This window comes from Marinobacter sp. CH_CUG1437-1, assembly GCF_037029655.1.
Lineage (GTDB): Bacteria > Pseudomonadota > Gammaproteobacteria > Pseudomonadales > Oleiphilaceae > Marinobacter > Marinobacter salsuginis.
Genome location: NZ_JAYMEW010000006.1, coordinates 57,672 through 115,342, shown reverse-complemented (window position 1 = coordinate 115,342; position 57,671 = coordinate 57,672). Strand labels below are relative to the sequence as shown.

Here is a 57,671-nt window from a genome sequence, read left to right as displayed (position 1 = left end):
CTGTTTTGCCCTGGGGGCTGTATTGGCGTCCGCGCTCCTGTCCGGGCCCGCGCTGGCGCTGGCGCCCGAGCACGAGACTCGCAGATTGATGCTCGCTACCGAAGGGGCAGTGGTTGCGGAAAACTGGGGCGAGGCCGCTGAGTATCTGAACCGCTTGCAGCAACTGGAAGGTGAAAAGCCCGCTGATTACTATTTTTATCGGGGGCGGGTGATGCTGCAGTCTTCCCACCTGAACGAAGCCCAGTCTGCTCTTGAGACCTATGTGAGCCGCGCCGGCGCTGAGGGTGCCCACTACCAGGAATCCCTGCAGTTGATCACTTCCATTGAAAAGACCCGAAAGCAGAATGCCCTGGCCCCACAGGCAACCGGTGAGAGTGAACAGGTTGCGGTCATTGAGCCGGCGGGTGAGGGCCGTATCGAGTCTTTGCGCAAGCTGTATCTGGCAGATTCAGACCGCGAGGCACTGACGCTTCATATCAACAGCCTGCTCGAATTGGCTGGCTGGCGCCGTGATCAGGCGGTCGTGCGGCTCGATCGGCCAGCCGATGTTGAATACCGTCTTGGCACCCAGGGAGAGGAAATCCAGATTCAGGAACTGAAGCGCGCCGAGGATGGCCGGATACTGCGAAGCACAGAGACGATGTCGGTGTTTGGCATCAACCCCAGGGTGGAATGGCGTTGTGAGGCGACTGTTTCAACTTGCTGGGTCTATGATCCGAGGGACGGTTCCCGACTGCTTCAACTGGCCGAAAACCGGGAAAGGGCCCAGGAAATCGCCGAAACGCTCGGGCAGCTGATCCGTTCGCTTCAGGCGCCCTCGGGGTCCTGAGTCAATCGGAGAGATCACCACGCTCGCCTTCACGATAGGCGCCTGGCGTCACCCCGGTCCACTTCTTGAAGGCCCGATGGAAGGTTGAGGGTTCGGTGAAACCGACTTTGGCGGCGATGTCGTTAATAGGAAGTTCCTGCCGGCTCAGATAGTAAATAGCCATATCCCGGCGTAACAGATCCTTGATCTCCTGGAACGAGGTATTCTCCTGCTTCAGTCTGCGTCGCAGTGTCTGCGGGCTGGTATGCAGGCCCGCTGCAATCCATTCAAAATCCGGCAACGGCTTCGAAAGATCCCTGCCGATCAGCGCCCGAATGCGTCCCGTAAAGGTGTTACTCTCGTCCGGACGGGATAGCAGGTCTGCCGGGGAGGTCTTAAGGAATTGCCGCATCTCCGGCTTGTCGCGGATGACGGGCGCAGACAGGAAGCGCTTGTCGAAGGTGAGGGCGATTCTGTCAGACTCGAATGCCAGGGGGCAGTGGAAAATGTGCCGGTATTCGTCGCCATGGGCCGGCCGAGGGTAATCGAACTCGGCCTTCTCCAGCTCGATGGGTTGGCCGATGAGCCAACTGCCCAGTCGGTGCCAGATCACCAGAATACTCTCCCGCAGGAAAAAGCTCGGATCGTTGATCTCGCCCTCTATCCGGGTTACGAGCTGAGCCTTGTCCTTGCCAACCTCCAGTTCCATGGACACCATGGGTTCAAACAGACGGGAAAACTGGAAGGCCTGCCGGTATACAGATTCCAGATTGGGGCAGTCAATCACCAACGCGCACATGGTGGCAAAGGTTCCTGTTCGGGCCCTTCTGGGCCCCAGCCCCATGAACTCATCTCCCATGCGGTTCCAGAGCACCTGCATCAAATGGCTGAACTGATCACTGCTGACCCTCGCCATCTCGATGCGCAGCAGGTCGGGAGAGATTCCGGCTTCCCGGAGCATTTCACGGGTATCAAAACCAAGTCGCTCGGCGCCCACAAGGGCCGCCTGTACAAAGTGCTTCGAAACCGTCAGATCGGACATTACGCTCGCCATTCCATGAAAACGAAACCCATCATAAAACCCCGGCAGAACAATGCAACCGAAGCCGTTTGGCCACACTGGTAGAAACGGCCAATCGGAATGAAGGAACCGGCAGTTGGCCCGCTTGGCAAAACCGGGCAGCATGAAGGAAACGAATGCTATTTGCGTAAACCTGAGAATAAAAAGGAGATTATCATGGCGGGTCCTCTGACTTCGCTGAAAGTTCTGGATTTCAGCACCTTGTTGCCCGGCCCCTACGCCACCATGCTGTTGGCGGACATGGGGGCAGATGTATTGCGTGTGGAGGCACCGGACCGAGTGGATCTTACCCGGGTAATGCCACCCCACGATGCCGGCGTGAGCACGGCCCACGGGTTTCTGAACCGTGGCAAGAAGTCGCTCGGGCTTAACCTTAAAGAGGAGGGCAGCCGGGAGAAGGTTCTGGAATTGGTCAAGGACTATGACGTTGTCGTTGAGCAATTCCGGCCGGGAGTGATGGATCGGCTTGGTATCGGCTATGAAGCCCTCAAGTCGGTAAACCCTCGCCTGATCTATTGCTCCATCACCGGCTATGGCCAGACCGGCCCCTACAAGGATCGAGCGGGCCACGACATCAACTATCTCTCCCTGGCTGGAGTAAGCAGTCACTGCGGCCGGGCTGACAGCGGGCCGCCACCGATGGGTATCCAGATTGCGGATGTGGCCGGCGGTTCACACCACGCCGTCATGGGCATTCTGGCTGCTGTTATCCATCGACAGCAGACCGGAGAAGGGCAGTTTGTTGATATCAGCATGACCGACGCGGCCTTTGCGCTGAACGCCATGGCCGGGGCCGCCTGCCTGGCTGGTGGCCAGGAGCAGAAGCCGGAGAGCGCATTGCTCAACGGCGGCTCATTCTACGACTACTACCAGACCAGTGACGGCCGCTGGCTCTCGGTAGGCAGCCTAGAACCCCAGTTCTCCGCCCGCCTGTGCGACACCCTCGGTATTTCCGATATGAAAAGCCTGGCCATGAGCCAGAAGCCCGAGCATCAGCAGCAACTTAAAGCCGCCATCAAGGCAAAAATTGCTGCGAAACCCCTGGCCGAGTGGCAGGAGATCTTTGCCAACCAGGACGCCTGCGTGGAGCCGGTTTTGACGATCTCGGAGGCCGCCAAGCATCCACAACTTAAAGCGCGGGATATGGTGATTGGAGTTGACCGGGGAGACGGCACTCAGCAGCCGCAGATCGGATTCCCGATAAAGTTTGAAAAAACGCCATCGCAAACGTCCCGGATCGGGAAAATGCTTGGGGCTGATAACGAAGATTACCTGTGAGGTTTTTTTGAGAGGAAGGCGCTGACCAAACATTAAGAAAATCAGGTCTTGAGTGGTTGCACGCACAACGCGCGTCACTTCAAACCACTTAACTAATATTTCCGAAAAGGCGGTGAAGGTAGGTTAGAGAATTTCCGAGCAACTCGATGGAAAGACCCGCTTTTTGTATGGTGGCAACAAATTGGAAATTTGGGTTCTTTATTGCAAGAGTCAAGAAGTGAATCCAACCTCCGGTTTTGAAAGATATCTTCTTCGTCAGATTGTGCGAAGCCCATCGCCGGCTGAATTTAAAACCCATACGCAACGAACCCCGGTAAAACCGGGGTTCGTCTGTCTGAGGCCTCCATGTGGAGGCCTTTTTCATTGCGAGTACTTAGGGTGCTGTACACAGGGCAGGCAAGTCTGCCAACGCGACTCCAAACGTTACATAAGTCTCGCAGAGCATGCCACCGAATACTGCAAGGTTGTCGGCGGAGGTAGGTGTCCCATGATTGCCATCTTGATAAGTCGTAATCATGTCGAGACCTATTGTGAGGGGTTTTGTTCCCGCCAGAGGAGCATTGAAGCTGTCTACGGTTACAGGAACAGGAAGTCCGGTTTGCTCCGGCGTAAATGTACCTGATAGAGCGGGAATGCCCCACTGCTGGTCATCAGCTGCGTTCGGTATAACCGTGTCGCCAGCCACCTCTGACAGAAGAACATCTGTCGAAGTGCCGAGTGTATCAACAAAGTTGATCGGGTCTGCTGAGTCAATCGCAGCCTGAAGAACATTGAGGTACGCCTCGAGCGAGGCATCGCCTTGTGTCAGGCCGGCTGCCTGCTGAAGTCCAAGCAAAATGCGCGGTGCAAAAGCAGGTGAGTTTTCGAGCAAGCGGACAATACCACCGCCTGGGGTCAACATGCTGGCAGAAGCAATGTCATTGAAAGTAGATGGAATTTCAGAGCTTCCGTCAGCAGCAGTGAAAATCGTTGAATCTATTTGATTTTCGTTCACCGATGCGACGAAAGGCATGCCTGTAATAGTTCCAAGAGAATGACCGGCAAAATACACGGTATCAGCCGCTGTAACATTAATTCCAGTACCGCTACCGCCGGCGCTCACCGGTCGAGGCAACGTGATGCCAGGCTTGCCTGCGAGGGGGTTGCCAAACAAGGTCGCCCGAAGGTTCATTTGATCAACGACACTCTGACGGTTGTTGTCCCGAGCTGTTAAGAAGTTTTGCAGGTTGATATAAAAACTGCCCGACCCTTCAGTCCCTGCGGGTGCAGCTGGATCAAATACCATGGGTGCTGGAGTGCCACTCGTATCTGAATATAGATTGAAATGGCGTTCGTTGGTGGCCGGAGCAAGCCCCGGAATTGTGCTGCCCGCGTTTGCGACTGTATTCACAAGAGATTGTGCTGTGAGAGTGCTTTCCTGTGTTGCAGTTCCCCCAGCCAGAGCATCCGCAAGATCGGACACGTTGCCCGCTACCACCAGCGGTGCCAAAGCATCCGCTTCGGCTTCAGACGCGCCACCGCCGATCAAAAGTGCAGTAGCTAGCGGCAGTTGCTCATCTGCGGAGAAAGGTGCCACACCATGCAATGGCTGATCAATAGCTACAACAACGAAACCTTGCGCTGCCAAGCCTGTGCCAAAAGTAAGTGCTGCACTGCGGTCAGTAGTAATGCCATGCTGATACATTACTACTCCTCTGATATCCCCGCTGTTAGGGTACAGAGCCAGGAGCGGAACCTCTTGAGTGCTCAACTCCTTAGGGAAGGGGAATATGTAGTTGACTGCAGTAGACACCGTCGGATCCGCTTGCGGCAGAGATACACCAAGTGCGGAAAAGGTTGTGTTGAGCGCTTGGGCCAAATCGCTGTCTGCAGTCCAGTTGGTTGAGTCAAAGCCTGCGATTCCAGCCGCATCGTCTCCGAGATAGTAAGGCAGTGAGACGGTGCCTTGTGCAGCAAGAACACTGTCGGAGCCAGGAACAGCACTTGCCACTGCGGATACTAGGCCTACCGGAGAAATCGTAGAATTGTCGATAGTGATAGTGTTGGTGAAACCACCTGATCCGTCTGCCACATTGCGATTAACGCCAGGAAGGGGAGTCGGCAATTGTCCGGCAAAGTTGGATGCTAGAGCTACGCCTACGCAATTGACAGCTGGCTCGCCGAGGCCACTAACGTTCGCACCGCCAACTTCGCATGCACCTCCGGGGGCAAAAAGAGCGTTAAGAGGAGATTCTGGATTGGGTGGCAAAGAGGTTGGGAATGCGTCGAACGCCGCATCTACCGCGGTCTTAACTTCCGAGTATGAGGCGGCACCGGCTTCAACCGCTTGAGACGCAGCAGTTACTTTGACGAATGTTTCGATCTGATCAGAGAACCAGGAAGCAGGCTCTGCAATGTACTGAAGAACCTTCTCATCGTTTGAAGTAGTGAAACTATAACTTATTGCTATATCCTCTGCAGTAACCGGAATACTGGCGGCATTAAAAAGGCCTACTGCAGTCGCTTCCCAAAGGTTGTTGATCAATGCTTTCACCGGAGCCAAGGCTGGGTTGCCAAGCGGTTGCGCTTCGTCGGTTAAGCTCTGATAGCTCGGAGAGGCCACGATTGCGTCCCCGTTAATGTCGGTAACCCCTTTTGTTACCACAGCCACGTAGCGTTTTCGAGGATTCAGAGGTTCCAGCGGTAAAATTCTTATCGCAGACGTGCCACTGAGTGTTTCAACGTCTGCTCTTGCAGTAGCAAAACCAGTTGGCGTAGGCGGTTCTTGATTGCTTAAGCCCTGAACCGGGTCTCCGCTGGCGTAAGCCAGTTCGACCAGGAAAACCGTCTGGCCATAAATCACGGTATCGGGGTCAATCTGGCCATTAAATTGGATCACTGCTGGAGCAACGGTTGACGCACCGCTCAATTCATTCAATGCGGTTGTTACTGGCGGTGACGTATCACCCACACCGAAAGTACCATCACCCTGCTCTGAGTCAAAAATCAGATCATTCGGAATAGGCAGTTCGCTGGTAATCGGGTTGAAAATCGGCCAGGTTTTCCCTGTGAAATCCGGGTTATTGATCTGGTAGTCCGGATTGGCATTCGCCCCCGTCTCGCCGCTATCAAAGCAGCCTGTAAGTCCAACGGAAGACGCCACGGCAAGACTTATTAGAGTTTTCTTGAACATGGGTGGAACCTTTTCCTGTTGTTGTGTCGTTATGTTCGGCAGCTGACGGGGCCGGTCTGATCCGGTAAGCCCGTTGTCAGTGGCCTGTTCTGCTTAAACTGTTGTCTGAAATTGTAGCCAGCGCTGTAAGCCAATTTCTGTATCTCTGACTATAGCGACAGTATGGCAAGTGTTGATCAGCCAAAAGTGTGATTCTGGTGGTTGGAGTCCTCCCCGCACGATTGGAGTTCGGCCTTTGAGAAAAATAGTTGCCGGATAACGGTTTGTCGAGGTCCGGCAACAGGGAAATTGGGGCCTGGTCGACGTTTATTCGAAGCGCGAGAAATCCGGTTGGCGTTTTTCCATGAAGGCCCGGAAAGCTTCGGCGGCTTCGGGGGATTTCAGCCGTTCTGCAAACAGCTGTCCCTCCTCCAGCATGGTTTCCCGCAGTGCTTCCATGGTTGGCTTGTTCAGAAGCGCCTTGGTGGCCCGAATCGCTGCCGGGGCTTTTTCAGTGAGCCTCTGGCAGGCTTCGAAGGCATTGGCTTCCGTTTGCCCAGGCTCACAAACCCGGTTGATCAGGCCAAGCCGAAGAGCTTCTTCCGCGGAGAAGGCACCACCAAGCATCAGAAGTTCGGCGGTGCGTACCCGGCCGATCCAGGAAGGTAGCAACAGGCTTGAGCCACCTTCGGGGCACAGGCCGAGGCTGGCAAAGGGCATCTGGAATGCCGTGTTGTCGCCGGCGAACACCAGATCACAGTGCAGCAACATGGTTGTGCCGATGCCGACGGCCGCGCCATTGACCGATGCCACCACCGGTTTAGTGGCGCTGGCCAGTAGTAAAAGAAAATGGCCAACGGGCGTCTGCTCGAAATCACCTGGCAGACCTGCGGCAAATTCGCCCAGGTCGTTGCCTGCGGTGAAGCACTCGCTGGTGCCGGTGAACATCACACATCGGATGTTGGTGTCATCCCGGGCCTGTTCCAGCGCGTCGCCCATGGCGGTATACATGGCGTGGGTGAGGGCGTTCTTGCGTTCTGGCCGGTTCAGTCGGACGATGAGGGTCCGGTCTTTGATTTCGGTGAGGACGAGGTCAGTCACGGCGTCTCCTGGGGTGTTATTATCGTTTGGTTAGGATGATACCTTTTTCTGTCGGCGTTTTTCACGGGTTTTAATCCTTGTTTCGCCATCCGTCGAATCACTCGCCAAACCGATTTTCTGGTAAACTCTCGCCTCCCGATTTCTGATGACACGACATAACGATATCAAGCTGATGAGGCGCCTATGACCACCGTAATCCGCCAGGACGACCTGATTGAAAGCGTAGCGGACGCGCTGCAGTTCATTTCCTACTACCACCCGAAGGATTTCATCCAGGGCGTCTATGAGGCCTACCAGAAGGAAGAATCCCAGGCGGCCAAAGATGCCATGGCCCAGATCCTGATTAACTCGCGCATGTGTGCCCAGGGGCACCGCCCGATCTGTCAGGATACAGGCATTGTGACGGTATTCGTGAATGTCGGCATGAACGTCCAGTGGGACTGCGATATGCCGCTGGACGACGTAATCAATGAAGGCGTCCGTCGCGCTTACACCCACCCGGACAACGTGCTGCGCGCCTCGGTGCTGGCCGATCCGGACGGCAAGCGCCAGAACACCAAGGACAACACCCCGGCCATCATCCATTACAAGATTGTTCCGGGTGATACCGTAGAAGTGCACGTGGCTGCCAAGGGTGGCGGTTCTGAAGCCAAGTCCAAGTTCGCGATGCTGAACCCCTCTGACTCAGTCGTGGACTGGGTGCTGAAGATGGTCCCGCAGATGGGTGCTGGCTGGTGTCCGCCGGGCATGCTGGGTATTGGTATCGGTGGCACCGCCGAGAAGGCGATGGAGCTGGCCAAGGAATCCCTGCTGGACCCGATCGATATTCACGACCTAAAAGCCCGGGGCGCTTCCAATCGTGCCGAAGAGCTTCGTCTGGAACTGTTCGACAAGGTCAACGAGCTGGGCATCGGTGCTCAGGGCCTGGGCGGTCTCACCACGGTTCTGGATGTGAAGGTGAAAGACTATCCGACCCACGCGGCCAACAAGCCAGTGGCCATTATCCCGAACTGTGCGGCAACCCGTCACGCCCACTTCACCCTGGACGGTACCGGGCCTTCCCTGCAAACACCGCCGAGCCTGGACGACTGGCCGGAAATCACCTGGGAAGTGGGTGAGAACGTCCGTCGTGTGAATCTGGATACCGTCACTCCGGAAGACGTGAAGGACTGGCAGCCGGGAGAAACCGTTCTGCTTTCCGGCAAAATGCTGACTGGCCGCGATGCTGCCCACAAGAAGATGGTAGACATGATCGAGAAAGGCGAAGAGCTGCCGGTCGATCTGAAGGGGCGCTTCATTTACTACGTGGGCCCGGTTGATCCGGTGCGTGAAGAGGTGGTTGGCCCCGCAGGCCCGACCACTGCCACACGTATGGACAAGTTTACCCACACTATGCTCGAGAAGACTGGCCTCACCGGCATGATTGGTAAAGCCGAGCGCGGTCAGGTGGCCATCGATGCCATCAAGGAATTCGGCGCGGTTTACCTGATGGCCGTGGGCGGTTCCGCCTACCTGGTCTCCAAGGCCATCAAGAACGCCGAAGTGGTCGCCTTCCCGGAGCTGGGTATGGAAGCCATCTACGAGTTCGAGGTGGAGGACATGCCGGTCACTGTCGCCGTCGATTCCCGCGGCTCGTCTGTGCACCAGACAGGGCCTGCGGAATGGCACGAGAAGATCATTGCTGCCAAGGCGGTCTGATCTCCGGAAGTCGCTGAAAAAAGAAAAGGGCCGGACGAATGATCGTCCGGCCCTTTTTCGTTCTGTTGGTCCAGATTTATCAGCTTGAACAGCTGATATTCAGGTGTTTGCCCCAATCCGGCGGCAATGCCGCATAAGCGTCGTTCTCCGGTTGTTCGTCATAGGGCCGCTCAAGCACCTTCAGTAGTGCTTTCATGGGTTCGTAATCCCCGTTCTGGGCTTCCTGAATGACCTGCTGGGCCAGGTAATTCCTCAGCACATACTTCGGATTCACGCGGCGCATGGCGTATTCCCGTTCATCGTGAGCGCGGATTTCGTTCAGTAGTCGTTCCTCGTAGCGCTCCAGCCACTGGTCCGCCACGCTTCGATCCACAAACAGATCACGCACCGGCCCATGGCCGTGGCTATGCAGGTTGGAAAGCGCCCGGAAGAAACGGGTGTAGTCCACATGATGCTCGTGCATCATGCTGAAGGTATCCATGATCAGGCTCAGGTCTGCTTCATCCTCAATGGCAAGGCCCAGCTTGTCCCGCATGTTCTGGAGGAAGCGCTCGTTGTAGGCCACTTCATAGCGGCGAAGCCCCCGGCGCACATCGTCTTCCTCCATCACGGGCAGCAGGGCTGTGGCCAGATAACGGCAATTCTCAAACCCGACTTGCGGCTGACGATTGTAGGCGTAGCGCCCGCCATGGTCGGTATGGTTGCTTATATAGCCGGCATCGAAATCATCGAGAAATGCGTAGGGGCCGTAGTCAAAGGTGTCGCCGATGATCGACATGTTGTCACTGTTCATCACGCCGTGGCAGAAGCCCACCGCCTGCCAGTCCGCAATCGTTCGTGCCGTCCGCTCGACCACTTCCTCGAACCACCGGCTGTACCGTTCGTCATCGGGCAGATTGATCAAGTGGGGGAAGTGCAACGAGATCACGTGTTCGAGTAGCGTCTTGACGGTTTCAGGCCCCTCGTGGTGGGCGGCGAACTCGAAGTGCCCGAAGCGAATGTGCGTTTCGGCTACTCGCACAAGTGCCGCTGCTGTTTCGATGGACTCCCGGCGCACCGGGTCTCTGGCGCTCACCATGAAAAGGGCCCGGGTGGTCGGGATGCCAAGGCCATACATGGCCTCGCTGCATAGATACTCGCGAATGGTGGAGCGAAGCACGGCGCGGCCATCGCCAAAGCGGGAGTAAGGGGTCATGCCGGCGCCTTTGAGGTGCCAGTCCCAGCGTCGTCCATCAGGACCAATGGTTTCCCAGAGGAGCAGGCCACGGCCGTCGCCGAGTTCCGGGTTGTAGACGCCGAACTGGTGGCCGGTGTATTTCATGGCCACCGGGTCCATGCCCTCGAGTAATTCCGATCCTGCGCCCACTCCGGTCCAGTCGGATTCGGCATCGGCGCGAAAGCCCATTTGTTCTGCGAGCTTGTGGTTGAAGCACACCATTTTTGGGTCTTTCAGAGGCGAGGGCTGAACCCGGGTGTAAAAACTGTCCGGGAGCTCCAGGTAGCGATGCTCTATTCGAAAATCGTTGCCACTCATAAAACGCCTATACTCCCATTGGTATGAATTCTGCTGCCGTCTCGCTTAAGTCACCCATTAAACTGGAAACCCAACGTGTCTGATCGCTCACTAAAACAAACCGTCAGTGCCCTGATTCAACAGGAGGGCCTGCCCGACGCCTACGCCGAAACGGTGGAAAAAACCATTCTGCCGCTGGCAGACCGAATCTGTGCGCTCCATGATACGGAAAAGCGGCCCATTGTGGTTGGTATTCACGGAGCCCAGGGCACAGGCAAGTCCACGTTGACCCTTTTTTTACGGGAAATTCTGCTCCGGCACCGCAATCGCCCCACTGCCAATTTCTCCCTCGATGATATTTACCTTACCAGAGCCGAGCGTGAGGCCCTTGCCCGGCGGGTACATCCGTTATTTAAGACCCGGGGTGTGCCAGGAACCCACGACGTGGCGTTGGGCCAACAGATTTTGCACCGTCTGCGCAGTGCGGGGCCCGGAGATGCCACGCCCATTCCAGCCTTCGACAAATCAAGGGACGACAGGGTTCCACGTGAGCATTGGCCTGTTTTCGGAGGAAGGGCAGAGATCATTCTTCTGGAAGGCTGGTGCCTGGGCGCGCGACCGGAGATAGACAGTGCGCTAAGAGAGCCGATGAATCCCCTGGAGGCGAACGAGGATCCTGACGGCGTCTGGCGCAGGTATGTTAATGAGCAGTTGAAGGGGGAATACCAGGCGTTTTTTGGTCAAATCGATTGTCTGGTTATGTTGAAGGCTCCCTCCATGGAGTGTGTGCTTGAGTGGCGTCGACTCCAGGAGCAAAAGCTGGCGACGAAAATCCGTAATGCACCAGAAAAGGGCGAGCTCCATGGTGGTGCACAGGATCTGCGCATCATGAACGACGAAGAAATCGGTCGCTTCGTCATGCACTATGAACGCGTTACCCGATCCTGTCTCGCTGAAATGCCGGGCAGGGCTGATGTTCTTATCAACGTGGCCGAGGACCACTCTCTCGGTCTTCCGCAGTTCCGTGAGTCTTGACGGAGAACGGCCATGGCCCGACCTCATTTGATTATCTTTTCCGACCTCGATGGCACCCTGCTTGATCACGATGATTACCGTTGGCAGGCCGCCGGTCCAGCCCTCGACAGGCTGAAGGCAGCCCAGATACCCCTGGTGCTTAACTCCAGCAAAACCATGCCGGAGATCCGGGCGTTGAGGGAAGAGCTTGGAAATAACGATCCGTTCATAGTCGAAAACGGTGCAGCCGTGGTTATTCCGCCCCATGCACTGGGTAATGCCGAAGAAGAAGTGGTGAATTTTGGTGCAACCCGGGATCGGGTTCTTGAGGTGCTTGGCGCTCAACGTAAGAGGGGAGCTCGATTCACGAGCTTTGCCGACATGTCCGCAAACGAGCTGGCGGCAGAGACGGGCCTGGATCCGGCGGGAGCCGGGAGGGCCAAAGAACGGCTTGGGACCGAACCATTGCTCTGGCAGGGATCGGAAGAGGAGCTGGCGGAATTTGAGGCGGCTCTGGGCTCGGAGGGCCTTCGACTGGTAGCCGGAGGACGTTTTCTTCATGCCATGGGGATATTCGATAAAGCCGATGGGGCCCGGTTCTTGCTAAAAAAATACAGAGAGCAATACCGGGAGCAGTATGGCGATGCGCCCGTGTTGGCCATTGCCCTGGGCGACAGCCCCAACGATCAGCAGATGCTGGAATCGGCTGATATACCGGTGGTAATCCGGGGTGTCAAAAGCGATGAAGTGCGGCTGCCTTCGGCAAAGCACGCCATGCGCTCCCTCAAGCCCGGCCCTGAAGGCTGGAATGAGTGCGTACTCAATCTCCTGTTTGAGTACGGGTACTGACCCGTTTGAATGCGGGTATAAACAAGGAGAGCCGCCATGGGCGACTTTTACCAGAATGGCATTATCACAACCCTTCATAACCTTGTTCGGCGTCCCGTGGAGGACCTGGAAGCGGAGCTGATGAGCTTTCGCAAGGCCCGGCCAATGTCACTGGTGTTGCCGTCGCTGTATTCGGAGCTGGAGGGGCCGGCCCTGAAAAATATTGTGCACGAGCTGGGCAAGGTGCCTTATCTGGATCAGGTGGTCATTGGCCTCGACCGTGCCAATGAGGAGCAATACCGCCACGCTCTGGAATATTTCTCGGAGCTGCCTCAGAACTTCAAGGTGCTCTGGAACGATGGGCCCCGCCTCAGGAGTATCGACCTGAAGCTCAGGGAGCAGAACCTGGCGCCGACGGAGATGGGCAAGGGCCGAAACGTCTGGTACTGCTTTGGCTATGTACTGGCCTCCGGTGTCAGCAAATCCGTTGCCTTGCACGACTGCGACATCCTTACCTATTCCCGGGATCTAGTGGCCCGCCTGATCTACCCTGTGGCCAATCCCGGCTTCAACTACATGTTCTGCAAAGGCTATTACGCCCGTGTCGCCGACGGGAAAATGAACGGACGGGTGAGCCGGCTACTGGTGACGCCGCTGATCCGCGCACTGAAGAAAGTCTGTGGTCCCAACGATTTCCTCGACTACCTCGACAGTTACCGCTACCCCCTGGCCGGGGAATTCTCGTTCCGCACGGATGTGATTAATGATCTGCGCATTCCCAGTGACTGGGGTCTGGAGATCGGTGTGCTTTCGGAGATGAAGCGCAACTACGCCACCAACCGCCTTTGCCAGGTGGACATTGCCGATGTCTATGATCACAAGCACCAGGAACTCTCGGCGGAGGATGTCAGCAAAGGGCTGTCCAAAATGAGCATGGATATCGCCAAGGCCCTGTTCCGGAAGCTGGCGACCAACGGCGAGATTTTCTCCAATGAAAAATTCCGGACCATCAAAGCCACGTATTTCCGCATTGCCCTGGATTTCGTGGAGACCTACCAGAATGACGCCATTATTAACGGATTGACGTTTGATCGGCACAAGGAGGAGAAAGCCGTGGAGCTGTTTGCCCAGAACGTGATGCGGGCCGGCGCCTATTTCCTCGATAATCCGATGGATACACCCTTTATTCCCAGCTGGAACCGGGTCACAAGCGCCATTCCCGACATCAAGGAGCAGTTGCTGGAGGCGGTCGAACTGGATAACGAGGAATTCAAGCCATGACCCAGCCTCTGAAAGCGAAGCTGGTGTCCATGCTGGAGGTGGTTTACCCGGAGCTGGACTGTGACTTTCTGGCCGAGCAGTTATTGACCACCATGGGGCTGGCGCCCAACCAGGAACCGCCGCCTGCGCATCAGAATAACTGGGACGAATCGGATGTGGTGTTGATCACCTACGCCGACACGGTGCAGCGGGCGGACGAAAAGCCTCTGCAGACTCTGCACCGGTTTCTCGGCGATTGTCTGTCGGATTCCATTTCGTCGGTGCACATACTGCCGTTCTTCCCTTATAGCTCCGATGATGGCTTCTCGGTCATGGACTATCTGGCGGTGAACGAGTCCCATGGGAATTGGGAGGATATCGAGAGCATCGCCAGGGACTATAAGCTGATGGCGGATCTGGTCATCAACCATATGTCCGCGCGTAGCCGCTGGTTTGAAAACTTCCGCAAACGGGTGGATCCGGGCAAGGATTATTTCTTCGAGGGTAACCCGAGAGACGACCTGAGTGCCGTGGTGCGCCCCCGTACCTCACCGCTCCTGAACCCGGTCCAGACCGACGATGGCGAGCGGTATGTCTGGTGTACCTTCAGCGAGGATCAGGTCGATCTGAATTTTGCCAATCCGAAGGTTCTGATCGAGTTCGCCGCCATCATCCGGCGCTATCTGGAACGAGGTATTATCATTTTCCGGCTCGATGCCGTCGCCTTTCTCTGGAAGGAGCCGGGTACGCCCTGCATTCATCTGCAGCAAACCCATGAGCTGATCAAGATCCTCCGGCTGCTGATCGAGCATCACAGTCCGGATGCCGTGGTGATTACCGAGACCAACGTACCTAACCGGGAAAACCTGACCTACTTCGGCAACGCCAACGAAGCCCATGTTATCTACAACTTCTCGTTGCCACCCCTGCTGATCAATACCCTGGTGACCGGTGACTGCAAGCACCTGAAAACCTGGCTGATGAGCATGCCGCCGGCCCAGATGGGCACCACCTATCTGAACTTTATTGCCTCCCATGATGGTGTTGGCATGCGGCCGACGGATGGTCTGCTGACGGAAGAGGAAAAGCAGCGGCTGATCAACACCATGGATTCTTTTGGCGGCAAGGTTTCTTTCCGGCGAACGCCGGATGGTCGGGATCAGCCCTACGAAATCAATATTGCCCTGTACGACGCACTTCAGGGCACGGCGGAGTCGGGGCGGGATCACTGGCAACTGCAGCGTTTTATCTGCGCGCACACCGTGATGCTGGCCCTGGAGGGCATTCCGGCGTTCTACATCCACAGTCTGCTGGCGACGGAAAACGATCTGGAGCGAGTGGAGCATACCGGTCGGCTGCGGTCCATCAACCGCAGTCAGTGGCAACTGGACGACCTGGAGCAGAAGCTCGCGGACCCCCTGAGCCATCACAGCAAAGCGTTCCAGGAGCTGAAGCGTTTGATCGCCATTCGGCGCAAACAGCCGGCGTTTCATCCGAATGCCACCCAGTTCACCCTGCATCTCGGGCTTCAGTTGTTCGGTTTCTGGCGCCAAAGTATGCGCCGGGATCAGTCCATCTTCTGCATTCACAATATCAGCAACGAAGTGCAACAGGTTGCCCTGAGCGACATCAATCTGATTGGTACCGATCACTGGCAGGACCTGATTTCCGGGATGACCATCGATGATCTTTCCGGCTCTATCACCCTGAAGCCATACCAGAGCGTGTGGTTGTCCAACCTGGAAGTTACCGTCTGATCATCTGACAACGTCATTTGTGCAATGCTCGAAAAACATAGGGTATCCTGTGCCCATATGAGCAAGGCCGAGACGTGATACATGATCAAAGCAATCAAGGTAACCGGGGGCAACCTCAACTGGGAATCCTGGGAAGGGCCGGGGGAGCCGCCGGAGGACCACGTTGAAATTGAGGTTGTCTGGACAGCCATCAACCGTGCCGACCTGATGCAGCGGGCGGGTGTCTACCCACCGCCGCCGGGCGCGTCCGACATTCTGGGGCTGGAAGTCAGCGGGCGGATTGCCTCGGTGGGATCAGGGGTAACCCGTTTCAAGCCTGGTGACGAGGTCTGCGCCTTGCTCACGGGCGGCGGTTACGCGACCCATGTTGTCGTGCCCGAAGTTCAGGTTTTGCCTATCCCCAAGGGTTTGTCACTCGAGAAAGCAGCGGCCATTCCCGAGGTGCTCGCCACGGCCTGGCTGAACCTTTACCACGAAGCGGCACTGAAACCGGGCGAACGGGTGCTTCTGCACGCAGGCGGAAGCGGTCTCGGCACCGCTGTCATTCAGTTGGCAACGGCCTTCGGTAACCCGGTCTTCGCCACTGCCGGTGACAAAGTCAAGCTGGAGGTTTGTCGGAAGCTGGGGGCCAGCGGTGTCTGGAACCGGAATGACGGTTCCTTTGTGGAGGCCGTTACAGCCTGGGGCGGAGTCGATATGGTTCTGGACCCGGTTGGTGGCAGCTACATTGCCGAAGACCAGCGGGTTCTGAATGTCGATGGCCGGATTGTACTGATCGGGCTGATGGGCGGCCGGATGGCCGAGGTGGATCTGGGCATCATGCTGGTCAAACGCCAGCGTATTATCGGTTCCACACTCCGCTCCCGAACGGTCGAGGATAAGGGTGAGGTCATGCAGGCGCTCTACCGGCATGTCTGGCCGCTGCTGGCCGCCGGCCAGATTGAGCCATTGATCGATAGCACCTGGCCGATCGAACAGTTGGAAGACGCGATGGCCTATGTGGCCGAGAACAGGAACACCGGCAAGGTGCTCCTGAAGATTGCCGACTGAGCAGGCAGCCTGTCGCGCCTTCCTGGATTCGTTAGTCTGCGATATGAACCAGCTGCTTGCCGAAGTTCTGGCCCTTGAGCATGCCCTTGAAGGCGTCAACGGCATTTTCCAGGCCTTCGGCAACAGTTTCCCGGTATTTCAGTTCACCGGAAGCGACCCGTGAGGCCAGAATGTCGGTGATCTCCTGGTGCTGGTCCTGCCATTCGGTCACCAGGAAAAACCGGTGTTCGGGTACCGGGTCCAGTGCCTTGAAGACGTGAAACGGGGTTTCCACGCTGGCCATATCCGTCGCATTGTAGGCAGATACGAAACCGCAGATGGGCACCCGGGCGCCCGTGTTCAACAGCGGTGCCACGGCGCGCGTCACGGCACCACCCACGTTTTCAAAGTAGATATCGATGCCGTCAGGGCAGGCCGCTTTCAGGTCTGCTTCCAGATTGCCGGCCTTGTAATCCACACAGGCGTCGAAACCCAGCTCATTGACCACGTAATTGCACTTTTCGGGGCCGCCGGCAACGCCAACAACCCGGCAGCCCTCTGATTTGGCAGTCTGGCCAACGACGGTTCCTACAGGCCCGGAAGCGGCAGAGACAACCACGGTTTCGCCGGCTTTCGGCTTACCCACGTACATCAGGCCGCAGTACCCCGTGCGCCCAGGCATACCGGCAACGCCGAGATAGGCTTGCAGGGGTACGTTGTCTCGCTGCTGAATCTTGTACACCATCGGCGCATCGCCCGGGAAGGTAACGTATTCCTGCCAACCGGAATAACAAGTGACCAGATCACCGACCTTCAGGGCGTCCGAGCGGGATTCCACCACCCGGGCAACGCTCTCGCCGACAATTGGCTCGTCGATGCCGATAGGGTCCATGTAACCTTTGGCATCGTTCATACGAGGGCGCATGTAAGGATCCAGCGACAGCCAGAGCACCTGTGCGACCACCTCACCCTCATTGGGGGAGCGAACGGGGCGCTCTTCCAGCACCAGATCGCCTTGTTGAATTTCACCCTGGGGGCGCTGTTTGAGTACAACGGCTCGGTTCCTGTATTCGCTCACTTGTTCTCTCCGGTTGCATAATGAAACCAGATTAGGGTGCAGCAGATTCCGGTGCCGGTCAACCTTCTGGCCATGGCGATGTGATTGAAATGTTTTGCATCAGTTGTAGCGATATGCAACAAATGCAATAATCTGTAGCAAGTGAGCAGGTATCTTATCTGGAGGTCACCATGACAACCGCTGTTCGTCTTGACGACACATTAGTTCGCCACGCTGCGGCGGAAGGTGCGGTCCATCGACGCTCGACACCCAAGCAGATAGAGTACTGGGCCGAGATAGGGCGTGCCGTCGCCGGCGACGTGAGCGCCGAAGATCTGATTGCCATTCTCCAGGGTATTCGGCAGGTGAGGGTTGAGCCGGTGGTGGCCGAGCCGGTTTCCAGCGATGACCTCTGGGCTGAGGTGGATCAGGCCCGGGCAAGTGGCGAACTGGAGCGCTCTATCAGCCGCGGGCGTACGGTGTATCAGGCGTCTGGAGAGAAACCGGGCTATCTGGAAGCCATATATCCGGATGGCTCCCGGGAAATCGGTCAGTTTCGCAATGGACGCTTTGAGGCACTGAGTGACCGTGACAACGCAGCCTGAGCTCTGGCTGCTGGTTGGCGGTAACGGTGCGGGCAAAACCACATTTTATGAGCGGTTCCTGGCCCGCCGGAAGATTCCGCTGGTAAACGCCGATAATATTGCCCGCAGCATGTGGCCGGACGCGCCCGAAAAGCACAGTTACGAGGCAGCACTGATTGCGGAAAGGGAACGGCTCAGGCTGATTGAGGAGAGGCAGACCTTCTGCTTCGAAACCGTCTTCTCCCACCCCTCGAAAGTGGATTTTGTCGGGACAGCCAAAGCCGCCGGATTTCGGGTTCGGATGTTTTACTTCCATCTGGAATTGCCCTCCCTGAACAAGGCGCGGGTCGCTTCCCGGGTAACAGCCGGCGGCCACAACGTCCCGGAAGCCAAGATCGAGTCAAGGATTCCACGAACGCTGGCGAATCTGCGCCAATGCATTGGTCTGGCGGACGAATTGCACCTGGTCGATAACTCGCGCCTTGATCAGCCTTACGTACGCGTCGCGGTCTGCGAAAATGGGCAGTGGTGTGCCTTGCAGGATAACTTGCCGCAGTGGGCAAGTGATCTGATTGATCGCTGATCATTCACCCTGGCCAGCTGTCCGGCACTACGAATAAGCGATTGGTTTCCTGCCAGAGGCCGGTGACGGAATTCTGCTTCAGCTTCGCGAACAAGAGCGGGATCTCGGCGCGTTCGATGGTGGCCAGTGCGGCATTCACTGCATCAGGAGCGGGGGATTCGTATTGACGCCACGGGCCGATCCAGTGGGGTTTGTTCAGGAGCACCCAACCGGGAAGGTCCGATGATTCAACCTGTGAGAGGTAGCACCACTGGCCTCGAAGGTGATTTGCAGGCACGGACTGCGGGGCGCTCACCTGTGTTCCGGTCGGGTAAAAAAGGTATCCGGGCATGAAAATGCGGGGCATGACAGGTTCTTTGATACCCATGTCTGCCAGCAGCGCCCTGGCTTCGGGCAGCGTGGTTCGCTGGCTTTGCAAGCGCAACATCCGGTCTGCTTTCAGGTCCAGCCGATCCCGGGCGTTCGGTCCATACCACAGGGTTCTCCCGCTGTGCTCCGGAACCCCCAGGTAATACTTGATGGCAATTTCGTGGTGCTCAATTCGATCTTCATTCCGATTGTGCACGACAAAATCCAGTTCGCCTATGGTTCGCCCGTTGGACTGTATCTGTTGGTTTTGAAGCAGAACTTCCCAGCCCAGCAGATCTTCCAGCAATACCCGGTAAAGCCGTTCGAAGTAGAACCCGAGCCGTTTCTGGGGCGGTTCTCTCAGCAGAGGCGGTGCTGTTTGCGGGTTGTGATCCCAGGCTTGAATTTTTTCCGTTACATCATCAGGCAGAAAGCGACCTGGCTCAAACGTCAGCGGTGACTGCAACAGCTGAGGTGCCTGGCATACCCAGGCAAGGTGTCGGACCTCGGGGGTGGTCAGCTCAGAAGCAGAGTAGGGGGCTGTTTTTGCATCCATATGGCCAGAATACCGTAAACTGTCCGCGGGGCACGATGATCAGTTCGCTTCACTTCTGAAGGAGGCTACATGCAATATCTTCACACCATGATCCGGGTGAGTAATCTGGAAGAGACGCTGCATTTCTTTTGCGATTTGCTGGGAATGGTTGAAATCAGTCGCAAGAGTAGCGACAAAGGCCGGTTTACCCTGGTTTTCCTGGCTGCGCCGGAAGACGAGGCACGTGCCCGAGAAGACCGGGCGCCGATGATCGAGCTCACCTATAACTGGGATCCGGAAGAGTACACTGGCGGACGCAATTTTGGCCACCTTGCTTACCGGGTGGACGACATTTATGCGCTTTGCGAGCACCTCAAAGCCAATGGCGTAACCATTAATCGCCCGCCCCGTGATGGGCATATGGCTTTTATCCGTACCCCGGATAACATCTCTATCGAGCTTTTGCAGAAAGGTGAGGCGCTTCCACCGAAAGAACCCTGGGCCAGCATGGAAAACACTGGTACCTGGTGAGCCCTGCAGGCGGGCCGCCGCGTGAGGCCAGAGCGTGATACAATAACAATCCGCAACAAAGCTTTCGCATCAGGATGATGCATCAAGAACATGGAGACGTTCGATGGACGATTGGCAAGGATGCCTGGATCCCCAGTGCCAGACCGCTTTACTACGAGCCCGGGAAAGCGTTGAACGCCGTGGCGGCTCGGTGATTACCGCTGAAGACTACCTGCTTGCCCTGCTGGACTCTGTACCCGATATTGTCCGCTTTTTGCGGGGCTGCGGCGTGGATATGGATGAACTCATCCGCACCATTCAGTGCGAACAACCGATAGTGACGGAAGTTGGTGGTGAAGGACAGTTGTCATCCCAGTTGATGTATTGGTTCGCATCGGCCAGGGAAACCAGCAATTCCCCATGGCTAGGGTGGTCGCAGCTGCTTGCGACGTTGGTTCGCCACGCGGAGCGGCTGCAGGAAAAAGCCTATGTGGCAGTTTTCGAGCTGGTCCCTCGCTGGCCCGATCCTTCCGAAGAGCGGGAGCCGGCTCCGATCGATGAATTCCAGAGAGCTCCTGTCGTTGTCACTGATTCCGCGTGGGTTGAGCTGGCGGAGGACGTTGCGATCAGTCTGGCGGCGTCCCCGTCAGCCATGCTCTGGGTCCGGGGTGATCGGGGTTCGGGTAAAACAGCGTGGCTGCAATCACTGCTACCGACACTGGAGCTCGATTATGTTGAGCTGGACCTCCGCCGTGAAGCGGAAATCATGGCCAGTGATCTTCCGGTTCTTCCTGAGCGCCGGGTGCAGGGCGAGCTTGGTGATAGTGCATCGCGCTGGCCGGTCCTTGTGCTGGACAATATCTCACCCGCAGATCTCATTGCGCTGATGAATCTGCCCGATGGTCTGGCCTCTGAGTTGTTGCTGCAATGGGCCGGGCCGATTCTTCTGCTGGGTCCCGGCGAGGCCGCCGACAGCAGTTCGGCCGCCACACTCCAGCATCGCCTGGGCCGTACCCTCGACATCTTTGCCATGCCGGCTTCCAGCGTTGTCCAACGGCAGGCTATTCTGACGGCACATCAGGCCGCCTTAGAGAAGCAATGGAATATCCAGATTCCTCGCTCCGTGATCCGGTTTGCGGCCTCTCGCCGAAGCCGTTGTGTGAGCACTCCCGGAGGAATGCTCCAATGGCTGGAGCGCTCGGCTGCCAGGCTCAATCTCTTTGCTCGAAGAGGCCCGGCCGAGGCGGTGGCCCTGTCCGGGCAGGAAGACACTCTGCGACGTCAGTCGCTGGTGGCCCTGGCCCGCAAGGAGCCTCTTGACGATATCGAGGCATCGCTGGGAGAGATACAGCTTCATCGGGTGGCGGCAGAGGTGGCCTGGCATGAGCGTAAGGCGGCCGGCACCTTGCGTCAGCTTTCTGCTGAAGATTTACGACAGGAACTGGAGCGCTGGGTTGCAGCGCGACCCGGGCCGGTTCACTATGTGCTGCATTGTAATCAGCAGGATGGAGATTCAGCGGGTGCAGGATCTGGAAATTTACATTCGTGATCTGGAACCGGGTGCGGTGTCAGGGTGGCTAGAGAATCACCTGGACGAACTGGAACTCGATGATGGTGAGGTGACGCGCGTGATCAAGGGCGTGGGCCGCTACGAGGGCGAAAGACTTCGGATATCGCTCTATCCCGGAGCTTTCGGGAAACGATTTACGTCACTGGTTATTGAAGGCCCCAGAGTGCCCTGGAACAGTGATCTGGACTGCGCGCGCAGTGCCTGGCGTGCAATGGATACCGAGATTCGTTGCAGCCCGGGAGACTGGACAGAAGGGGAGCCTGTAGAGGATGAGAAATGGTGGCGATTGGACCACCGGGGCGAGCAACAGGTCGTCTGGAACTGAAAGAGGCAGCCCGTGGGCTGCCTCTCTTTTTAGCGGGCGATTCAGTCGCTCAGGATGGACACGTTGTCGGCCTGGAGGCCTTTGTCTGCTTCCACAACGTTAAAGCGTACCAGTTGACCCTGGCGCAGAACCCGGCGCCCGCGGCCACGAATGGCACGGAAGTGAACGAATACTTCATCACCACTGTCGCGCACGATGAAGCCGAAGCCTTTCTTGACGTTGAACCACTTTACGGTGCCTTCCTCGTTCCCCTCAGGGCTGCTTTCGTCATAGCCGTCATCATCGTCATCGCGGCTCTGGCTGGGTGCACGGTTGCTCGACCGGGATGTTTGTTGCTTTTCGGCCGGTTTCTTGACTGACAACGCAATGGCCAGGAAGCCCGCAATGCCGAAAACGATCAGCGAGATAATGTAGGCTGCGATGCCACGGTTGCTACCCAGGGCTTCCACAAGTTGGCCCGCAGCGATCAGGCGAAGAGGCTCTGGGGTGAAAGACAGCAAAATGGCAAGCACCAGCGGTGCGGGAATGGCGATCAGGAGAGAAAAAAGGATCGCTTTGGATGGATTACGCATTGACTGAAATTTCTCCATTCTTGTAACGCTAACGATAAAAACCGGATATCGGGTAAAATCGCACATCCGGCCGGTGAAAACCGACAGTACCCCGAAAAACGGGCGCGCTGGCGGGCAAAAGCGGAATGATACCAGATTATCCCGAGCACTGACCAAGCAGCGGGATACGCAGTGTCATCGATCACATTCTAGAGAGATTTACCCAGGGGAGTCCCAATAGCTGATGAGCCAGAACGATTTGGAAACCCGACTGGATGAGCTGGAAACCCGGCTGGCCTTCCAGGATGACGTTATCAATACCCTGAGCGAGCAGGTGGCCAAGCAGGAAATGGATATCCGTGAACTGTGGGAAGCCAAGCGGTTGCTGCACAAGCAGCTGAAGGATGTTTTGCCGTCCAATATCAAGTCGGAGCAGGACGAAACACCTCCTCCTCATTACTGAAGATGGCGCAATAAAAAGGGTCAGGTGGAATCTTCACCTGACCCTTTTTTGTGGGATTCCGATTTTGACCTTTATGCCAGGAGTTCGATCAGAATCTGTTCGTAGATGTCCGACAGAGTGTTGAGATCCTCGGCTTTCACGCATTCATCCACCTTGTGAATGGTGGCATTGATAGGGCCAAGTTCCACCACCTGTGCACCGGTTGGCGCGATGAAACGGCCATCGGACGTGCCGCCGGAGGTCGAAAGCTCGGTTTCCCGGCCGGTCACCGTGCGAATGGCGCTCTGGCTGGCGGATACGAGCGCTCCCTTGTCCGTGAGGAACGGACGGCCACTCAGGTGCCACTGCAGGTCGTATTTCAGGTTGTGGCGGTCCAGGACGGCTACCACCCGTTCTTCCAGACTCTCTGCGGTGTTTTCCGTGCAGTACCGGAAATTGAAATGCACGAGGCACTCACCGGGAATAATGTTGCTTCCGGTGCCCGCTTCCATTCTGGTGATCTGGAATGTGGTTGGCGGGAAGAAGTCGTTGCCGTTATCCCAGAACTCCTTCGCCAACGCATCCAGTGCCGGGGCCACGGAATGAACCGGGTTCTCGGCCAGATGCGGGTAGGCAACATGGCCCTGAACGCCATGCACTGTCAGATAACCATGTAAGGAACCCCGGCGGCCGTTCTTGATCACGTCTCCCACTTCATGGGTGCTGGAGGGTTCGCCGATCAGGCACCAGTCAATCTTTTCGTTCCTGGCTTCGAGGGTTTCCACCACTTTCACGGTGCCGTGTTGGGCCGGGCCCTCTTCATCGCTGGTGATCAGCAGGGCAATGGAGCCCCGGTGGTCGGGGTATTTGGCCACGAATCGCTCACAGGCGGTTACGAAGGCCGCCAGGCTGCCCTTCATGTCGGCTGCGCCACGGCCCAGCAAATAGCCATCCCGGATGACCGGATCAAAGGGCGGGTGTGTCCAGTTCTTCTCCGGACCAGTCGGCACCACATCGGTATGGCCGGCAAAGGCCAGCACCGGCCCCTCTGAGCCCTTGCGGGCCCAGAGGTTATCGGTATCGCCAAATCTCAGGTTTTCGCCAGTGAAGCCCAGAGGTGCCAGCCGCGACATCATCAGTTCCTGGCAGCCGGCATCTTCGGGAGTGACGGACTGCCGGCGGATCAGGTCGATGGCAAGTTCTAGGGTCGGGGAATCAGTTGTTTGCATGCAGCTCTTCATTCAGCTCGATGGCAGACTTGTTGGTTTTGCACTCGACCGCGCCGGTCTGACTGTTGCGGCGGAACAGAAGATCCGGCTGGTTGGCCAGATCGCGAGCCTTGATAACCTCAACCAGCTCGTTGTTGTCGTCGAGCAGGGCAACCTTGGTTCCGGCGGTGATGTACAATCCGGCTTCCACTTTGCAGCGGTCGCCCAGCGGGATACCGATGCCGGCGTTGGCACCGATCAGGCAGTTCTCGCCAACCGCAATGATGATGTTGCCACCACCGGACAGGGTGCCCATGGTGGAGCAGCCACCGCCCAGGTCGGAGCCCTTGCCAACCATAACGCCGGCGGAGATGCGGCCCTCGATCATGCTGGTGCCTTCGGTGCCGGCGTTGAAGTTGATGAAGCCTTCGTGCATGACGGTGGTACCTTCACCAACATAGGCGCCAAGACGGACCCGAGCAGTGTCGGCAATGCGAACACCCTTCGGTACCACATAATCTGTCATCTGCGGGAATTTATCGACGGACTTGACTTCCAATGTGCGGCCTTCGAGGCGGGCCTGTAACTGACGATCGGAGAGCTCGTTCAGGTCGATTGCGCCCTCGTTGGTCCAGGCCAGGTTCGGCAGCAGGCCAAAGATGCCATCGAGCTTCAGACCATGGGGTTTCGCCATGCGGTGGGAAATCAGGTGAAGCTTGAGGTAAACCTCGGGCGTGCTGGAAGCTGTGTCATCGGTTTCCAGGACCGTAACAACGACCGGGCGTTTGCTGTTGGCCGCTTTGTCCGCCAGGGTTGCCTGGTCGGTCTGGCCAATCTGTCGCAAGGCATTGGCGAGCTGGCTGAGCTGTTCGGCGGTCGCGCTGATCGCCTGGTTGCCGCCCTTGTATTCCAGGACATTGGAGATGACGTCCATCAGGGTGTTATCGGGTGTCATGACCGGCTGCTGGTAAAAGACTTCCAGCCACTCGCCCTGGTTGTTCTGGGTGCCGATACCGATACCGAATGCAAAGCTCATCTGATGGTTGCTCCTGTTCTGAATGTTGGGGTAAGAAGTTCGCGCCTTCCGACTCCGGAGTTAAAATTTGGATCTGTTGCCCTGAGATTCAGGCCAGCCATGCAGCCCATTCGTCTGCATTGAAACCCACGCGCACCTCATTGCCGTTTTCCACGACAGGGCGCTTAATGATGGACGGATTTTCCAGCATGATCGCGTGAGCTCTTTGGGCGCTAATGGTATCACGAACCTCCTCGGGAAGTTTGCGCCACGTGGTGCCACGGCGGTTCAACAGGCTTTCCCAGCCAACGGCGCTCTCCCATTTGGACAGCAGATCTTCGCCCAGACCGTCTTTCTTGAAGTCGTGGAACTGGTAGTCAACGCCTTGCTCATCTAGCCACTTGCGGGCTTTCTTCACCGTGTCACAGTTTTTGATGCCGTACAGTTTCATGTCTGGTTCGCCTTAACAAATTCAACAATCCGGTGTGCCGCCTCGACGCATTCTTCCACCGGCGCAACCAGGGCCATCCGGACCCGGTTTTCCCCGGGATTGTGGCCATCCACCGTGCGAGAGAGGTAGCGCCCGGGAAGGACGTGGACGTTCTGCTGGGCGGAGAGTTCCCTGGCAAAGGTTTCATCGTCCATCGGTGTTTCCGGCCACAGGTAAAAGCCGGCGTCCGGGAAATCCACTTCCATGACTTCTCTGAGAATGGGCACTACGGCCTCGAACTTGGCGCGGTAGGCTGCACGGTTCTCCCGAACATGGTCTTCGTCACTCCAGGCGGCGATGCTGGCCAACTGGTTGTGGATGGGCATGGCGCAGCCATGGTAGGTGCGATACTTCAGATAGCCCTCGAGAATGCGAGCGTCACCGGCGACAAAACCGGACCGAAGGCCGGGCAGGTTGCTGCGCTTGGAGAGGCTGTGGAATACCACGCAGCGGCGGTAGTCATCACGCCCAATGGCGGCGCAGGTTTGCAGCAGGCCTTCCGGCGGTTTGCTCTCGTCGGGGTAGAGCTCGGAATAGCATTCGTCGGAGGCGACGATGAAGTCGTGTTTGTCGGCGAGGGCAATAACCCTGGCCAGTGTTTCCCGTGGAATCACCGCGCCACTTGGGTTGCCCGGTGAACACAGGAACAATACCTGACAATCCCGCCAGACGGATTCCGGCACTGCCTCAAAGTCCGGAATAAAGCCGTTGGAGCCGTCGCAGGGAAGGTATACGGGCGTGGCGCCGGCCAGGAACGCAGCACCCTCATAGACCTGATAAAACGGGTTGGGGCTGACCACGGTGGCGGGTTTGCTGGCATCCACCACAGCCTGGACCAGGGAAAAGATGGCTTCGCGCGTACCGTTCACCGGTACGATGTTTTTCGCCGGGCTCAGGCTGTCGGCTTTCAGTTGGAATCGTTGGGTTGCCCAGTGACTGATGGCCTCGCGAAGTTCATCCGTACCCCGGGTGGTCGGGTAATTGGCAAGCTTGTCCAGGTTGTTCGCAATTACCTCTTTGACGAATTCCGGGGAGGGGTGCTTCGGCTCGCCGATCCCGAGAGAGATGGGGTGGAGATGATCAGGCACGCTAATGCCGGCCTTCAGTTTGGCCAGTTTTTCAAACGGGTAGGGGTGGAGTCTGTCCAGATTGGGATTCATTGAATGTCGTCCAGCATTTTGCAGAGATCTTGCTGCAGGGCCTGGCATACGGCCGGGTCCCGGATGGGTTCGCCGTGTTCGTCGGTGACGAAGAAAACGTCCTCTACGCGCTCGCCCAGGGTGGCAATCTTGGCGTTGGTCAATCGTACCCGATGCTCCAGCAACACCTGGCCGACTCGCGCCAGCAGGCCGGGCCGGTCAGGGGTGATCACTTCCATTACGGTGCGCTGGTTGATGGTGTCGTTAGAGAACGTCACCTCCGTCGGGAAGGCGAAATGTTTCAGTTGCCTTGGTGTGCGCCGGTGGATGATATCCGGGTAGTCTTCCGGGTCATCCAGCTCTTCAATCAGGCGTAAACGCACCCGTTCCTTGCGCGCGGGGTCGATTCCAAGAGGCTGGCCCTTTTCATCCAGCACCACGTAGGAGCTGATCGAGTAGGGACCCTCACTGGAGCTGATCCGGGCGTCCACGATGTTCAGGTTCAGCTGCTCAAGCACCGCAGTGGTTGCCGCAAACAGGGCAACCCGGTCCTTCATGTAAATAATGATCTGGGAATAGCCATCCGTGGGTCCGCCCCGTGTGTCGCGAATAAGCACCAGTGGGTCGGGGTTGTTGCCGTGACGGACAATGGCGGCTGTCTGCCAGGCAATATCAACGGTTGAGTCCTGGAGAAAATAATCCTCATCCACGGTGTCCCAGATAACATCGATCTGCTCATCCGTCATATTCTGGGCGTGCAGGATCTCGCGTGCTTCAGATTGGGTGGCGCGCACCCATTCTTGCCGGTCGATGGGGTTTTCCGTGCCCCGGCGCAGGGCCCGTTTGGCCTCGATATACAGTTGGCGTAACAGAGAGGCGCGCCAGGTGTTCCAGAGTTTTGGGTTGGTTGCGCTGATATCGCATACGGTCAGCACATAGAGATAATCGAGGTGCGCCTGGCTCGGTACCGCCCTGGCAAAGGCATGAATGATGTCCGGGTCAGATATGTCTTTGCGCTGCGCGGTCATGGACATCAGCAGGTGGTTTTCCACGAGCCACGAGATCAGCTGTGTGTCCCGCTCACTCAGATGATGCCTGTGGCAGAAAGCCTCGGCATCCATGGCGCCCAGTTCCGAATGGTCACCGCCCCGTCCTTTGGCAACATCATGGTATATGCCCGCAATATAAAGGGTTTCCAGCTTTGGTAACCGATGGATCAGGCGAGAGGCCAGGGGGTATTCGTCCCTCGCCTCGGTGCCGCTCAGCCGAACCATGTTGCGGATGACGCGCATGGTGTGGGCGTCCACGGTGTAAATGTGAAAAAGGTCGTGCTGCATCTGGCCGATAATCTGGCCGAATTCCGGGAGGTACCGGCCTAGCACGTTGTACTTCTTCATGGCGGACAGGGTCTGATCCAGCGCATGGGGCGTTCTGAGCAGCTCCATGAACAAAGTGGTCACAGCCAGATCGGAACGGAACGCATCGTCAATCAGGTGGCGGTGCGCCCGCAGAGAGCGGATGGTGGTCGCGCGAATGCCCTTGATCTCCGGATGCTGGGCCATCAGCACGAAAATTTCCATGATGGCGTAAGGCGCGTAGGCAAAAACCTGGTTGTTAACCGCTTCGATATAATAGTTGCGAATCTGGAAGCGTTTGTTGATCGGCTGGATGGCGTCTTCGGACGCGCTGCCGAGAATGGCCTCGTCATAATACTGCAGGATCACGTCGGTCAGCTCGGCGAGGGCCAGGACCGTTCGATAGTAGGACTGCATCATCAGTTCAACGCCGAGCCGTTTGCCTTCGTCCTTGTAGCCGAGCATCTGGGCAAGGGCACGTTGGTGGTCGAACAACAGGCGGTTCTCATTCCGGTCGGCCAGCAGTTGCAAGCCATAGCGCAGTTGCCACAGGAAGGTTTCACCCTGGAAAAGGATCTGATGCTCTTCCTCGGTGAGAATGCTGAATCGCGTCAGGTCCGCAATGTTCTGCAGTCCAAAGTGGCGTTTGGTAATCCAGCCAATGGTCTGTATGTCCCGCAGGGCGCCCGGGGAGCCTTTAACATTGGGCTCAAGGTTGTATTCGGTATCGCCGTATTTCTGGTGCCGTTGCTGCTGCTCTTCGCGCTTTGCGATGAAGTAGTTGCGATCGGTGCTGACATCGTCGGAGTACACCTGCTCGCTGAGGTCCGAGCGCAGCTCATCCGGGCCGGCGATGGTGCGGGTTTCGAGCAGGTTGGTGAGTATGGTGATGTCTTCACGGGCGGCCGTTTTGCTTTCCTCAATGCTGCGAACGCTGTGACCGATATCCAGTCGCAAATCCCAGAGAAGCGTAACAAAGGCCCCCAGATCATCGTGCCAGCTGTCCTCGATACCATTGCGAGTCAGTATGAGCAAGTCAATGTCTGAGTGGGGGTGAAGCTCACCGCGCCCGTAGCCGCCGACAGCCACCAGGGCAATATCCGGCGAGCCGGAAAAAGGATAACGGTTCCAGATTAGCCTCAGAACGGTATCGACGGTGTCGGCCCGGGAGTGGACAAGGGCGCGGACATCGGCTCCCTGCCGGAAGGCCTCGGCATCTGCATTATACCTTCCCTCTAACAGTTCCCGGGCCGCCTTGACGGGAGAGGGGTCGTTACTGATGCGGGATTCCAGCTCGCTTTGGTCCACTTAGAAGGACTCTTCCTTTCGCTTGGTCAAAACCTCATGGCCGTCAGCAGTCACAAGGATGGTGTGCTCCCATTGTGCAGAGAGCTTGTGGTCCTTGGTAACCACGGTCCAGCCGTCCGGCAGCAGTTTGGTCTGGTACTTGCCCTGGTTGATCATCGGCTCGATGGTGAAGGTCATGCCCTCCTGAAGCTCCAGGCCGGTGCCGGGTTTGCCGTAATGCATAACCTGCGGCTCTTCGTGAAATACCGCGCCGATGCCATGGCCGCAATAATCGCGAACCACAGAGTAGCGGTGTTTCTCGGCGTGTTGCTGAATGACGTGGCCAATATCTCCCAGGCGGGTTCCCGGCTTAACCAGCTCGATACCTTTATAGAGGCACTCCTGGGTAATCTGGATCAGGCGCTCTGTGCCCGGTTTGGGCTTGCCGACGATCCACATCTTACTGGTATCACCGTGGTAGCCATCCTTTATTACGGTGACATCGATATTTAGGATGTCTCCGTCCTTGAGTATTTTCTTCTCTGACGGGATGCCGTGGCAGATCACGTGGTTAACCGAGGTACAGATGGACTTCGGAAATCCTTTATAGTTGAGCGGCGCCGGAATGCACTTTTGCTCGTTAACAATATAGTCGTGGCAAATCCGGTCGAGCTCTTCAGTGGAAACGCCCGGTTTGACGTAATCGCCAATCATCTCGAGCACTTCGGCCGCCAAACGGCCAGCGACGCGCATCTTTTCGATTTCTTCCGGAGTCTTGATCGATACCTGCATTGGGTTTCCCGTTGATTTGTATCAAACCGGCATTTTAAGGGCCCTGCGGCCCGGGTACAAGGAAGCCGGTCGTCAAAAATAATGGCGTTTACCGGCTCGAATATGGTATAAACGCGCCCGCTGGAAACGAATCCGGCAAATTCACACACGTGTCGGCACGTTATCCCAGGGTGCCTGCTCCTGCTTTATAAGGAGCCAGGTTGGGGTAATCGGATACGTGGAGGACTAACCCGAAGCTAAAAAGGTAACTATCATGGCTCAGGTAAATATGCGTGACCTGCTGAAGGCAGGTGCTCACTTCGGTCACCAGACCCGCTACTGGAACCCGAAAATGTCGAAGTTCATCTTCGGCGCCCGTAACAAGATTCATATCATCAACCTTGAGCAGACTGTTCCTGCCATGAACGATGCGCTGAAGTTCGTTCAGCAGCTGGCAGAGAACAAGAACAAGATCCTGTTCGTTGGTACCAAGCGTGCCGCGGCCAAGATCATCAAGGAAGAAGCCGAGCGTGCCGGTCAGCCGTTCGTTAACCATCGCTGGCTCGGTGGCATGCTGACCAACTACAAGACCATCCGTCAGTCTATCCGTCGCTACCGTGATCTGGAAACCCAGAGCCAGGACGGTACTTTCGACAAGCTGACCAAGAAAGAAGCCCTGGATCGCACCCGCGAAATGGACCGCCTCGAGCGTTCCATTGGTGGTATCAAGGACATGGGTGGTCTGCCGGACGCGATGTTCGTGATCGACGTTGACCACGAGCGTATCGCTATCAAGGAAGCCAACAAGCTGGGCATTCCTGTTATCGGCGTTGTGGATACCAACAGTGATCCGGACGGTGTTGATTACGTGATTCCGGGCAACGATGACGCCATTCGCGCGATCCAGATTTACGTGAAAGCCGTTGCTGATACCTGCATCGAAGCGGCCCAGTCTGCCGGTGCCGGCGCTGACGAGTTTGTTGAAGTCAGCGAAGACGCCGAAGGCGCTGCTCCAGCCGCTGAGTAAGGCTTTATCTTCACGTTTGAGATGTAAGGTGTGCCCCGGGTTGCCTCGGGCACACCTCCCCACCGAATTCGGAACTGTTGAGAGGATTGAACATGGCTGCAATTACCGCTGCAATGGTCAAAGAGCTGCGTGAGCGTACCGGCCTTGGCATGATGGAGTGCAAGAAGGCGCTCGTTGAAGCCGAAGGCAGTGTAGACGCCGCAATCGAAGAACTGCGTAAGTCTTCCGGTCTGAAAGCTGCCAAGAAAGCCGGCCGTACCGCCGCTGAAGGCGCTTCACTGATCAAGATTTCTGACGACAACACCGTTGCGTACATTCTGGAAGTGAACTCCGAGACAGACTTCGTGGCTCGCGATGACAACTTCCTGAACTTTGCCAACGATGTCCTGAACGTTGCCTTCGAAAAAGGCGAAACTGACGTAGCCAAGCTGATGGAAGGCGATCTGGAAGCCAAGCGTGAAGCGCTGGTTCAGAAGATCGGCGAAAACATCACTGTTCGTCGCATCGTGAAAGTTGAAGGCCCGGTTGTTGGTGGCTATGTCCACAGCAACAACAAGATTGCTTCTGTTGTTGCCCTGACTGCCGGCGACCCTGAAGTTGCCCGTGATATTGCCATGCACGCAGCTGCGGTTAACCCGCGTGTTGGCAAGCCGGAAGATATGCCGGCAGAAGAGCTTGAAAAAGAGAAGGAAGTAATCAAGGCCCAGCCGGATATGGAAGGCAAGCCTGCCGAGATCGTCGAGAAGATGATGGGCGGCCGCATCAAGAAGTTCCTCAAGGAAAACAGCCTTGTTGAGCAGCCTTTCGTCAAGAACCCGGATCAGACCGTGGGCGAGCTGATCAAGTCCAACGGTGGCGAGCTGGTTGGCTTCGTGCGCCTGGAAGTGGGTGAAGGCATTGAGAAGGAAGAAGTGGACTTCGCTGCCGAGGTTGCTGCTGCAGCCGGCACAGGCAAGGCCTGATCCTTCGTTTGATGCAGCGGGCGCTCTGCCTCTGCATCACCTGAGTCTGCCACGTTAGCCGGAAACTTCCGGCTCTCGTGGCGGGCTTGTATCTGAGATACCCCTTTTTTGAGGAGTATGTCAGATACAAGCCTGCAACGGGTATCACGCCGGATAGCAGCCAACAGACGACAAGGGGATCATCATGCCGACATCATCGAAAACCCAGCCCAGATACAAGCGTGTTCTGCTCAAGCTCAGTGGCGAAGCCCTGATGGGTGAGCACGATTTCGGTATTGATCCCAAAGTTCTTGACCGCATGGCACTGGAAATCGGTGCGCTGATTGGTATTGGCGTACAGGTTGGTCTGGTGATTGGTGGCGGTAACCTGTTCCGTGGAGCAGCCCTGAATGCTGCGGGCATGGACCGGGTGACCGGCGACCATATGGGTATGCTGGCCACGGTCATGAACGGTCTGGCGATGCGTGACGCTCTGGAGCGCTCCAACATCCGCACCCGCGTAATGTCGGCAATTCCGATGAGTGGGATCGTCGAGCACTACGACAGACGCCGAGCAGTCAGGGATCTCAAGGACGGCGATGTCGTGATTTTCTGTGCCGGTACCGGCAACCCCTTCTTCACGACAGACTCCGCTGCCTGTCTGCGTGGTATTGAAATCGAGGCGGATGCCGTACTCAAAGCGACCAAGGTGGATGGCGTATACTCAGCGGATCCGCACCTGGACAGCAGTGCAGAGAAATACGACTACCTCACCTATGATGAGGTTCTGGACAAGAAGTTGGGCGTGATGGATCTGACAGCCATCTGTCTCGCCCGTGATCACGGTATGCCGCTGCGGGTGTTCGATATGAACCGTGCAGGCGCGCTGACTCGCATCGTAACCGGCGAGAAAGAAGGTACACTGATCGAATAAAACGTTGTCCAGGTCCCATGGGAGTTTGGGGCCATAGTGCAAAAAGACATGACGAACGAATTGAGGATGCTGAAGTGATTAACGACATCAAAGCAGAAGCCGAAAAGAAGATGAAGAAGAGCCTGGAGTCCCTGAACAATGCGTTTAACAAGATTCGCACTGGTCGGGCCCATCCTTCTATCCTGGATAGCGTCACCGTGAACTATTACGGCCAGGAGACGCCGCTGAAACAGGTGGCAAGTGTCAACGTCGAGGATAACCGGACTCTGACGGTCTCTCCCTGGGAGAAGAACCTGATGCCGACCATCGAGAAGGCGATCATGGCGTCAGACCTTGGTCTGAACCCGGCTACCAGTGGCGATATCATTCGGATTCCAATGCCGATGCTGACTGAAGAAACCCGTAAGGAAATGGTCAAGCAGGCAAAAGCGGACGCCGAGCACGGTCGTGTTTCCATCCGCAACGCACGTCGCGATGCCAACAGCATGATCAAGGATCTGTTGAAGGAAAAGGAAATTACTGAAGACGACGAGCGCAAGGGCGAGGATGAGATCCAGAAGTTGACCGACCGCTACATTGCGGAAGTCGAGAAGATGCTCAAGGCCAAAGAAGAGGACCTGATGGCGGTTTAACCGTTCGGGTTCACTTGCAAGCGAATTGAAAGGCCGCGGCAATCAAGCGCTTCGGCCGCACAGGGGATTTCATGACGGGAACTGTATCCGCAGAGATTCCGGTGTCGGCAGACAGCCGACCCCGGCATGTGGCCATCATCATGGACGGGAATAATCGATGGGCCAAGGCCCGTCGTCTCAAGGGAGTGGCTGGCCACAAGGCCGGAGTGGATGCGGTCAGGGCAGTGGTAGAAACCTGCGCCCGCGAAGGTGTGGAAGTTCTCACTCTGTTTGCCTTTTCCAGTGAAAACTGGCGGCGCCCCAAGGACGAAGTGTCGGCCCTGATGAAGCTGTTCCTGTTCGCGCTCGAGCGCGAAGTGCGGAAGCTTCATCGCAACGACATCCGGTTGCGCATAATTGGTGACCGGTCCGCCTTCAGTTCTGCGCTTCGCGAACATATGGAAGCGGCGGAGGAGCTGACCCGCAACAACACCCGGATGACGCTCGTGATTGCAGCGAACTACGGCGGACACTGGGATATCACTCAGGCCACGCGCAAGGTGGCGGAACAGGTGCGTGTCGGGCATTTGGCGCCATCCGATATTACCGATGACCTGATCCAGCAGCACCTCAGTATTGGTGACCTGCCAATGCCTGATCTGATGATTCGCACGGCCGGTGAGCAGAGAATCAGCAACTTCATGCTGTGGCACCTGGCTTACACAGAGCTTTACTTTTCTCCGGTGTATTGGCCTGATTTTCAGCAGGAAGAGATGCTCAAGGCCCTGCAGGCATATGCCGGTCGACAGCGTCGTTTTGGCCAGACAGATGATCAGATAGCGGCCAAGGCTCTACAACAATAACGAACGATAGCGACGTTAACCGTGTTAAAAACCCGAATTATCACCGCATTGATTCTCGCCCCGATCGCCATCGGCGGGATCTTCTTTCTCCCTCCGCTGGGGTTTGCTCTCTTCACAGGTGTCATCATCTCTATAGGTGCCTGGGAGTGGGCAAATATGTCTGGCATTGGGCATCCTGCTGGTCGGATCGGTTATGCGCTGCTAACCGCCCTGATTCTATACGGGCTTCTCAACGTGCCGTTTGTGGCGGTGCTCTGGCTGGCGCTGTTCTGGTGGGGCATCTGTTTTCTTCTGGTTCGCAGTTACCCCGCAGGGTCTGATAAATGGGGCAGTCTGCCGGTCAGAGCCGTAATGGGGCTGTTCGTGCTGGTGCCCGCCTGGGTTGGCCTGAATCACCTGCGTACCGGTGGCTTCCAGTTTGGCGACAGCAGCAACAACCTGCTGCTCATTCTTTACGTGTTCTGCGTGGTCTGGGTTGCTGATATCGGTGCTTACTTTGCCGGTCGGGCGTTTGGAAAAGCAAAGTTGGCACCCCGGGTCAGCCCCGGTAAGTCCTGGGCGGGTGTCTGGGGTGGTCTGGTGGCCGTGGGAGCCTTTGCTCTTGTGGTGAGTTTTCTGGCTTCAGCAGGGGCAGGACAGACACTGCTCCTGATTGTTGCCAGTCTCGCCACCGGCCTGGTTTCGGTGTTGGGTGATTTGCTGGAAAGCATGCTCAAGCGGCATCGGGGCATCAAGGACAGTAGTCAGTTGCTACCCGGCCATGGCGGGATTATGGATCGAATCGATAGTCTGACAGCGGCGATTCCGGTTTTCGCTCTCATCATTACCCAACTTGGTTGGCTCACAACCGGGCACTGGTGACTATGGCAACCCGCTCTATCAGCATTCTCGGAGCCACGGGCTCCATTGGCCTCAGCACCCTGGATGTTGTTCGAAGGCACCCGGAACGTTTCTCGGTTTATGCATTAACCGCCAGCACCCGCGCGGAGGAACTGGCTGTATTGTGCCGGGAATTCCGTCCCAAGGTGGCCGTCATGGCCGATCCAGAGGCTGCCAATATGCTCTCCGAGCTGCTGGCAGACTTGCCGGACACCGAGGTGCTCGCCGGCCTGGATGGGTTGTGTCAGGCAGCCTCGGCGCCTGACGTTGATACCGTGATGGCAGCCATTGTTGGCGCGGCGGGATTATCGCCTACGCTTTCAGCGGTAAGGGCAGGGAAGCGGGTGCTGCTTGCCAATAAAGAAGCCTTGGTGATGTCCGGGAAATTGTTCATGGACGCCGTGACCGAGGCCGGTGCCGAACTGCTGCCGATCGATTCCGAGCACAACGCGATTTTCCAGTGCATGCCGGCAGACAAGATCCGGGATCCTGCTGGTGCCGGTATTACGAGGATCTTGCTGACTGCCTCCGGTGGCCCCTTCCGCGAGCACTCTGCTGAAGATCTCCGGTCGGTAACTCCGGCCCAGGCGTGTGCCCACCCCAACTGGTCCATGGGGCAAAAGATTTCCGTAGACTCCGCCACCTTGATGAATAAGGGCCTGGAACTGATTGAAGCCTGCTGGCTTTTCAACACAACACCTCAGAAAGTCGAGGTGCATGTTCATCCAGAGAGTATCATCCACTCCATGGTGGAATATGCCGATGGATCCGTGTTGGCACAGCTTGGCAGTCCGGATATGAGAACACCGATTGCCAACGGCCTGGCCTGGCCCGAGCGCATTGATGCCGGAGTTGCCCCCCTGGATCTGTTCGCTATCGGGCGCTTTCACTTCGAACGCCCGGATCTGGGGCGTTTCCCCTGTCTGCGTCTTGCTGCGGAAGCTTTCGAGGCGGGCGGCACTGCACCTGCGGTTCTGAATGCGGCCAATGAAGTGGCGGTTGCCGCTTTTCTCGACGGTACCCTGTGTTTTTCGGATATCCCCGTTATCATAGAGCGAACGCTCGCTGCGACCGCCGTTGAGCCAGCAGACAGCTTTGAGATCATTTTTGCCAAGGATAAAGAGGCACGGGGTCGTGCGCGGGAACAGATAGGTCTGTTAACTGTCTGATAGTCGCAGCCTTAGGCTGCCCGGCTGAAGCCATTCAATCAGGAACGCTATGCAGATTATTGAAACCGTCCTCGCACTCGCGCTTACCCTCGGCATCCTCGTGACCTTACACGAATACGGTCATTTCTGGGTGGCCCGGCGGTGCGGGGTAAAAGTGCTCCGATTCTCGGTGGGTTTCGGGAAACCCATGTTTTCCTGGTATGACAAGCATGGAACCGAGTTCGCGATTGCGGCCATTCCACTGGGTGGCTACGTCAAGATGCTTGATGAGCGCGAGGGGCCGGTACCCGAGGAACTCCGAGACCAGGCCTTCACGTCCAAGCCGCCCGGCCAACGTATTGCCATTGCCGCGGCTGGCCCCGTAGCCAATTTCATATTTGCCATTTTTGCTTACTGGCTATTAAGCGTGGTTGGCGTTACCCATGTTGCGCCCATTGTTGGCCAGATTGCCGACGAGAGCGTGGCCGAGCGGGTGGGGCTGCAGGAAGGCATGGAGATTCACGCCGTGGATGGCCATCGGGTCAGTTCCTGGCGTGATGTGAACATGCGCATCCTTGAGCGGACCGGCGAGCACGGTTCGATCTCCATGGAGGTGTCCGAGGATGGCGCCCGGGGAACCGTCAGCGGTGAGCTTTCCGGATGGGGCCTGAGTGATGACACACCCAACCCGCTGGCTGAGTTTGGCATCACGCCATGGCGACCCGCTGTGCCGCCTGTATTGGGTCAGATTTCCGAGGGTGGGCGTGCAGAGGCAGCCGGGTTGCGGCCCGGAGATCGCATCGTTGCCGTGAATGGCGAGGCGATCGGCAGCTGGTTTGAGCTGGTAGATTTCATTCGCAAGGCTCCGGAGCAGACACTTCAGATCACTGTGGAGCGCAACGGCTCGGAACAATCCCTGAGCGTGACCCCGGAAGCAAGGACCGAGGAAAGTGGCGAGTCGATCGGTTTCGTCGGGGCAGGCGTGGAGGCGATCTCGTGGCCGGAGGAAGTTCTGCGTGATGTCAGCTACGGTCCGTTCGCTGCCATCCCGGTAGCCCTCAGCGAAACCTGGGCGGACACCCGTCTTACGCTCGTGGCCATCAAGAAAATGGTCACCGGACTGTTGTCGCCCACGAACCTCAGTGGTCCGATAACCATTGCCCGGGTTGCAGAGGCCAGCGTCAGCTCCGGATTCGAAGATTTCGTGCGTTTTCTTGCTTATCTGAGCGTAAGTCTGGGCATTTTGAACCTTCTGCCTGTACCGGTTTTGGATGGTGGTCATATCGTTTACTACACCATTGAAGCCCTCCGGGGAAAGCCGCTTTCCGAGCAGGCTCAGGCGTTTGGATTACGAATTGGTATGGCAATGATCCTCACATTAATGGTGTTTGCTCTTTACAACGACCTGATGCGGTTGTGAGAATTGCGAGCTCTTTACGCGCATTAACCAGGCGAAATATTTGAATGAGACGTTCTCTTCTAAGTGTAGCCGTTGGCCTCGCTGTGGCCGTGTCCGGTCTGAAGCCAGCACTTGCTGATCAGTTCACTGTTGCGGATATTGAGGTTGAAGGCCTGCAGAGGGTATCTGCAGGTACTGTTTTTTCTGCGTTCCCTGTCAATATTGGTGAACAGGTGGACGAGACCGAGCTGGCTGATGCGATCAAGTCGCTGTTCCGGACCGGGCTTTTCACCGACATTGAGGCCAGCCGGGAAGCTGGCGTACTCATTCTGACGGTTCGAGAGCGTCCCTCCATCAGTGATATCGAGATCGAGGGCAATAAGAACATTGAAACCGAGATGTTGATGGACGCGCTGGCAGGGGCCGGGCTTCAGGAAGGCCAGGTGTTTCGGCGCGCGACCCTTGAGCGTCTGGAGCTTGAAATACTGCGCTCATACATTGCCCAGGGCCGCTACAATGCCCGGGTAAAGGCAACAGCGGAAGAGCTTCCGAGAAACCGGGTTTCGATTCGTCTGGATATCAATGAAGGTTCTGTTGCCGCGATTCACCACATCAATCTCATTGGCAACCGGGATTTCACCGACGAGGAGCTGCAGGATCTGTTCGAGCTGCAGAGCACGAGCTGGTGGAACTCGATAACCAACGCGGATAAATACGCCAGAGAACGTCTGAGCGGCGATCTGGAGTCGCTTCGGTCATTCTATCTTGATCGGGGCTATCTCGATTTCAACGTCGAGTCCAGCCAGGTGTCCATCTCTCCGGACAAGCAAAAAGTCTTCATTGCGATCGCTGTAAATGAAGGTCCCCAGTACACCATTTCCGAAATTAACCTTCGCGGTGAGCTGATCGTGGGTGAGGAGGAATTGCGCTCGCTGATTCCGGTCGAGGAAGGTGATGTATTCTCCCGGTCCCGCATGACAGCAATTTCCGAATCCCTGGCATTCCGGCTTGGCCGGGAGGGCTATGCCTTTGCCAACGTCAATGCCGTTCCGGAGCCGGGCGAAAATAACACAGCCGCAGTCACGTTTTTTGTGGAGCCTGGCAAACGGGCCTACGTGCGAAGAATCAATTTCGATGGCAACGTGTCTACACGCGATGATGTCCTGCGCCAGGAAATGACGCAAATGGAGGGCGGTGTCGCGTCTTCCGACCGAATCGAGTTCTCCAAGACCAAGCTGGAACGTCTTGGCTTCTTCCAGACTGTTAACGTGGACACCGTCCCGGTACCCGGCACCGACGACCTGGTGGACGTCAATTACTCCGTTGAGGAGCAGCCAACAGGCAGCCTTTCGGCCTCCATTGGCTTTTCCCAGGATTCGGGTGTGATTCTCGGTGCCAATGTCTCTGAGAATAACTTCTTTGGTACCGGCAAGCGGGTATCCTTCGGCGTGAACGTCAGTGACTCCATCAAGAGCGCAAACATCTCCTATCTGGACCCTTACTACACCGTTGATGGCGTGAGCCGCGGGTTCAGTGTATTCGCCCGGGAGACTGACTACGAAGAGGAAGATATTTCATCGTTCCTGCTGGATGAGTACGGTGGCCGCGTTACCTTCGGCTACCCCACGGACAGTATTACCCGCCTGAATTTTGGTGCCGGTGTCACTCAGTCGAATCTGAAGGAAGGCCTCTTTACGTCACAGGAGGTGAGTGAATTCATTGATGAGGAAGGCGACTCGTTCACCAACTTTTTCCTGTTCGGAAGCTGGCGTCGCAGTACTCTGAACCGTGGCGTGTTGCCGACTGATGGTTACAGCCACTCACTGTCCCTGGATGTGGCGGTGCCGGGTAGTGATCTGACCTTCTACAAAGCCACCCACAAAACGGATTTCTACTACCCTGTGACCGATAATAATCGCTGGGTCTTCCGGGCACGGTCAGAGATCGGCTACGGCGATGGCTATGGTGATCGCAGCCAGATGCCGTTCTACGAGCACTTCTACACCGGTGGTTATGGTTCGGTTCGTGGATACGAAGCCAACTCGCTGGGGCTCAGGGCAACGAATAACGTAAACGACCTTTCGGATCCGGATCCGTTTGGCGGCAACCTTTTGACCGAGGGTGGTCTGGAACTGATCTTCCCGACGCCGTTTGCCGGCGATACCCGCTCAATGAGAACGGCATTCTTCCTGGATGCCGGCCAGGTGTTTGATACAGCCAGGGGGTTCGATCCGGAACTGAGCGAAATCAGGATGGCAGCCGGTGTCGGCTTCCAGTGGATAACGGCTGTTGGCCCATTGGCATTCAGTCTCGCTTACCCTCTGAACGACAAAGCTGGCGACGACACACAGGTGTTCCAGTTCTCGCTGGGCCAGACCTTCTAAAGCATGGATAATAATAATCGACGGATGAAAATCAGGAGAAAACCAATGTCCCGATTTGTTTTGATGTTCGCTGCTGTGATTATGGCGTTTTCATGCCCGGCGATGGCCGAAACCCGGATTGGTGTAGTCGATCTGCGTCAGGCACTGTTCTCGTCTGACGATGCCAAGACATTCAGCGAATCGCTTCAGAAGGATTTTGCCGGGGACGAAGCCCGCGTCCGTGAAGCCCAGGAAGCAGCTCGCAAGCTCCAGGAACGCCTTGAAAAAGACGGAGCCATGATGAACGAGAGCGAGCGTAACAAGCTGGCGGGAGAGTTCCAGGAGAAGGTAAAGGAGTTCAACTTTCTCAAGCAGCGGCTGGATTCAACGGTGAACCAGCGCAAGCAGGCGTTTCTGGAGCAGGCTCGTCCCGAGGTGGACGCAGCGGTCAAGGAGCTTCTTGAGGAGAACAACCTCGACCTTATCCTGCCAAGCGAAGCGGTTGTCTATGTAAAGCCTGAAATGAATCTAACCTCTCAGCTTCTTGAAAAACTGAACCGTTAATCTGTGACGGGCACCCCGGTGCCCTGATCGTTGCTTGGGAGTTCGCAATGACAGAAAGGTCCTATCGCCTTGGGGAAATTGCCAATGCCCTTGGTGCGGAGCTACGGGGTGACCCTGATGTAAAGGTTTCGGGTCTGGCGACGTTGCAGGCGGCTGGTCCCGGTCAGATCAGCTTCCTGGCGAATCCGTCCTATGGCAAATATCTGCCAGACACGCGTGCTTCGGCCGTTATTGTTGCACCTGCCTCGGCGAAAGATGCTCCGACCAACGCCCTGTTACTGGACAACCCCTATCTCGGATATGCTCGGTTGAGCCACTGGTTTGACCCCGCCCCCGTTGCTTCGCCCGGCATTCACCCGTCCGCAGTAGTAGACCCGTCAGCGACCATTGCTGAGGATGCCAGCATAGGCCCGAATGTGGTGGTGGAAGCCGGAGCGGATATTGGTGAGAGGGTTGTTGTTGGAGCCGGCTCGATTGTTGGAGCCCGCGCCAGAATCGGAGCCCGGACTCTGATTCGGCCCCGGGTGACTCTGGCTCACGACGTGATGATTGGCGAACGTTGCCACATACTCAGCGGTGCTGTGATAGGCTCCGACGGTTTTGGTTTCGCGAACGAGAAGGGCGTTTGGCACCGTATTGCACAGCTCGGGCGCGTTGTTCTCGGGAATGATGTGGAAGTGGGCGCCAACACCACTATCGATCGCGGGGCTCTTGATGACACCGTGATTGGCGACGGTGTGAAGCTCGATAACCTGATCCAGATTGCCCATAACGTATGCATAGGCGAGCACAGTGCCATGGCGGCTATGGTTGGCATTGCCGGCAGCACCCGCGTTGGCAGGCACTGTGTTTTCGGTGGCGCATCCGGCGTTGCTGGCCATCTTGAAATCGCCGATCAGGTTCATCTGACCGGTATGACTCTGGTAACCGGTGACATCCGGGAGCCAGGTGTCTATTCATCAGGCACGAGTGCCGATACCAACCGTCAGTGGCGCAAGAATGCGGTGCGCTTCCGGCAGTTGGATGTTCTGGCGCGACGGGTAAAAGAACTCGAAAAGAAATTAGAGGGCTGAGGCCGATCAACATGATGAACATCGACGAAATTCTGGAGTACCTTCCACACCGATACCCGTTTTTGCTGGTGGATCGGGTAACGGAGGTCGAAAAGGGAAAATCGATCAAGGGCTACAAGAATATTTCGTTTAACGAGCCGTTCTTCCAGGGCCACTTCCCGAATAATCCCATCATGCCGGGCGTCTTGATCATTGAGGCGATGGCGCAGTTATCCGGCATTCTCGGTTTTGTGACTGTGGGCCGGAAACCTTCTGACGGCGTGGTACAATACTTGGCCGGTTCGAGCAAGGCCAGGTTCAAACGCCCGGTATTGCCAGGGGATCAACTGTGCATGGAGTCGGAATTTATTTCCGGTAAACGGGGTATATACAAATTCGAGTGTCGCGCTCTGGTCGACGGAGAAGTCGTTTGCGTGGCAGAGATTCTGACCGCTGAGAGAGAAGTTTGATGGCGACAAATGACTGGTCGGGAGTCCATCCTCAGGCAATTGTAGACCCGTCAGCCAGGCTCGGGGACAACGTCACCGTAGGGCCGTGGAGTTACATTGGTCCGGATGTGGAAATCGGCGATGGCACAGAGATCCTGTCGCACGTTGTTGTTAAAGGGCCTACGATCATTGGCCGGAACAATCGCATCTTCCAGTTCTCCAGTATCGGTGAAGAGTGTCAGGACAAGAAATACGCCGGCGAGCCGACCACGTTGGTGATTGGTGACAACAATGTGATTCGCGAGAATTGCACCATCCACCGCGGCACGGTCCAGGATCGTGGCGAAACCCGCATTGGCAGCGGTAACCTTCTCATGGCTTATGTGCATGTCGCCCACGACTGCATTGTGGGGGATAACACCATCCTGGCCAATTGCGCGACCCTTGCGGGCCATGTCTCGGTCGGTGATTTTGCGATCCTCGGTGGTGGCACCATGGTTCACCAGTTTTGCCATATTGGCCCCCACAGCATGGCGGCCGGTGGCAGCATCGTACTCAAGGATATTCCCGCCTACGTTATGGCCAGTGGTCAGTCAGCGGAGCCTCATGGCATGAACGTCGAAGGCCTCAAGCGCCGCGGTTTCAGTAAAGATGTTTTGCTGGCCTTACGCCGTGCCTACAAGGTCATCTACCGCCAGGGGCTCACGACCGAACAGGCCGTTGAAGAACTCGAGAAATCCTATTCCGATGTCGCGGAGATTCGCCCGCTCATTGACTCCCTGCGTGGAGCACACCGCGGCATCATCCGCTAACCCGGCAGGAGCCTGTCGGTGACAGATCTTTCTCACTCGATCATCAGCGAACGCAAAATCACATTCGGTATCATTGCCGGCGAGGCATCGGGGGATATCCTCGGTGCCGGGCTGATTCGTTCCCTCCGGCAGCGTTATCCCCGTGCCCGTTTCGTCGGAATTGGCGGAGAGGAGATGGTTGCTGAAGGTTTTCACTCGCTGGTGCCGATGGAGCGCCTTTCGGTCATGGGCCTGGTTGAGGTCCTGGGTCGGATTCGCGAACTATTCAGCATCCGGGCCCGAGTGCTGGACTATTTCTTCACGACTCCGCCGGACGTGGTCATTGGTATTGATTCCCCGGATTTTACGCTGGCTATCGAGCGACGCTGTCGCGAGGCCGGTATCCTCTCTGTCCATTATGTCAGCCCATCCGTGTGGGCCTGGCGGCAAAAGCGGATTTTTAAAATCGCCAAGTCCGTCAACCTTATGCTGACCCTGTTCCCGTTTGAGGCTCGTTTCTATGAGGAACACCACGTGCCCGTGGCGTTCGTGGGTCACCCCCTGGCCGATCGCATTCCCATGGAACCGGATACCCTCAAGATGCGGGAGTCGCTGGGTATAGACCTCGAAGCGTCGGTACTTGCCGTCCTGCCGGGCAGCCGGGCAGGGGAGGTGGAAAGACTCGGCACCCTGTTTTTGGAAGCGTCTCGCTGGATCCAGGAGCGACGCCCGGATCTTCAACTGGTGATTCCCTGTGTAAACAGGGATCGCGAAAAACAGGTGCGGGATCTGGTTGATGCGCTCGAGGTGAAACTGTCAGTCACGATTGTGCGAGGCAGGTCCCGAGACGTGATGGCCGCCTCCGATGTTGTGCTGCTTGCTTCGGGAACTGCAACGCTGGAAGCGATGCTGTTGAAAAAGCCGATGGTCGTGGGCTATCGCTTGAGCGGATTCAGCTATGCCCTGTTGTCGAAATTGGTCAAGGTACCTCACGTCGCGTTGCCCAATTTGCTTGCCAAGCGCCAGCTGGTTCCGGAACTGCTTCAGGACGACGCCACGGCGGAGAGTCTGGGCGCCGCAGTGCTCGAGCGCCTGGAAAACACTAAAGAGCGGGTTCGGCTCAAAGAAGCCTTTACTGACTTGCACCACACCTTGAGGCAGGGTGCCGATGAAAAAGCCGCCCAGGCGATCTCTGACCTGTTAGAGCAGGGTGCCCGCTGATGCCGAAAAAGCCATTGCCGCCGTTCGAATGCCGCTATACGGGCTCTCTCCTGGCTGGTGTCGACGAGGTCGGTCGGGGTCCGCTGATTGGGGCTGTCGTAACGGCGGCGGTGATTCTGGACCCGGACCGGCCGATTGCCGGCCTGGCGGACTCAAAGAAGCTTACTGACAAACGCCGCAGCGCGCTCTATGGGGAGATCCTGGAGCATGCCAAAGCCTGGAGCATAGGCCGGTGCGAGGCCCATGAGATTGATGAGCTGAACATCTATCAGGCCACGATGCTGGCCATGGAGCGTGCGGTTTCAGGTTTGGCGATCGCCCCCGAATACGTTCTGGTGGACGGTAACCGCTGTCCGAAGTGGCACTGGCCATCGGAGCCTGTTGTGAAGGGTGATAGCAGGGTCGAAGCCATCAGCGCCGCCTCCATCATTGCCAAGGTAACCCGTGACCGGGAAATGGAAGCGCTGGAGACGCGTTTCCCTGGTTTCGGCCTGGCACAGCACAAGGGCTACCCAACACCGATCCATCTGGAAGCCCTGCGCCGTCTCGGTGCGACTTCCGAGCACCGCCGCTCGTTTCGCCCGGTACAGGAAGTGATCGAGCAGGTGGGCTTCTATCGCGAGAAAGTGGCGCCAGAGCCAAAGCCAGAGCCAGAGCAACTGCAATATCGAACCGATCTTTTCGAAGATATTGATTGACAGTGGTGCATCCAATCCTTAATATACGCGCACGTTGATCGGGGCAAACCCATCAACAACCAGTTTTGATGCGGGGTGGAGCAGTCTGGTAGCTCGTCGGGCTCATAACCCGAAGGTCGTTGGTTCGAATCCAGCCCCCGCTACCAAATTCAAAAAAGGCAGATCAGTTAGTCACTGGTCTGCCTTTTTTGTTGCGATATTAAAAACTTGTTAGCGAAATCGCCCGTCCAAAACTCCGTCGTTCTGGGGTATGCTTCGGGACTGAGTTTCCGAAACCATCGTTTGATGAATAAAACAACATAAATGGAGCCTCCGATGAGTTCAATGAAGCGCCTGCTTGCCGCGTTTGCATCCTTTGCAGTTATGTCCAGTGCCGCCGTTGAGGCCCGCGATTTTCGCCTCGGCTTGATCACGCCACCGCCCCACATCTGGACCAAGGCAGCCAACGAGTTCGGGCAGGATCTGAACGAGAAGTCCGGAGGAGAGCATTCGGTAACGGTTTTCCCGGCCAGGCAGCTGGGTAACGAGGCGCAGATGGTTCAGCAGCTGCAAACGGGCGCACTGGATATGGCGTTCCTAACCATTGCTGAAGTGTCCAACCGGGTGCCGGATTTCGGCGCGCTATATGCGCCTTATCTGGTCGACAACATTGACCAGGCCGCAGAATTGTTACGCTCCGACGAAGCGAACAAACTTCTGGACCAACTGCCGGCCAACGTTGGCCTGGTAGGTGTAGGTTATGCCATGGCTGGAATGCGCCAGGTGCTCAGCCGGGATGAGGTTTCCGGTCCTGCCGATCTTGAGGGCAAGAAGCTACGCATTACCCCGTTCGAGCCCATTCGGGATTTCTACAACGCCGTCGGCGCGGCACCCACGCCGTTGCCACTTCCTGCGGTCTATGACGCGCTGGCGAATGGCCAGGTTGACGCCATCGACATGGATTTCGACTCCATCCTGGTGCTCAAGTTTTACGAGCGCGCCGACCACCTGCTGATTTCCAACCACATGATGTTCCCCATGGTGGGCGTGGTATCTGGCAAGGTCTGGCGTGACCTGGGGAACGAAGACAGACAGCTCATCCAGGAAACCATGAAAGCTCACCTGAATGCCGTGATGGACAAGTTTGTGGCCCAGGAGAAGGACCAGGAACAGCAGCTCAGAGAGCTGGATATCACCGTGAGGAAGGCAAACCGCAGTGAATTCGCTGACGCCATTTCCGCCTGGGAAGACATCTGGGCTGAGAAAGCCCCGTCTCTTGGTATCCTGCGCAACGTCGCCGAGGACATCAAAGCCCAATAATCCGGGCGATGCACCATGCTTAAAGCTGTTTCGGATTTTGTCGCACGCATTGAAGCTGTCATCGCCGCATCGCTTGCCGGTGCGGTGACCCTGCTGATACTTCTTAACATCGTCACTCGTTTTGCCGGTTACGCCATCTACTGGGTGGATGAGCTGGCGATCTACTGCATGATCTGGATGACTTTCTTCGCGACATCCGTGCTGCTCAAACGGCGGGAAAGCGTTGCCGTGGGTCTGCTGACCGAGTATGTAAAAGGTGGAACCCGAACCGTACTGGCGAAAATTAGCGACCTGATGGTGCTTCTGTTTGGCGGCATTCTGGCCTGGCTCAGCTGGCGCTGGTATGACCCGGTCACGCTATATCAAGTGGGGTTTGACCTGCAAAGCTTTCAGGCAGAAACCTTCAACTTCATGTACGCGGAGAACACCAGCACCCTGGGCATTAAAAAGTTCTGGGTGTGGATGGTGCTGCCGATTCTGTCGATTACGTTGACCATTCATGGTTTAGCTAATCTTCTCCGTTCCGAGTCCGCTCCCGAACAGAGCGGGGGTACGACATGACCGCGGTTGTCTTCGCCGTTCTGTTGTTTTTGGCAGTGCCGATCTCCTTGGTATTGGCACTGACGGCGCTCTGGTATATCTACGATTCGGGTAACACCGTGCTGCTGGATTCCTACTTGCAACAGCTATTCGGCGCTATCCAGAGCTATGGACTGCTGGCGATACCCCTGTTCATGCTCGCCGGCGAATTGATGAATGAGGGTGGCCTTACCAGCAGGCTGGTGAACCTGGCGCGCATCCTGGTCGGTGGGTTCCGCGGAGGCATGGCTTATATCAACCTGGTGGCCAACATGATGATGGCGGCCATTATGGGCTCTGCTGCCTCACAGATCGCCATGATGTCTCGCGCCATGGTGCCTGCCATGGAGAAAGACGGTTACGAAAAGCCTTATGCCGCCGCCATAACCGCTGCCGGGGGATTGCTCTCGCCCATTATCCCGCCGTCCATGCTGTTCGTGCTGTTTGGCGTTCTGGCCCAGGTACCGATTGCGGATATGTTTATTGCGGGCATTATTCCAGGGCTGGTGATGTCCTTCCTGTTTTTTATCGCTATCAGCCTGCTCGGCCTGAAATACCAGTATCCGAAAGGGAGCTGGCCAACGCGCCAGCAGGCTAAACAGTATTTCCTGATGGGCATCCCGGCGGCGCTTATCCCGCTGATCATCATCGGCGGCATCCTCACCGGGCTGGCCACGCCCACAGAATCAGCCGCGCTGGCTTCAATGGGTGCGCTGGTGATTGGCAAATATGTTTATAGAGACCTCAAATACAAAAACCTTTTCGGCGTTCTGAGGCGGACCGCCTTCAATTCCGGCATGGTCATCATGCTGATTGCCGCGGCCGGCGTATTCGGCTGGGTGATCATCTTCGAAAAGATCCCGCAAAGCGCGGCCAGCTGGATCGCCGCACAAACCACAGACCCTTTCATGTTTCTGATGCTGGTCGTGGGTATCCTGCTGCTGGTGGGCATGGTGATCGATGGCATTGCCGCACTGATATTGGTCGTGCCGATCCTAATGCCCATAGCGGAAGCTCAGTTCGGCATCAGCGCTTACCAGTTCGGCGTGGTGGTGTGCCTGACTTTGGTTCTTGGCTTGCTTACGCCACCGGTTGGTGCGGGCCTTTATATTTGTTCCGCCATGACCGGCGCATCGCCGATGGCTATTTTCCGGGCTTTGCTTCCGTTCCTTCTGGCAACTATTCTGACGCTGGTGTTGATCAGTTGGGAAGAGGGGTTGGTGCTGGCGTTGTTGTAGGTAGCACCTGATTTACATAGAGACACGCTCTAGCACTTGAGTATGGTCTCCTGTCATTCCAAGTTATGCTCATACCTTCCTTCATCTCTTTCCCGGCTTAGACTTTTTTCCAGTAGCTCACGCCGCTATCGCCCTTTCCGGGCAAATTTTTGCCTTGCTAGTCAGTGATTTCCCTGCTTCATTACCATTATCTGACGAGAAATTGACAATTTCGTAACTAGGGGAATGACAGACTTCACATCGATAATCAGCCCCGTTTTATACAATTTCACAAAATCGACGTAAAAATGGTGCTGAATATAAATGAAACGCGTCATCAAAATGTCACAGGCATGGATTGCCGCGTTTATTCTGGGATTACTACTCACAGGGTGTGGCGGTGGTGGTTCTTCCGAGTCCGCAGGAACACAGACAGGTTCCAGTGGCTCGACTTCCTCTCCGGAGCGTTCCGCAGTATTGAGCTGGAGCGCCCCGCTGACTCGCGTGAACGGCGAGAGCATCCCCATGGGTGAACTGGACAAATACGTGATCCGTTATGGCCAGGATGCAAATGAACTGAGCGAAGAGGTTGTTGTCACCAATGCCCAGGCCGAGGCGGAAATGTCCTATGAAGTAAGCGGGCTGGACGTGGGGACCTGGTATTTCACCATTCAGGTTCAGGATACCAACGGGCTGATCAGTGAGCCCTCCGATGTTGTAAGCAAGTCTATCCGGTCCTGAGACGGGAATTCCCGGCCTGAAGTTTGAAGTCTCAGGCCAGCGGATCTGCAATTGGAAGTTTCAAGGTGAAGGCAGAACCTTCACTCGGTGTCGATGACACCGATATCTCTCCCCTGTGTTTTTCCACGACGGTCTTTACGAACGAAAGCCCCAGCCCGGTACCGTGTACTCCGGCCAATTCCGAGCTCTTCTGCCGACGGTAGCGGTCAAACAGGTGCGGCAGTTCTTCCGGATCGATGCCTGTGCCTTCGTCCGCGATCGTCAAACAGGCCTGGTGACCGGCGCGGAAGACCTGAATGCTGACGTCGGATCCACTCGGGCTGTATTGAACCGCATTGGTGAGCAGGTTGATAACGGCCCGCTCCAGAAGCTCCGCGTTGCCTTTCAGCCAAAGATCTTCGGTGCCCTGAAGCTGGAGCTGTATCTGCTTCTCGATGGCCTGTTCGCTGACGCTATCACGGGCATTCTCCACGATGGCCAGAAACTCGCATTCGTAGAACCGGGTTTCTGTCAGCTGTTCGGCTCGTGCCAGTTGTACGAACTCCTCCGCCAGGTGATAGCTTCGTCGGGCCAGCCGTCCCAGCTGGTCCAGTTGTTCCTGTTCAATGTGGCTGGGGTCTCGTTTCAACTGTTCGATCAGGGCAAGCTGTGAAACCAGTGGCGAACGTACGTCGTGGGAAATAAAGTCGATGGCTTCGCGGTGCTGGCGCTGCTGTTCCCGCAGTTCCGAAATGTCCGAAATGTTGGCAATGATGCCTTGTTGGTCAGTGTCGGGCAGTGAAAACGGCGCGAAATGAATCAGAAAATCCTTGTCGCGAATTCTCAGATCCACGGTTCGGCTCTGTTGCAGTGTCAGGGTATCGGAAACCGTTTCGTGCCAAGGCGGCGTTTCCCGAGGGTCATGTCCTTCGAGCAACCTGACCAGGGGCAGGCCTGCAAGGCTCGGCATGGGTTCGCGGAACCACTCTTCAATATGGCCGTTGGCAAAGCGGATAACGCCCAGTTCGTCGGTAACAATGATGCCGTCGGGCATGCGCTCGAAGCTTCTGCGAATAAATTGTTGCATGTGATTCAGCCGATCCGTGGCGATACGCACCCGCTCAATTCGCGCTGAGATATTTTCGCTGGGTCTTGAGGTTGAATCCGCCAGTGCAGGCTGCTCCAGATGAAGTCTGCGCAAGTAACGCTGGACAGCTTCGCGGCCGAGATCATTGGGCAGCATCAGGCCCAGGTGATAGCGGGTACCTGCGCGCAATAGCTGAATCCAGCTGCGGTTGCTGTCGTGGAACCAGTGGCCGGGGGTCAGATCAGAGGGAACATCGGCCAGGGACAATCCGCGGGCGGAAAGAACCTCGTTCTCCTCAAGTAAAAGCCAGCCAGTGGGCCGGAAGAGGGCTTGAAAGTGCTCCAGAAGTTGCGTTGGGTTTCTTCCCGAGGGTGCGGGCAGGGCAACTTGCGGGCTTCTGGCAAGGTCGTCCAATTGCCGGTTAAGAAAACGATTGGTCATGGCGAGCCTGAGGCCGCTTGAGACTGGAAAGGCCAGGAGCGGCACCAGCAAAGCGTTCGCCAGGGGAATCCACCATTTCAGCGCCAGAAGCATGAACAGATAGAGACCGACCAGTCCGACCAGAGCCGCTGCGCAGGCGAGCAGAGTGCGTGCCGGGCGCATCGGAGGCAGGGCGAGCGCGAGGATCAGAATGGTTGTTAAAGACAGAAGGGCCGAAGCCCATTCCGGTGCCTGGCGAATCAACAGCCCCTGGGTTCTGGCGGAGAACACGTTGGCGTGAAATTCAACACCGGCCATAGGTCGACTCAGGCCTGAGAAAGGTGTTGGCAGTATGTCTCCGAAACCTGCGGCTGTGGCGCCGACAAAGACGGTTTTGCCTCTGAAACGTTCAGGGGCTGGCGGTTGTGTAAGAACCTCTGCAAAGGAGTACGACTGCAGGGAGCCGGCACCACCGATCAAGGGGATGGCCCGATACTGATCGCGAACATTGACATAGGGAAGGGCCTCTTCCGTCCCCGAATTTTGTGGCCCTATCCCGCTAGCGGCCAGCGCTAGGCTCGGCCAGAGCTGACGACCCAGACCATTAAACAGGTAGAGACCACGCGCAACGCCGTCGCTGTCCAGTTCCACGTGAGCGTGCCCGAGACCGTTGGCCGCTGAAGCCAGTTGTCCAACCGGCAATTGTTCGCTCAACAGATACTGGGATGTGGGGGGCGACAGATAGACCGGCAGGATGACGTTGCCATGGCTGCGCATCTGTTCTGCCAGTTGCTGGTCATGGGGTGACGGTTCTGCAAACAGAATATCGAAGACAATGGTTTTGGCGCCTGCCTGCTCAAGCTTGGCAATAAGCTCTGCGTGCAGTGTGCGAGGCCATGGCCAACGCCCGAGGCGGTTCAGACTCAGCTCATCAATGGTTACCAGTACTACCTCGTCCGAGGCATTTACAGGATTTGAAGTAATGGCCTGATCGTAGAGCCAGAAATCAAGGCGCTGGGGCAAATCCGTGGTCTGGATGAGCAGAAGGAGCGCCAGCAGTATCAGGCCCAGAGTCCAGGGGGTCGTTTTAATTGACAGCCAATCCCGGTTCATGAGCCCTGCTGTGTGTGTTTCGTTCGATCAACGGATTATTCCAGGTACAGTTCCCTCCCAGGTCCCCAGCGGCTTTGCAAAGGACCATCAGAAAGAGCTTTCAGGCGCACAAAATACCGCCTTCCGGGAATAAGACGCAAGGCTGCGGTGGTGTCAGACAGCGTTGCTTCCTTGATGATGTTGTTGAAACCGGGCTCTTCCGACAGCTGTAGGCGATAGTCAGTGGCTGTGTCCACCTTCTCCCAGAAGACCCTGACCTGGCTGTCGATGTAGTTCACACTGATGATTCGCACTGGGGGCAGGCTGCCATTGACCACAAGCTCTCGCGGCTCGGTGGTAGCGACGGAGTTTCCGCCTGCCTCGGTAACCACCCGCCAGTAGTATTTGCCGGGCCCCAGCGGGCGTGAAGGCAGCGCTGCAGTTTCCGGCGCCCATTCGCTGGTGGCGATAACGTTCCGGAAATCCCGGTCCTCGGCAACTTCCACTCGAGCCACTTCATTGTCGCCGTTCAACTGCCAGCGAAACTCGGGCATATCATCGTTTACCGTGTCTCCATCGGCGGGAGACAAAAGGCTGGCGGTTCTTGCCTGAAGATCGACCTCCACCGGAATTACACGAGGCATGCCGGCGGTTCCGCGAGCATCGAGGGCCGCCAGGTGCACTTCATAGCTGCCGTTATCCAGCCGGCCGATATCAAAGCTGCTGCCAGTGAGTTTGCGGCTTTCCACCCAGCGGCCGGTGTCACTTTCGAAAATATCCACGCGATGCATGGGGGCACGGCTTTCCTGCCAGGTCATCGTGGCCGGCAGTTGGGTCAATTTTGGTGGAAGTGGGTCAAGGGCCGGCGCTGGTGGCAGGCGTCGAATGCTGAGGCCATCATTGCCCGCGGTGGACAGGCTGGCACCGAAACCCGCGGGAATGCGGCGGGTCTTGCCGGGTGCTCCGAAGTCAACATTTCCCTCGGTTACCTGCAGGCGAGTACCCTCTGCGGATGTCTGAAGTGCAAATGCGGTCCCGCGCACAGCGGCGACGGCGGATGGCGTTTCAATCTCGAATCGGGCGCCGCCCTCCATCACCGGTTTTACGCGGGTGTGGATCTCGCCCCTGTCCAGTCGCAGCCGGGTATCCACCATGCCGGCTTTGCCATATTGGGTCAGGCGATTGAAGATCAGCCGTGAATTCGGGGAAATCCGGACTTCCGAGCCGTCTGCCAGTTCAATAGTCGCGGTTCCGGACGCTGACAGAATTTCATCACCGACGCGGATCAGGGCATCTTCACTGAGCGGCGTTTTCCGACCCGAGTTTCCGGAAATCAGTTGTACAGTTCCGGTGACCGAGGTTGCCCTTGCAGGTTGTGGTTGGCGTTTCAACCAGGCAAGAGGAATGCGAACACTGTCGCCGGCACCGAGCGTGGCACCGTTTTCAATCTTGTTGTATTGCAAAAGGCGACTTGCCGGAAAGTTCGGCGCTAGAAGGTCGCTGGCCACTTCCGAAAAACTCTCGCCTGGCCGTAACGTGTAGATCCACTCAGGCACTGTGTTGGCGGGCGATGCGTCGGAATGGCCGGCAGAACCGCGAGTCACTGACAGCTCTGCAGCCGTGGGTGCGGCGCAAGCAAGCAGAGCGAGTATCAGCAGCAGTACGGGCAATCGCGGAGCCGGGCTTTCAGTCATTGGCGGCCCTGGCGGGTTCTTGATCATCAAACGCCTGATCCTGTGCCTTCATGGCCTCCAGGCGGTAACCGCGCTGGTAAATTGTCTTGATGCGGAAACCATTTTCGGGATTGAGCCCCAGGCGACGGCGAAGGCGGCTCATGTGTGTATCCACAGTGCGGGTATTGATGTCTCTGGCCAGCCCCCAGACACGCTCGAGCAGCATTTCCCGGGTCAGCAGACGCCCCTGGTTCTGGAAGAGGAACAAGGTCAGGTCGAAATCCTTGTCGGTCAGCGTGAGCTCTTCACCATGAAGCGCAATGACTCGCTGCTGCGTATTGATTTCGAACGGGCCGTAGCGAAGCACCTCCTTCTCGCTGTCAGGATTGGACCGTCTCGCCAGGGCGTTGATGCGCGCGACCAGTTCCGCAGCCCGGGCGGGTTTTGCCAGGTAATCGTCGGCGCCGGCATCGAGGGCGCGAACGATGTCTGCCTCGCTGTCCCGTTGGGTGAGGAAAACCACGGGAATTGGCCAGTTGAGCTGGGCCCGGACGCTCTCCAGAACGTCGATGCCAGTCATATCCGGAATCTGCCAATCCAGAATAAGCAGGTCGTAGCTACGATGCAGAACTGCGCTCAGGAAATTTTGGCCGGTAGGGAAGCTATCGCAGTGATGCCCGCGCTCAGACAGAATTGACTGGATGTGCTGTGCCTGTTCGGTTTCATCTTCAAGCAAAGCAATACGCATTAAGCCTCTCCCGGAGTGTTGCTCTCTTGCCTGTTATGGAGCAGAGCGCTTGACGGACTACTCTGCTATATCAACCAATTATCACAAAATGTGGATCTGCCTTCAGTATCGTTATGTAGACTTGCGTAAACGGACTGCAGGCTTTCCGTTGTCGTCGTCCAGTGTTTGTCGGCAGCCCGGGAAATTACTGCAGCCCCAGAACCAGCCTTTTTTGCCTTTTCGCCGCACCAGGGGCGAGAAACAATGGGGGCAGGGAATGGGTTTTTGGCCAGTACCATCCTGGGGTGCGGCTTCCTCCAGTGGTCGGGTACCCCGGCAATCGGGGTAGCGGGTGCAGGCATAGAATCGGCCGAACTTGCCGTCCCGCTCCGTCATTGGGGCACGGCATTTGGGGCAATGGGGCCGGGCCTCGGCTGATTCTGTCCCGGCATGCTCGCAGTCCTGGGCGGGCTGGCCCTGGGGTTTGTCCAGAAAGGCGCGTATTTCATCTTTCAGGATTTCCAGGAACTGCCGCGGGTCACCCTCTCCGCGGCGAATGCTTTCCAGATTAGCTTCCCATACAGCTGTGCGATCCGGTTTGCTGACAGATTTGGGCAGGGCGCCGATCAATGCCTTGGCTTTGTCGGTAGCCCGGATGTGTCGACTGTCACGGTATAGGTAATCCCGCTTGAAGAGGGTTTCGATGATGGAAGCCCGGGTTGCCTCGGTGCCCAGGCCATCGGTTTCCCGCAGGGTTTTTCTGAGTTCGGTATCGGTGACAAACCGGGCAATGTTGGTCATCGCCGATAGCAGGGTCGCATCGGTAAAATGCTGCGGCGGCTGGGTCTTCCGTTCAGTGAGGCTGCTATCTTCACAGAATACCGGCTCGCCTTTTTCCAGCCTCGGCAGGGGCGTCTTGTCCGGCTCGTTGCGCCCTTCCCGGAGTTTCAGTTCCAGCGCTTTCCAGCCCGGCTCCAGGATGGCGGTTTCCGTTGCGCGGAATTCGTGCTCTGACACTCGAACCGTCAGTTTGCCTTCCCGGTGCACGGCATCAGGCGCGAACTGCATCAGGTAATACCGGCTGATCAGGCCGTAGATTTTTTCTTCTGCTGCAGTGAGTTTGCCGTTGGGCGTGGGGCGGCTGGTTGGAATAATGGCATGGTGGGCGTCGACCTGTTTATCGTTCCACGCAGCCGTCCGGCGATCGAGATCTGCGCCGCTACAGGCCTCCTGAAGATCGGGTGCGACCCGGGCAATGGCCCTTACCACCTGTTCCCGCTGGCCGTAATGGCCCTCCGGTAGATACCGGCAATCAGATCGAGGGTAGGTGATGAGCTGGTGACGCTCGTACAGGTTCTGGGCGGTATCCAGGACCTCTTTGGCGCCCATCCGGAACAGTCGGCCTGCTTCGATTTGCAGGGCCGATAGGGAAAGCGGCAAAGGTGGCGCTTCGGACCGATCCCGAAAGCGGGATTCGGTGATTGTGCCGGGGCGGCTTCGGACACTGTCGGCAATCTGTTCAGCAATTTCCCGATTCAGCAGGCGATTTTCTTCATCCAGATAATCCTGGAACTGTTCGTTGGGCAACCAACGGGCGGTGAAGCTTCGCTGGTCGGCTTCCTCTTCCTGAGCCTTGAATCGGGCTTCAATCCGGTAATAGGGCTTAGGCTGGAAGTTTTCGATGGTGTTGTCACGCTCAACCACAAGGCCAAGTACCGGGGTTTGGACCCGGCCAACGGAATAGACGCCTTGCTCCCCTTGTTGCTGGTAACTGAGCGTGTAGAAGCGGGTCAGGTTGATACCATACAACCAGTCTGCCCGTTGCCGGGCGAGCGCTGAATGGGACAGTCGACGGAAATCGCGGTTGTCTTTGGGGCTCTGTATAGCGCGAGATACGGCCGCTGGGGTCAGATCGTTGATTAGAATGCGCTGCACCGGTGCTCTGGTGCCGAAATAGCGGATAACCTCGTCTACCAGCAGTTGGCCCTCACGGTCCGGGTCGCCGGCATGAATAATGATCTGGGCCTGTCTAATCAGGGATTCCAAAACCTTGAGTTGCTGGCGCACGCTGTCCTTGGGCATGACTTCCCATTTGTCGGGAAACATGGGCAGGTCTTCCTGGCGCCATTTTTTCCACGCCGGGTTGTAGCGCGCCGGTTCTGCCGGTTCCAGGAGGTGGCCAATGCACCAGCTTACCGTGGCAGCATTTTCGCCGTTGCCACAACGTATCCAGCCCTGGCCTTTCTGGTGAGGGCCGGGGAGGGCGGCGGCGATGGCGCGGCCCAGGCTTGGTTTTTCGGCGATGTAGAGGTGCATGGGGTTTGGGTGTTTTGGAATCGGGATGGGAATGTGGCGCTTTGGCTCTGTAGTGTCAAGGCTCTCGGGTGTGTGCTGTATGTGTAGTAGACTGGTTGGTGTAGGGGAGGCGGCTGTGGCGATGGCTTTCCCAAAAGACGCCGTGAACCCATCCCTGGGGGCTTGGCGTTGCCATCCATGGCAACGCACACTTTTGGGAAAGCCATCGCCACACCCGCTTCTGACAACGTGCCATTCGCCTCTCTAGTTCAAATGCGGAGGCAGGAGTATTGAAACATGAAGATCCAGAACGCAATTGAAACCAAGCTGAACGAGGCCTTCGAGGCCCGTGTGCTTCAGGTGGAGAACGAGAGCCACAAGCACAGTGTGCCGCCGAACTCTGAAACCCATTTCAAGGTGACCCTGGTGTCTCCGGAGTTTGAGGGGCAGATGAAGGTGCGTCGGCATCAGGCGATTTACAAGGTGCTCGCCGAAGAGCTGGCGGGGCCGGTTCATGCGTTGGCGTTGCATCTATACTCACCGGCAGAGTGGGAGGCGACCGGTCACGCTGCGCCGGATTCTCCGAATTGTATGGGTGGGTCCAAGAAGGATCCGGTGATGGCGGCGCGGACCGCTCAGGGAGAGGGTTCATGAGTCAGTTTTTCCAGATTCATCCGGAGACGCCGCAGAAGCGTCTGATCAATCAGGCGGTGGATATTCTGCGTCGTGGCGGGGTGATTGTGTATCCCACGGATTCCGCCTATGCCATCGGCTGCCACCTGGGCGATAAACAGGCAGCGGATCGGATCAAGCGGATTCGCAGGCTGGATGACAAGCATAACTTCACCCTCGTATGCCGGGATCTGTCGGACATCGGGGTGTACGCGAAGGTGGATAATACCCAGTACCGGTTGCTGAAGAATTTCACGCCCGGCCCCTACACGTTCATTCTGGATGCCACCAGTGAAGTGCCCCGGCGGCTGCTGCATCCGAAACGCCGCTCGGTGGGCGTAAGGGTGCCGGATAATGCGATTGTTCAGGAGCTGCTGGGTGAACTTGGTGAGCCAATCATGAGCAGCACCCTGATCCTGCCCGGAGAAACCGATCCGATGACAGACCCCTATGACATCCGGGAAACCCTGGAGCATGAGCTGGATCTGATTATCGACGGTGGTTTTTGCGGTATGGAAGCGACTACGGTGGTGGACTTTACTGGCGAGGCTCCGGTGGTTACCCGAGTTGGCAAGGGAGATCCAGCGCCGTTTGAGGTCTGATCTCCCTTCTGGATTATGCCCGGGCGTTCAAATTAAAGGCGTACGCCCGGCTATTTCCCG

The 57,671-nt window shown here is 57.0% G+C and carries 53 protein-coding genes and 1 tRNA gene (2 of these 54 cut by a window edge); 36 read left to right on the top strand and 18 right to left on the bottom strand.

The genetic code is table 11. From position 1 onward, the window contains the following. Positions 1 to 829, top strand: the 3' portion of a protein-coding gene (locus WA411_RS15690) for a hypothetical protein (protein WP_069184929.1). The gene continues 26 nt to the left of window position 1, outside the view; the window shows 829 of its 855 coding nt (coding positions 27–855); the start codon falls outside the window, past its left edge; it ends in the stop codon at positions 827 to 829. Between the two features lies 1 nt (position 830). On the opposite strand, the gene WA411_RS15685 is transcribed toward WA411_RS15690, so the two are convergent. Next, on the bottom strand, positions 831 to 1,850 hold the full coding sequence (locus WA411_RS15685) for an AraC family transcriptional regulator (protein ID WP_153634466.1): 1,020 nt from the start codon (positions 1,848 to 1,850) through the stop codon (positions 831 to 833). 195 nt (positions 1,851 to 2,045) lie between these two features. On the opposite strand from WA411_RS15685, the gene WA411_RS15680 reads away from it, so the two are divergent. Beyond that, positions 2,046 to 3,167 carry a CaiB/BaiF CoA transferase family protein gene (locus tag WA411_RS15680; protein ID WP_291908089.1) on the top strand — a complete coding sequence of 374 codons (1,122 nt, stop codon included), beginning with the start codon at positions 2,046 to 2,048 and terminating at the stop codon, positions 3,165 to 3,167. Between the two features lie 373 nt (positions 3,168 to 3,540). Here the strand turns inward: WA411_RS15680 and WA411_RS15675 are convergent, their stop codons facing one another. Beyond that, on the bottom strand, positions 3,541 to 6,339 hold the full coding sequence (locus tag WA411_RS15675; protein ID WP_291908088.1) for a hypothetical protein: 2,799 nt from the start codon (positions 6,337 to 6,339) through the stop codon (positions 3,541 to 3,543). A 306-nt stretch (positions 6,340 to 6,645) separates the two neighbouring features. Further along, the gene (locus WA411_RS15670) at positions 6,646 to 7,419 is read right to left on the bottom strand and encodes an enoyl-CoA hydratase (protein ID WP_291908087.1); all 774 of its coding nucleotides are present in this window, start codon (positions 7,417 to 7,419) and stop codon (positions 6,646 to 6,648) included. A gap of 183 nt (positions 7,420 to 7,602) precedes the next feature. Here WA411_RS15670 and WA411_RS15665 point away from each other — a divergent pair, with 183 nt between their 5' ends. Beyond that, the gene (locus tag WA411_RS15665) at positions 7,603 to 9,117 is read left to right on the top strand and encodes a fumarate hydratase (protein ID WP_008170439.1); all 1,515 of its coding nucleotides are present in this window, start codon (positions 7,603 to 7,605) and stop codon (positions 9,115 to 9,117) included. Positions 9,118 to 9,196: 79 nt separating this feature from the next. Here the strand turns inward: WA411_RS15665 and WA411_RS15660 are convergent, their stop codons facing one another. Continuing rightward, positions 9,197 to 10,651, bottom strand: a complete 1,455-nt coding sequence (locus WA411_RS15660; RefSeq protein ID WP_291908086.1) for a protein adenylyltransferase SelO — start codon at positions 10,649 to 10,651, stop codon at positions 9,197 to 9,199. A 75-nt stretch (positions 10,652 to 10,726) separates the two neighbouring features. On the opposite strand from WA411_RS15660, the gene WA411_RS15655 reads away from it, so the two are divergent. From WA411_RS15655 to WA411_RS15635, 5 genes are all read left to right on the top strand, one after another. Further along, on the top strand, positions 10,727 to 11,665 hold the full coding sequence (locus WA411_RS15655; protein WP_291908084.1) for a hypothetical protein: 939 nt from the start codon (positions 10,727 to 10,729) through the stop codon (positions 11,663 to 11,665). Between the two features lie 12 nt (positions 11,666 to 11,677). Further along, entirely contained in the window at positions 11,678 to 12,493 is an 816-nt protein-coding gene (locus WA411_RS15650) for an HAD-IIB family hydrolase (RefSeq protein WP_291908082.1), read from the top strand. A gap of 36 nt (positions 12,494 to 12,529) precedes the next feature. Then, entirely contained in the window at positions 12,530 to 13,753 is a 1,224-nt protein-coding gene (locus tag WA411_RS15645) for a glycosyl transferase (protein ID WP_069184922.1), read from the top strand. After that, complete coding sequence (locus tag WA411_RS15640) at positions 13,750 to 15,489, top strand: sugar phosphorylase (RefSeq protein WP_008170427.1); 1,740 nt, start codon at positions 13,750 to 13,752, stop codon at positions 15,487 to 15,489. The genes WA411_RS15645 and WA411_RS15640 overlap by 4 nt, the downstream gene beginning before the upstream one ends. Positions 15,490 to 15,573: 84 nt before the next feature. Continuing rightward, on the top strand, positions 15,574 to 16,539 hold the full coding sequence (locus tag WA411_RS15635) for an NAD(P)H-quinone oxidoreductase (RefSeq protein WP_370686084.1): 966 nt from the start codon (positions 15,574 to 15,576) through the stop codon (positions 16,537 to 16,539). Between the two features lie 31 nt (positions 16,540 to 16,570). Here the strand turns inward: WA411_RS15635 and WA411_RS15630 are convergent, their stop codons facing one another. Further along, positions 16,571 to 17,596, bottom strand: a complete 1,026-nt coding sequence (locus WA411_RS15630) for an NADP-dependent oxidoreductase (RefSeq protein ID WP_291908054.1) — start codon at positions 17,594 to 17,596, stop codon at positions 16,571 to 16,573. A 170-nt stretch (positions 17,597 to 17,766) separates the two neighbouring features. Between WA411_RS15630 and WA411_RS15625 the strand changes: the two genes are divergently transcribed. Both WA411_RS15625 and WA411_RS15620 read left to right on the top strand, forming a co-directional pair. Further along, positions 17,767 to 18,180: a TA system antitoxin ParD family protein gene (locus tag WA411_RS15625; protein WP_069184918.1), complete on the top strand. Its 414-nt coding sequence runs from the start codon at positions 17,767 to 17,769 to the stop codon at positions 18,178 to 18,180. Continuing rightward, complete coding sequence (locus tag WA411_RS15620) at positions 18,164 to 18,742, top strand: AAA family ATPase (protein WP_069184917.1); 579 nt, start codon at positions 18,164 to 18,166, stop codon at positions 18,740 to 18,742. Before WA411_RS15625 ends, WA411_RS15620 begins: the two co-directional genes overlap by 17 nt. A gap of 4 nt (positions 18,743 to 18,746) precedes the next feature. Here the strand turns inward: WA411_RS15620 and WA411_RS15615 are convergent, their stop codons facing one another. Then, positions 18,747 to 19,646, bottom strand: coding sequence for a DUF1853 family protein (locus tag WA411_RS15615; protein WP_291908051.1), 900 nt, complete (start codon positions 19,644 to 19,646; stop codon positions 18,747 to 18,749). A 69-nt stretch (positions 19,647 to 19,715) separates the two neighbouring features. On the opposite strand from WA411_RS15615, the gene WA411_RS15610 reads away from it, so the two are divergent. The 3 genes from WA411_RS15610 (at position 19,716) to WA411_RS15600 (ending at position 22,030) form a co-directional block, all read left to right on the top strand. Continuing rightward, the gene (locus WA411_RS15610) at positions 19,716 to 20,156 is read left to right on the top strand and encodes a VOC family protein (protein ID WP_069184915.1); all 441 of its coding nucleotides are present in this window, start codon (positions 19,716 to 19,718) and stop codon (positions 20,154 to 20,156) included. Between the two features lie 103 nt (positions 20,157 to 20,259). Continuing rightward, positions 20,260 to 21,684: a hypothetical protein gene (locus WA411_RS15605; RefSeq protein WP_291908049.1), complete on the top strand. Its 1,425-nt coding sequence runs from the start codon at positions 20,260 to 20,262 to the stop codon at positions 21,682 to 21,684. Further along, entirely contained in the window at positions 21,656 to 22,030 is a 375-nt protein-coding gene (locus WA411_RS15600; protein ID WP_136631752.1) for a hypothetical protein, read from the top strand. The genes WA411_RS15605 and WA411_RS15600 overlap by 29 nt, the downstream gene beginning before the upstream one ends. A 41-nt stretch (positions 22,031 to 22,071) precedes the next feature. On the opposite strand, the gene WA411_RS15595 is transcribed toward WA411_RS15600, so the two are convergent. Further along, positions 22,072 to 22,602, bottom strand: a complete 531-nt coding sequence (locus WA411_RS15595; protein WP_069184912.1) for a cold-shock protein — start codon at positions 22,600 to 22,602, stop codon at positions 22,072 to 22,074. A gap of 223 nt (positions 22,603 to 22,825) precedes the next feature. Between WA411_RS15595 and WA411_RS15590 the strand changes: the two genes are divergently transcribed. Next, positions 22,826 to 23,044 (top strand): SlyX family protein, encoded by a 219-nt coding sequence (locus WA411_RS15590; protein ID WP_291908046.1) that lies wholly within the window; start codon positions 22,826 to 22,828, stop codon positions 23,042 to 23,044. Positions 23,045 to 23,115: 71 nt separating this feature from the next. Here the strand turns inward: WA411_RS15590 and dapE are convergent, their stop codons facing one another. From dapE to map, 6 genes are all read right to left on the bottom strand, one after another. Next, on the bottom strand, positions 23,116 to 24,252 hold the full coding sequence (gene dapE / locus WA411_RS15585) for a succinyl-diaminopimelate desuccinylase (RefSeq protein ID WP_291908044.1): 1,137 nt from the start codon (positions 24,250 to 24,252) through the stop codon (positions 23,116 to 23,118). Then, positions 24,239 to 25,267: a 2,3,4,5-tetrahydropyridine-2,6-dicarboxylate N-succinyltransferase gene (gene dapD, locus WA411_RS15580; protein ID WP_136631750.1), complete on the bottom strand. Its 1,029-nt coding sequence runs from the start codon at positions 25,265 to 25,267 to the stop codon at positions 24,239 to 24,241. The genes dapE and dapD overlap by 14 nt, the downstream gene beginning before the upstream one ends. An 88-nt stretch (positions 25,268 to 25,355) precedes the next feature. Next, the gene (locus tag WA411_RS15575; protein WP_291908041.1) at positions 25,356 to 25,697 is read right to left on the bottom strand and encodes an ArsC family reductase; all 342 of its coding nucleotides are present in this window, start codon (positions 25,695 to 25,697) and stop codon (positions 25,356 to 25,358) included. Beyond that, a complete protein-coding gene (gene dapC / locus WA411_RS15570) occupies positions 25,694 to 26,896 on the bottom strand; it encodes a succinyldiaminopimelate transaminase (protein WP_291908039.1) in 1,203 nt (400 codons plus the stop codon). The genes WA411_RS15575 and dapC overlap by 4 nt, the downstream gene beginning before the upstream one ends. Beyond that, a complete protein-coding gene (locus WA411_RS15565; RefSeq protein WP_136631748.1) occupies positions 26,893 to 29,538 on the bottom strand; it encodes a [protein-PII] uridylyltransferase in 2,646 nt (881 codons plus the stop codon). Before WA411_RS15565 ends, dapC begins: the two co-directional genes overlap by 4 nt. Beyond that, entirely contained in the window at positions 29,539 to 30,309 is a 771-nt protein-coding gene (map, locus tag WA411_RS15560; protein WP_064227416.1) for a type I methionyl aminopeptidase, read from the bottom strand. 253 nt (positions 30,310 to 30,562) lie between these two features. Between map and rpsB the strand changes: the two genes are divergently transcribed. The 20 genes from rpsB to WA411_RS15460 all read left to right on the top strand — a co-directional run bounded on the left by rpsB (position 30,563) and on the right by WA411_RS15460 (position 49,064). Further along, entirely contained in the window at positions 30,563 to 31,315 is a 753-nt protein-coding gene (rpsB, locus tag WA411_RS15555; protein WP_069184906.1) for a 30S ribosomal protein S2, read from the top strand. Positions 31,316 to 31,407: 92 nt separating this feature from the next. Then, positions 31,408 to 32,277 (top strand): translation elongation factor Ts, encoded by an 870-nt coding sequence (gene tsf / locus WA411_RS15550; RefSeq protein ID WP_069184905.1) that lies wholly within the window; start codon positions 31,408 to 31,410, stop codon positions 32,275 to 32,277. A 184-nt stretch (positions 32,278 to 32,461) separates the two neighbouring features. After that, entirely contained in the window at positions 32,462 to 33,190 is a 729-nt protein-coding gene (pyrH, locus tag WA411_RS15545) for a UMP kinase (RefSeq protein WP_008170379.1), read from the top strand. Between the two features lie 74 nt (positions 33,191 to 33,264). Then, positions 33,265 to 33,822: a ribosome recycling factor gene (frr, locus tag WA411_RS15540; protein WP_069184904.1), complete on the top strand. Its 558-nt coding sequence runs from the start codon at positions 33,265 to 33,267 to the stop codon at positions 33,820 to 33,822. Between the two features lie 71 nt (positions 33,823 to 33,893). Continuing rightward, positions 33,894 to 34,664 carry a polyprenyl diphosphate synthase gene (gene uppS, locus WA411_RS15535; RefSeq protein WP_069184903.1) on the top strand — a complete coding sequence of 257 codons (771 nt, stop codon included), beginning with the start codon at positions 33,894 to 33,896 and terminating at the stop codon, positions 34,662 to 34,664. Between the two features lie 21 nt (positions 34,665 to 34,685). Then, complete coding sequence (locus tag WA411_RS15530; RefSeq protein WP_291908034.1) at positions 34,686 to 35,525, top strand: phosphatidate cytidylyltransferase; 840 nt, start codon at positions 34,686 to 34,688, stop codon at positions 35,523 to 35,525. Positions 35,526 to 35,527: 2 nt separating this feature from the next. Next, complete coding sequence (gene ispC, locus WA411_RS15525; protein ID WP_069184901.1) at positions 35,528 to 36,712, top strand: 1-deoxy-D-xylulose-5-phosphate reductoisomerase; 1,185 nt, start codon at positions 35,528 to 35,530, stop codon at positions 36,710 to 36,712. A gap of 49 nt (positions 36,713 to 36,761) precedes the next feature. Then, complete coding sequence (gene rseP, locus WA411_RS15520) at positions 36,762 to 38,111, top strand: RIP metalloprotease RseP (RefSeq protein WP_291908029.1); 1,350 nt, start codon at positions 36,762 to 36,764, stop codon at positions 38,109 to 38,111. Between the two features lie 44 nt (positions 38,112 to 38,155). Further along, on the top strand, positions 38,156 to 40,474 hold the full coding sequence (gene bamA, locus WA411_RS15515; protein WP_136631746.1) for an outer membrane protein assembly factor BamA: 2,319 nt from the start codon (positions 38,156 to 38,158) through the stop codon (positions 40,472 to 40,474). 45 nt (positions 40,475 to 40,519) lie between these two features. After that, positions 40,520 to 41,017: an OmpH family outer membrane protein gene (locus tag WA411_RS15510; protein ID WP_291908026.1), complete on the top strand. Its 498-nt coding sequence runs from the start codon at positions 40,520 to 40,522 to the stop codon at positions 41,015 to 41,017. 47 nt (positions 41,018 to 41,064) lie between these two features. After that, a complete protein-coding gene (lpxD, locus tag WA411_RS15505; RefSeq protein WP_291908025.1) occupies positions 41,065 to 42,090 on the top strand; it encodes a UDP-3-O-(3-hydroxymyristoyl)glucosamine N-acyltransferase in 1,026 nt (341 codons plus the stop codon). A gap of 11 nt (positions 42,091 to 42,101) precedes the next feature. Next, positions 42,102 to 42,539 carry a 3-hydroxyacyl-ACP dehydratase FabZ gene (gene fabZ / locus WA411_RS15500; protein ID WP_069184896.1) on the top strand — a complete coding sequence of 146 codons (438 nt, stop codon included), beginning with the start codon at positions 42,102 to 42,104 and terminating at the stop codon, positions 42,537 to 42,539. Next, complete coding sequence (gene lpxA, locus WA411_RS15495; RefSeq protein WP_291908023.1) at positions 42,539 to 43,330, top strand: acyl-ACP--UDP-N-acetylglucosamine O-acyltransferase; 792 nt, start codon at positions 42,539 to 42,541, stop codon at positions 43,328 to 43,330. Before fabZ ends, lpxA begins: the two co-directional genes overlap by 1 nt. Before the next feature lie 18 nt (positions 43,331 to 43,348). Then, positions 43,349 to 44,530: a lipid-A-disaccharide synthase gene (gene lpxB / locus WA411_RS15490; RefSeq protein ID WP_291908021.1), complete on the top strand. Its 1,182-nt coding sequence runs from the start codon at positions 43,349 to 43,351 to the stop codon at positions 44,528 to 44,530. Next, entirely contained in the window at positions 44,530 to 45,228 is a 699-nt protein-coding gene (rnhB, locus tag WA411_RS15485; RefSeq protein WP_153634450.1) for a ribonuclease HII, read from the top strand. Before lpxB ends, rnhB begins: the two co-directional genes overlap by 1 nt. A gap of 69 nt (positions 45,229 to 45,297) precedes the next feature. Further along, positions 45,298 to 45,374, top strand: a tRNA-Met gene (locus WA411_RS15480). A 169-nt stretch (positions 45,375 to 45,543) separates the two neighbouring features. Further along, positions 45,544 to 46,527, top strand: a complete 984-nt coding sequence (locus WA411_RS15475) for a TRAP transporter substrate-binding protein (RefSeq protein WP_291908018.1) — start codon at positions 45,544 to 45,546, stop codon at positions 46,525 to 46,527. Positions 46,528 to 46,542: 15 nt separating this feature from the next. After that, on the top strand, positions 46,543 to 47,088 hold the full coding sequence (locus WA411_RS15470) for a TRAP transporter small permease (protein ID WP_291908016.1): 546 nt from the start codon (positions 46,543 to 46,545) through the stop codon (positions 47,086 to 47,088). Then, positions 47,085 to 48,344, top strand: a complete 1,260-nt coding sequence (locus WA411_RS15465; RefSeq protein WP_069184879.1) for a TRAP transporter large permease — start codon at positions 47,085 to 47,087, stop codon at positions 48,342 to 48,344. The genes WA411_RS15470 and WA411_RS15465 overlap by 4 nt, the downstream gene beginning before the upstream one ends. A 303-nt stretch (positions 48,345 to 48,647) precedes the next feature. Further along, the gene (locus tag WA411_RS15460; protein ID WP_228744614.1) at positions 48,648 to 49,064 is read left to right on the top strand and encodes a fibronectin type III domain-containing protein; all 417 of its coding nucleotides are present in this window, start codon (positions 48,648 to 48,650) and stop codon (positions 49,062 to 49,064) included. A gap of 31 nt (positions 49,065 to 49,095) precedes the next feature. Here WA411_RS15460 and WA411_RS15455 read toward each other — a convergent pair whose 3' ends face one another. The 4 genes from WA411_RS15455 to WA411_RS15440 all read right to left on the bottom strand — a co-directional run bounded on the left by WA411_RS15455 (position 49,096) and on the right by WA411_RS15440 (position 56,358). Further along, complete coding sequence (locus WA411_RS15455; protein WP_291908012.1) at positions 49,096 to 51,663, bottom strand: CHASE2 domain-containing protein; 2,568 nt, start codon at positions 51,661 to 51,663, stop codon at positions 49,096 to 49,098. 35 nt (positions 51,664 to 51,698) lie between these two features. Continuing rightward, on the bottom strand, positions 51,699 to 53,336 hold the full coding sequence (locus WA411_RS15450; protein WP_069184942.1) for a FecR family protein: 1,638 nt from the start codon (positions 53,334 to 53,336) through the stop codon (positions 51,699 to 51,701). Then, entirely contained in the window at positions 53,329 to 54,063 is a 735-nt protein-coding gene (locus WA411_RS15445; protein WP_069184877.1) for a response regulator transcription factor, read from the bottom strand. Before WA411_RS15445 ends, WA411_RS15450 begins: the two co-directional genes overlap by 8 nt. 111 nt (positions 54,064 to 54,174) lie before the next feature. Continuing rightward, entirely contained in the window at positions 54,175 to 56,358 is a 2,184-nt protein-coding gene (locus WA411_RS15440; RefSeq protein WP_291908009.1) for a DNA topoisomerase III, read from the bottom strand. A gap of 276 nt (positions 56,359 to 56,634) precedes the next feature. Between WA411_RS15440 and WA411_RS15435 the strand changes: the two genes are divergently transcribed. Continuing rightward, positions 56,635 to 56,991, top strand: a complete 357-nt coding sequence (locus WA411_RS15435; RefSeq protein WP_291908007.1) for a BolA family protein — start codon at positions 56,635 to 56,637, stop codon at positions 56,989 to 56,991. Next, positions 56,988 to 57,611, top strand: a complete 624-nt coding sequence (locus WA411_RS15430; protein WP_069184874.1) for an L-threonylcarbamoyladenylate synthase — start codon at positions 56,988 to 56,990, stop codon at positions 57,609 to 57,611. The genes WA411_RS15435 and WA411_RS15430 overlap by 4 nt, the downstream gene beginning before the upstream one ends. A 13-nt stretch (positions 57,612 to 57,624) precedes the next feature. On the opposite strand, the gene WA411_RS15425 is transcribed toward WA411_RS15430, so the two are convergent. Then, positions 57,625 to 57,671: the 3' end of a hypothetical protein gene (locus WA411_RS15425; protein WP_209398231.1), read on the bottom strand. Its footprint extends 619 nt past the window's final position; 47 of the gene's 666 nt are visible here — the last part of the coding sequence; its start codon lies off the right edge, out of view — the gene reads right to left on this strand; the stop codon is at positions 57,625 to 57,627.

Excerpts from the sequence above, each read along its gene's own strand:
- WA411_RS15685 (WP_153634466.1), bottom strand. The coding sequence starts at position 1,850 with ATGTCCGATCTGACGGTTTCGAAGCACTTTGTACAGGCGGCCCTTGTG.
- WA411_RS15680 (WP_291908089.1), top strand. The coding sequence starts at position 2,046 with ATGGCGGGTCCTCTGACTTCGCTGAAAGTTCTGGATTTCAGCACCTTG.
- WA411_RS15675 (WP_291908088.1), bottom strand. The coding sequence starts at position 6,339 with ATGTTCAAGAAAACTCTAATAAGTCTTGCCGTGGCGTCTTCCGTTGGA.
- WA411_RS15665 (WP_008170439.1), top strand. The coding sequence starts at position 7,603 with ATGACCACCGTAATCCGCCAGGACGACCTGATTGAAAGCGTAGCGGAC.
- WA411_RS15660 (WP_291908086.1), bottom strand. The coding sequence starts at position 10,651 with ATGAGTGGCAACGATTTTCGAATAGAGCATCGCTACCTGGAGCTCCCG.
- WA411_RS15650 (WP_291908082.1), top strand. The coding sequence starts at position 11,678 with ATGGCCCGACCTCATTTGATTATCTTTTCCGACCTCGATGGCACCCTG.
- WA411_RS15645 (WP_069184922.1), top strand. The coding sequence starts at position 12,530 with ATGGGCGACTTTTACCAGAATGGCATTATCACAACCCTTCATAACCTT.
- WA411_RS15640 (WP_008170427.1), top strand. The coding sequence starts at position 13,750 with ATGACCCAGCCTCTGAAAGCGAAGCTGGTGTCCATGCTGGAGGTGGTT.
- WA411_RS15625 (WP_069184918.1), top strand. The coding sequence starts at position 17,767 with ATGACAACCGCTGTTCGTCTTGACGACACATTAGTTCGCCACGCTGCG.
- WA411_RS15615 (WP_291908051.1), bottom strand. The coding sequence starts at position 19,646 with ATGGATGCAAAAACAGCCCCCTACTCTGCTTCTGAGCTGACCACCCCC.
- WA411_RS15610 (WP_069184915.1), top strand. The coding sequence starts at position 19,716 with ATGCAATATCTTCACACCATGATCCGGGTGAGTAATCTGGAAGAGACG.
- WA411_RS15605 (WP_291908049.1), top strand. The coding sequence starts at position 20,260 with ATGGACGATTGGCAAGGATGCCTGGATCCCCAGTGCCAGACCGCTTTA.
- WA411_RS15595 (WP_069184912.1), bottom strand. The coding sequence starts at position 22,602 with ATGCGTAATCCATCCAAAGCGATCCTTTTTTCTCTCCTGATCGCCATT.
- WA411_RS15590 (WP_291908046.1), top strand. The coding sequence starts at position 22,826 with ATGAGCCAGAACGATTTGGAAACCCGACTGGATGAGCTGGAAACCCGG.
- dapE (WP_291908044.1), bottom strand. The coding sequence starts at position 24,252 with ATGCAAACAACTGATTCCCCGACCCTAGAACTTGCCATCGACCTGATC.
- dapD (WP_136631750.1), bottom strand. The coding sequence starts at position 25,267 with ATGAGCTTTGCATTCGGTATCGGTATCGGCACCCAGAACAACCAGGGC.
- WA411_RS15575 (WP_291908041.1), bottom strand. The coding sequence starts at position 25,697 with ATGAAACTGTACGGCATCAAAAACTGTGACACGGTGAAGAAAGCCCGC.
- dapC (WP_291908039.1), bottom strand. The coding sequence starts at position 26,896 with ATGAATCCCAATCTGGACAGACTCCACCCCTACCCGTTTGAAAAACTG.
- map (WP_064227416.1), bottom strand. The coding sequence starts at position 30,309 with ATGCAGGTATCGATCAAGACTCCGGAAGAAATCGAAAAGATGCGCGTC.
- rpsB (WP_069184906.1), top strand. The coding sequence starts at position 30,563 with ATGGCTCAGGTAAATATGCGTGACCTGCTGAAGGCAGGTGCTCACTTC.
- tsf (WP_069184905.1), top strand. The coding sequence starts at position 31,408 with ATGGCTGCAATTACCGCTGCAATGGTCAAAGAGCTGCGTGAGCGTACC.
- pyrH (WP_008170379.1), top strand. The coding sequence starts at position 32,462 with ATGCCGACATCATCGAAAACCCAGCCCAGATACAAGCGTGTTCTGCTC.
- uppS (WP_069184903.1), top strand. The coding sequence starts at position 33,894 with ATGACGGGAACTGTATCCGCAGAGATTCCGGTGTCGGCAGACAGCCGA.
- ispC (WP_069184901.1), top strand. The coding sequence starts at position 35,528 with ATGGCAACCCGCTCTATCAGCATTCTCGGAGCCACGGGCTCCATTGGC.
- rseP (WP_291908029.1), top strand. The coding sequence starts at position 36,762 with ATGCAGATTATTGAAACCGTCCTCGCACTCGCGCTTACCCTCGGCATC.
- bamA (WP_136631746.1), top strand. The coding sequence starts at position 38,156 with ATGAGACGTTCTCTTCTAAGTGTAGCCGTTGGCCTCGCTGTGGCCGTG.
- WA411_RS15510 (WP_291908026.1), top strand. The coding sequence starts at position 40,520 with ATGTCCCGATTTGTTTTGATGTTCGCTGCTGTGATTATGGCGTTTTCA.
- lpxD (WP_291908025.1), top strand. The coding sequence starts at position 41,065 with ATGACAGAAAGGTCCTATCGCCTTGGGGAAATTGCCAATGCCCTTGGT.
- fabZ (WP_069184896.1), top strand. The coding sequence starts at position 42,102 with ATGATGAACATCGACGAAATTCTGGAGTACCTTCCACACCGATACCCG.
- lpxA (WP_291908023.1), top strand. The coding sequence starts at position 42,539 with ATGGCGACAAATGACTGGTCGGGAGTCCATCCTCAGGCAATTGTAGAC.
- rnhB (WP_153634450.1), top strand. The coding sequence starts at position 44,530 with ATGCCGAAAAAGCCATTGCCGCCGTTCGAATGCCGCTATACGGGCTCT.
- WA411_RS15475 (WP_291908018.1), top strand. The coding sequence starts at position 45,544 with ATGAGTTCAATGAAGCGCCTGCTTGCCGCGTTTGCATCCTTTGCAGTT.
- WA411_RS15470 (WP_291908016.1), top strand. The coding sequence starts at position 46,543 with ATGCTTAAAGCTGTTTCGGATTTTGTCGCACGCATTGAAGCTGTCATC.
- WA411_RS15465 (WP_069184879.1), top strand. The coding sequence starts at position 47,085 with ATGACCGCGGTTGTCTTCGCCGTTCTGTTGTTTTTGGCAGTGCCGATC.
- WA411_RS15460 (WP_228744614.1), top strand. The coding sequence starts at position 48,648 with ATGAAACGCGTCATCAAAATGTCACAGGCATGGATTGCCGCGTTTATT.
- WA411_RS15455 (WP_291908012.1), bottom strand. The coding sequence starts at position 51,663 with ATGAACCGGGATTGGCTGTCAATTAAAACGACCCCCTGGACTCTGGGC.
- WA411_RS15450 (WP_069184942.1), bottom strand. The coding sequence starts at position 53,336 with ATGACTGAAAGCCCGGCTCCGCGATTGCCCGTACTGCTGCTGATACTC.
- WA411_RS15445 (WP_069184877.1), bottom strand. The coding sequence starts at position 54,063 with ATGCGTATTGCTTTGCTTGAAGATGAAACCGAACAGGCACAGCACATC.
- WA411_RS15440 (WP_291908009.1), bottom strand. The coding sequence starts at position 56,358 with ATGCACCTCTACATCGCCGAAAAACCAAGCCTGGGCCGCGCCATCGCC.
- WA411_RS15435 (WP_291908007.1), top strand. The coding sequence starts at position 56,635 with ATGAAGATCCAGAACGCAATTGAAACCAAGCTGAACGAGGCCTTCGAG.
- WA411_RS15430 (WP_069184874.1), top strand. The coding sequence starts at position 56,988 with ATGAGTCAGTTTTTCCAGATTCATCCGGAGACGCCGCAGAAGCGTCTG.